The following is a 57,671-nucleotide window of genomic DNA, read 5'->3' as shown; positions in this document are numbered from 1 at the left end:
AGCGGGCCCCGGATTCTGATGGAGTGCGGGCGCTATGTCACCGGCCCCCACGGAATCCTCGTGACGCGCGTCATCAACCGCTCCCGCAAGGCACGGGAGATCGTCGGACTGGACGCGTCGATGTCCGCGCTCATGCGGCCGGGGTTCTACGGCGCCTACCACCACCTGAGCCTGCCTTTCGTGTCGGGGCGGCCCGAGGTGCGTGTCGACGTGGTGGGCGCGCTCTGCGAGAACATGGACAAGTTCGCCGTGGACCGGCCAATGCCCGATCCGGCGGTCGGCGACCTCGCCCTCATCCACGACACCGGCGCCCATGGGCACGCCATGGGTTTCACCTACAACGGGCGCCTGCGGCCGGCCGAACTGCTGCTGACCGACGACGGGGACGTCGTCGAGATCCGACGGGCGGAAAACTTCGACGACTACCTCGCCACCGCCCGCTGGCAGCCGCAGCCCGTGCTGTCACGCGGCGGGTCGACTCCCACGCAGGAAGCAAGGGGACCGAAGTGAGCAGTGTGGACATCAGGACGCCGATCGAGGACGCCTTCGAGCGACGTTCCGACCTGACTGAGGAGGAGCTCCTCCTCCTCACCCCGTACATCGAGTCCGGCCTGGCGGCGCTCGACCGCGGTGAGCTGCGGGCGGCCAGTCCCGTGGACGGCTCCTGGGTGGTGGACACCTTCGTCAAGAAGCTGATCCTCCTGTCGTTTCTGACGCACCGCAACACCGTGGCGAAGAGTGGCCCGGGACAGCCCCGGACCTTCGACAAGGTTCCGCTCAAGTTCGAGGACTGGGACGAAAGCGACTTCCAGAAGTCCCGGGTCCGCGTCGTACCGGGCGCGGTGGTCCGGCGCGGCGCTCATGTCGCGCCAGGTGCCGTGCTCATGCCGTCGTTCGTGAACATCGGCGCCTACATCGGCGCGGGAACCATGATCGACACTTGGGCCACTGTCGGATCCTGCGCACAGGTCGGTGAACGCTGCCACATCTCGGGCGGCGCCGGTCTGGGGGGCGTACTGGAGCCGATCGGCGACGATCCCGTGGTGATCGAGGACGAGGTCTTCGTCGGGGCACGCAGCGAAATCGCCGAAGGCGTCCGGGTACGGCGCGGCGCGGTGATCGGCATGGGCGTCTACCTGGGCCGTTCGACGTCGATCGTGGACCGGGCGACCGGCGAGGTGTTCTACGGGGAGGTGCCGGAGAACGCCGTGGTCGTCGCAGGCGCGCGTACCGATCGCAACCGGCCGGACATCTCCGTCTACTCGGCGGTGATCGTCAAGTACGCGGACGAGCGCACGCGCGGCAAGACAGCGCTGAACGACCTGGTGCGAGACTGAGCGATGAGCAGCCCTGTCCGCAGCGCCTTCGCCCGTCTGCGGGAACTGCTCGACGGCATCTCCCCACCCGACGGGCTCGACCATGTCCAGTTGCATCTCGGGGAATCCCGGCTGGCGACACCGGCGATCGAGCCGGCGCTCCTGGCAGAGCCTGCGGGCTGGACCCGCTACCCGCAGCTCGGCGGCTCCGCCGAGCTGCGGGCCGCGTACACCGGCTGGCTGGAGCGCCGGTTCGGGGTAGGGGAAAGCCTGGGCGACGGCAGGACCGCGGTCGAACCGACCCCTGGCACGAAACAGGCCGTGGCCGTGGCGATCGCGTTGGCCACGGCACGGCACCGGGGGGCGGGCGCCCCCTCCGTCATCATGCCGAATCCTTACTATCCGACCTATCGTGCGGGTGCCGAGGCGGTGGGCGCGCGCCCGGTCTTCTACACGCTGGACCGGCCGGGAGACATCTCCCCCGTCGAGGCGTCCGTGCACGCGGCAGGCGGGCGCGCGGCGGCGATCGTCGTGTGCAACCCGGGCAATCCGCGCGGAGAGATCCTGCCGTCCGACGCGTTGCGCGCGCTCGCCAAGACCGCCGCGGTGGCGGGGGCGTGGCTCATCGTCGACGAGTGCTACACGGACGTGTCGTACGGACCGCTGCCTACCGGCTATCTGTCCCTGGTCGCCGAGGACAGCGTCGAGCCCGTCCCGCACCTCGTGCTGCACAGCCTCTCGAAGCGGTCGGGGGCGCCTGGACTGCGCAGCGGATTCGCCGCGGGCGACCCCGCGAGCGTGGCGGCGTACGCCGACTACAACCGGGCGTGCGGTGTATCGACGCCCGCGCCCGTCAACGCCGTCGCCACTGCCCTGTGGTCGGACGACGAGCATGTGTCTGCGGCGCGGTCCGGCCTGGCAGCCAACTGGGCGCTGGCGGACGAGCTGCTGCGCGAAGTCCCCGGCTACCGCCGGGCGGACGCCGGATTCTTCCTCTGGCTTCCTGTGGCGGACGACGAGGAGATCGCTCGCCGACTCTGGCGGGAACATGCCCTCACCGTCATGCCCGGCCGGTACCTCGCCGGCGAGGGAGCGGACGGGACGAATCCCGGTGCGGGACACGTGCGGATCGCGCTCGTCCACGGGGAGCCGCTGATGCGCGAGGCGTTGACCCGGCTACGGGACGCCCAGGCGCCTGCCACGACTGCCGGGCCGGCCCCGGCCAAGGAGCGATGATCGTGAAAACAACGGAACCACAGCTCTCAGCGGCCGCTGACTCTCCCGGTCCTGCGGGACCCCCGGTGGCGCCGGGGCTGTCACCGGTGTGGATCGCGCAGCGGCTCATCCGGTTCAACACGGTGAATCCGCCCGGCGACGAGGCCGAGTGCGTCCAGTGGATACGGGGTGTGCTCGACCGCGCCGGCATCGAGACCCGAATCCTGGCCTCCGACCCTCGCCGCCCCAACCTCGTCGCCCGGCTGCCCGGCCGTGGGCTTGAGCCGCCGCTGCTGCTTCACGCGCACGTCGACGTCGTCCCCGTCGAGGGCCAGGAGTGGACCCGGCCCCCCTTTGGGGGCGAGATCGTCGACGGAGAGCTCTGGGGGCGCGGGGCCGTCGACATGAAGGGGCATCTCGCCATGATGATGGCAGCCCTGCTCCGGATGCGGGCCCGCGGCGACGTGCCGCCCGGGGACGTCATCCTGGCCGTCGTGCCCGACGAGGAGACGGGCAGTACGGTCGGCGCCCGCTTCCTCGTCGAGCGACATCCGGAGCTGTTCGCCGGGGTGCGGTATGCGATCGGTGAGGATGGCGGTGCCGAACTCGGGCTGGGCCCGTATGCGCGCCTGCACCCCATCGTGGTCGCCGAAAAGCGCACGTGCTGGGTGCGGGTGACGCTGCGCGGGCCGGGCGGGCACGCCTCCCGTGTGGCCTCCGGCAGTGGAGTCGTCAACAAGCTCCGCAGGCTGCTCGAATCGCTCGCCGACGGCGGGCTGGGCGTCCAGCACACGCCGGTCGTGGACCGTATGTTGAAAGAACTGGCGAATGCTCTGCCGCCGGGTGTCGGCGAGCGGGTCGACGCCTTCCGGGTCGCCCCGGAGGACCCGAGCGTCCTCGACGGGTTGGACGAGTCCACTGTCCGTTACCTCCGCTCGATCGTCCAGCACACCGTCAGTGTCACCGTGCTGCAGGGCGGCACAGGCACGAACGTGCACCCGACGGAGATCACGGTCGAACTTGACGGACGTGTGCTGCCCGGCGGCTTCACCACCGAGGAGTTCCTCGGACTGCTGCGGGAACGGGTCGGACCGGAGCCGGAACTGGAACTGTTCGTGGAGGGCGAGCTCAGCCCGCCGCCGCGACTCGACGCGTTCTACGACCGGCTCGTCAAGGTGCTCAAGGCCAAGGACCCGGACGGCGTGCCGCTGCCGATCGTGACCACCGCCTCCACCGACGCCCGTCTCTTCAGCAGCCGGCTCGGCATCCAGTGCTTCGGATGGATGCCCTTGCTGCACGCACCGGAGACGGTCTACCGTGACCGGCTGCACTGCCCTGACGAACGCATCGCCGTCTCGGCGCTTGAATTCGGAACGGATTGCTTCCACATGCTGCTGTCCGGCGCCGGGTGACGGTTAAACTCGTCGAACGCCCCGAACACCACCCCTGACCTCAGACAGGACGGGGAGTGCGACACGGCAGTCGCGGTACCGAGAGTCCCGAGGAGGGGCGAGCGAAGTGAAGATCGTGGTAGACGACCTGTCCGGCCCGGAGATCGCCGAGTTCCTCGACGAGCACCTCCAGCAGATGCGGTCTGTCACACCGCTGGAGAGCAAGCACGCCATCGATCTCGACGAGCTCCGCAAGCCGGAGGTGACGTTCTGGTCCGTCCTGGACGGCGACACCCTGGTGGGCTGCGGTGCGGTCAAGAGGCTGGACGCGGAGCACGTGGAGCTGAAGTCGATGCGCACCACTCCGGCGCGCAAGCGGGACGGGATCGCGTCCCTGCTGCTGGAGCACATCATCGCGGAGGCCCGGCGCATGGGGTTCACCCGGCTGAGTCTGGAGACCGGCACCGGGGAGTTCTTCCTGCCCGCCCGGAAACTGTATGAGAAGTTTGGCTTCGCCTACTGCGAGCCGTTCGCGAGCTACCGACCCGACCCGAACAGCGCATTCATGACAAGAACGCTCTGAGGCCCACGGCCGGGTGGATCCTGGAGCGGTTCAGCTCACGTGAGCTGGAGGTGCTGGCGCTGATGGCCGAGGGGCTGGGCAACACGGCCGTCGCCGAGAAGCTGTTCGTCAGCGAGGGCGCGGTGCGCAAGCACATCCGCAACATCTTCGCCAAGCTCGACCTGGCGCCCGCCGACCGTACCGACCGGCGCATGCCCGCCGTCCTGCACTACCTGGAGCAGGGCAACCCCCGCGGGCAGCGCCGGCTGTGCCGCCGACGCCGTGGCCCCGGACACGGATGTCGTGCCGGCCTCTCAGGTCGGCGACGGCGCGTCACGTGGGCGGCCCGCCGCCTTCCCCTCCGGACGGGCCCGCGTGTTCGTCCCCGGTGATCCTCGTCGCGGACAGCGCGCAGGCGATCATCAGAACGGCCGAGACCACGAAGGTCCACCGGGCGCCCGCCGCTCCCACGAGGAGGCCGCCCAGGAGGGATCCGACCGCGTCGGCCAGGTAGGAGCCGCTCATCACGACGCCCATCAGCAGGCCGACCGAGTTCCCCGCGGCCCGTTGGAGCAGGGTCGTGCCGCTGATCCCCTCCATCCCGTTGCCGAAGCCGGCGACGACCGCACCGGCGACGACCACCGTCACCACCGGCGCCAGGCCCATGGTCAGATGACCCGCGGCCTGCACGGACAGGCCCGCCAGCAGCACGCCGACCGACGCGGGGAACAGGCGGGAGCGGCCCATCAGCAGGGTCGCGAGCAGCGCGCCGATGCTGATGCCGCCCAGGGCCAGCCCGTAGGCCAGGCTGGAGGCGTCCAGGTCGCGCTGGGTCAGCATGACCAGCGCGGGCCGGTCGAGGGAGCCGGCGAACGTCACCCCGATCATGGCGACGGCGACCCCGGTGACCCGCCGGTCGCGCCGCAGTCTCCCGAGCCCCGCCAGGGTCGTGGCCACGAAGCCGCGGTCGTCGCCGTCCTCACGGGCCACGGGCGGGACCCTGGGGATCACGGCCACCAGGCCGGCCGAGAGGGCGAACGACAGCGCGTTGACGAGGAGCGCGTACTGGTAGCCCCAGGTGGACGCCGACAGGCTGCCGATCGCCGCGCCCGACGCGAAGCCGATGGCCGTGACCGCCATCACGGTCCCGTTGGCCCTGCCGAGCGCGTACGGCGGAACGGTACGGGCGACCAGGGCCTGGCCCGCGGGCGCGGCGACGGTCGCGGCCGACTCGGCCACCAGCACCAGGGCCAGGATCAGCTGGTAGCCCGGCTGCGACCAGGCGACGAGGGCGAACACCAGGCCGGCGACGAGGTCGCAGGCGATGAGCAGGCGGCGCAGGTCCGTCCGGTCGCTGATCCCGCCGGCCAGCGCGCCGAACAACCTGGGCAGCACCCGTACGACGAACAGCCCGCTGACCGCCAGTCCCGAGGCGGTGCCCTGGAAGATGTGGACCGTCAGGGCCGAGACCGCGGCCATGTCGCCGGTGATCGACAGGGCTCGCGAGGCGATGAAGAACGGGAACCCGCCCTGCCGCCACCACCGTTCGGGCTCGGCGGCGGGGGCCGCGCGCCCGCCCGCGTCGTTGCCCGTCCTCACCTCCCCTCCTCCGCTGTCGCGGCCGCGGGAGAACGCCACGCCGCCGTGCCCCCTGACGGCGGACGAATCGTGACGACGCCGCACCACGGAGGTAAGGAAATGGGATGATCCACTCTGTTCCTTCGCAAAACGGCGACCTCCATCGTCAAAGAAGCTGTTTGGGGTCGATCAGACCTTTGGTAGGAGATCAGATTCAATGAGGTGACGCACGTACCGGGCGAGCAGAGCGTCGTCGATCACCGGTCGGCGCCTCCCCGATCCGGCCGGCCAACGACGACGCCCGGATCTCGAGGATCGAGATCCGGGCGTCGCGTGCCCTCCCCGCCGGTCACGGCTCCTGGCCGGGACCGTTCGCCGGTGTCCGGCGTCCGGTTCCGAGGAGGGACCGCACCGCGTCCGCGGCCTCGGGCGGCCGCACCGGGAACGGATCAGCGCAGGATGTCTTCGCGGCCTTCGAAGTCGCGCAGGTCCGAGCGGGTGGGCAGTCCCTCCCAGTCGCCCGAGACGGTCACGGCGAAGGCTCCCGCCTTGGCGGCGGTGGAGAGCCGGCCCCGTGGACCGACGCCGCGCACGAGCTCGCTCAGGTAGCCCGCGGCGAAGGCGTCGCCGGCTCCCACGGGGTCGACCGCCGTCACGACCTCGGCCTCCTGGCGGTAGAGCTCGCCGTCGATGACGGCCACGCTGCCCTCGGCGCCGAGTTTGACCATGACCTGACTCGGCCCGAGGGACGACAACGCGCGCGCGCAGTCGGCAGGCGTGACCTCGTCCACGAGGAGTCGCGCCTCCTCCTGGGTGGAGAACAACACGTCGGCCCGTTCGACGAGCGGGCCGAGGGCGGCCGCGGCGGTGCGCGGATCCCACAGCGCGCTGCGGTAGTTCAGGTCGAGCGAGACGATCACGCCGCCGGCCCGGGCGATCTCGACCGCCGCCGCCACCGCCGCGGCGGGCTCGTCGCCGAGCGCCGGCGTGATGCCGGTGATGTGCAGCACCTTCGCCCCGCGGATCACCGTCTCGTCGATGTCGTCGACGCACAGGTGCGAACCGGCGCTGGCGGAGCGGACATAGGTGACCCGGACCTTGCCCGCGGCTCCGACGGTCTTGATCATCAGCCCGGTGGGCGCGGGGTCACGCACACATGAGCTCGAGACCCCCTCGGCCCGCAGCTCGCGCACGATGACGTCGCCGATCTCGTCGTCGCCGACGCGACCGATCCAGTGCGTGCGCAGGCCCAGCCGGGAGGCGCCGATGGCGAGATTGGTCTCGGCGCCTCCGAAGCCGAGACGCAGCAGCGGCTTGCGCAGCAGCGGACCGGGCTCGGTCGGCGTGAGCAGCCCCATCGCCTCGCCGAGCGTCACAAGGTCGATCGTCATCGGCGTGCCCGTCCCGTCGCGACGGCCTCGAGCACCCGCGCGACGTCGTCGCGCATGCCGCCGGTCTCCCCGGTTCGCAGGGCCTGGCCGGTCAGCGCGCCGCCCAGCCCGACGGCCAGCGCGCCTGCTCCCAGGAAGTCGGCGACGAGGTCGGCGGTGACGCCGCCGGTGGGGATCAGCGGGATGTCCGGGAAGGGCTCGCGCAGACTCCGCAGGTGCGCCACGCCCCCGCTCGAAGCCGGGAACAGCTTGATCGCCGAGGCTCCGAGCCTCCACGCGCGCAGTACCTCGGTCGGAGACCAGGCCCCCACGATGCCGGGGACACCGGCGTCGCGCGCCGTTTCGATGACGTCCTCGCTGACGCAGGGCGAGACGACGAAGTCGGCGCCGGCCGCGAGAGCCGACTCCACCGCGGCGCCGTCGGTGACCGTCCCGGCGCCGATCGCGATGTCGTCGCCGTGGCGTTCACGCAGGTCGCGCAGTGAGTCGAGGCACCCGGGCGTGGTCATCGTGATCTCGACGCACGTGATGCCGCCCTCGACGAGCGCGTCCACCGTGCGCACCACGTGCTCGGGCGAGTGAGAGCGGAGGATGGCGACGACACCGGTGGTGACGATCTGCGTTGGAGTCGCTGTGCGCTCCATTGTCCCGATCATGGGGAACTCCTTTGGGGGATGGGAACGGAGCCGGCAGCGTCGTCCGCCTCGGCGGCGGGGATGACGCGCCACCGGCCGGGGGCGATGCGCGAAGGGGGCGCGCTCTGGCTCACCGGGTCGCCCGGCGCCAGACCGTCGGGGGACGCGGTCACCGTCTCGCACCGAGGCGTCGTGAGATCTCGTTCGCGGCCGCGACCACGAAGGGGGCGAACTCCGGGACCTTCTCCCGGGTGACCCGCTCCACCGGTCCGGAGATGCTGATCCCGCTCAGGCTCGCCCCCGACTGGTCGAAGATCGGCGCGGCCACGCAGCGGATGCCCTCCTCGTTCTCGATGTCGTCGATCGCGTAGCCCCGCTCCCGGATCACGGCGAGTTCCCCACGCAGCCCCTCGGCCGTGGTGATCGTCTGCGGCGTCCGTGCCGGCATCCCGTTCGCGATGACCAGTTCCACGGTCTCGTTCGGCGCGTGGGCGAGCATCGCCTTGCCCAGGCTGGTGCTGTAGGCGGGCTGCTGGTTCCCTATGCGGGAGAACATCCTGACGGGATGCGGGCTGTCGACCTTGTCCACGTACACGATGCTCGGGAAGTCGGCGATCACCAGGTGGGCGGTCTCGTTGGTCTGCGTGGCGAGCTTCTGCAACACGTCCCTCATGTTGCGGTGCAGGTCGACGCCCGCGAGGTAGACCTGGCCGAGCTGCGCGTTGCGCCACCCCAGCCGGTAGTGGCCCGAGGGGAGCTGTTCCACGAAGCGCGCCTCGATGAGCGGCTGGAGCAGCCTGAGCAGTGTGCTCTTGTTCATCGACAGCTCCGTGGAGAGCTCCGCCAGGGAGAAGCCTCCCCCGCCGGTGTCGTGGCCGAGCTGCAGCAGGATGGACAGAGCCCGGCGCAACGACGCCGAGTTGTTGCGCGGCCCCGCGGCCTGATCCGGGTCCTTGGTCATCGCGGGCATCCCTCTCGTCCCAGCGCGTGGCCCTTCCCGGCGCCGGTGCGGCGCTCGCCACGGAGCACGAGGTCGAGCAGAGCACGGCGTTGACGCCCGTTGGAACGGGCCACAACCGTACGTGTGACCACAGGTCAACACTCTCCTCACAACGATTTCAGCACCCTTTCGCCTAGAACTCGACGATTTCCAGGGCGATTACCAGTTCATTGCGATGCCATCCGCATCCTTGACACGACTATGCCCTACGCATAAGCATGATGCAATGCAACTTAGGGGTTTGCATTGCAAAACCCAGGTCGGCGTGCCCTGTACCCCCCTCGCCCGGTCCTCCGACACCGGAGCGCGGCCAGAGGAACGCCGAACCGACCTGAAAGAAGGTTGAGATGACGAAGCATCATGGCCGCGCACTCGCGCTGCGCGCAGCCGTGGTGGCCTGCACGACGGCTGTGGTCGCCACGGGCTGTTCCCAGCCCCGAAGCAGCACCGCCGACGCCGGAGTCACCGTGGCGGAAACGACGGCGCCCACGACGCTCGACCCCCAGGGCTCGGCCTTCTTCGCCGACCGGTTCGCCTGGCAGCTGGCGTACGAGTGCCTGCTCACCACCACCGCCGACGGAAAGGTCGAGCCCGCGCTCGCCTCGGGCTACGAGCGGTCGAAGGACGGTCTCACCTACACGTTCAGCCTCAGGCCCAACGTGAAGTTCCACAACGGCGAGGCGCTGACCGCCGACGACGTCGTCTACACCTTCACCCGCCTGAAGGAAAGCCCCGACGGCATCGACAAGGCGCTGTTCCCGACCCTCGAGGAAACGGTGGCCAAGGACGCCACGACCGTGGAGTTCCACCTCAAGAGCCCGGACGCCGGCTTCGTCAACAACATGGCCAACCCCCTCGTGTGGGGCTGCGCGGTGATGAGCAAGAAGGCCGCCACGACCGGCAACGCCGCCGTCGGCATGGTCGGCACGGGGCCGTGGAAGCAGGAGTCCTACCGCGCCAACAGCGAACTCAAGCTCACGCGGTTCGACGGCTACTGGGGCGACAAGACCAAGTCCGAACGCCTCAACATCCTCTACGTTCCCAATGTGTCGACGCAGGTGAGCAACCTGAAGGCCGACAAGGTCGACCTGATCTTCCCCGACGTCGCCGGAGCGAAGGCGCTGTCGGGCTCGGACAAGCTCACGGTCGACAAGGCTCCGACGGACTCCACGATCTTCCTTCAGGTCAACAACCTCACCAAGCCGTTCGACAACGAGAAGGTCCGTCAGGCGCTCGCCCTGGCGCTCGACCGGGACAGCCTCGCCCAGCAGGCGTACAGCGGCGCGGCCCGGGCCAGCGTCTACATCCCGCCGGGCACCGCGTGGGCCCCCAAGCCCGCGGACCTGCCCAACTCGACGCAGGACATCGAGAAGGCCAAGCAGCTTCTCCGCGAGGCCGGATACCCCGACGGCTTCTCCACGTCGCTGATGTACATCAGCGGCTACGACCCCGGGACCAACAACCTGGTCGCCGCCATGCAGGACCAGCTCGCCAAAGCCGGCATCAAGGTCGAACTGGACCCGCTCGAAGGCGGCGCCTGGGGCGCCAAGCTCACAAAGCCCGACTTCGCCCTGAGCTGGAACGCGCAGTCGTACTACTCCAACCCGTTCCAGTACGTGCAGCCCGCCGAGGGCCGTCAGGGACCCGTCCCCGCCTCCCTGCAGAAGCTGCTCGACGAGGCGCTGAAGGCCGAAAGCCAGGAGGCCTACCAGCAGGCCCTGATCGCCATCGAGAAGGAGGAGGCCCGGACGGTCTACCCGACCATCACCCTGCTCGCGACGGACATGTTCGTCGCCTACAAGAAGGGGATGAGCGGGGTGGCCGTGCCGCCGAGCCAGAGCCGTACGTTCCTGAGCCAGGTCAGCCATGGCTGATGCACCGCCTGTGGACCGTTCCCTGACGGGGGCGGTCCACGCCGCGGCCCTGCCGGGCGATCCCCTGCTGGTCGTCGACGGCCTCTCCGTGCACTACGGAACCTCGAAGGCGTCCAAGGCGGCCGTCGACGACGTCTCCTTCACGATCTCCCGCGGTGACCGGGTGGGACTCGTCGGCGAGTCGGGATCGGGGAAGTCGACCCTCGCCTCCGCCATCCTGCGCATCCTCCCCGCCGCCGCGACCGTCCGGTCCGGGCGGATCGAACTCGGCGGCGAGGACCTGCTGGCCCTCAAGCCCGCGGCGCTGCGCTCCATCCGCAGCACCCGCGTCGCCCGGGTCCCCCAGGATCCCCTGGGCAGCCTCAACCCGGTCTTCACGATCGGCCGCCAGCTCTCCGACGTCGTCACCGCCCACCGCAGAATCGGCCGGCGTGAGCGGACGACCCTCGTCGAGGAGGCGTTGCGCCAGGTGGGCATCGGCGACGCCGCCGTCAAGCGGCGCAGCTACCCGCACGAGCTCTCCGGCGGCATGCGCCAGCGTGTCATGATCGCCATGGCCCTGCTGAACCACCCCGACCTGCTCATCGCCGACGAGCCGACGACGGCCCTCGACGTGACCGTGCAGGCCCAGGTGGTCGAGCTCCTGCGCGAGCGCGTCGACAAGTCCGCCATGACACTGCTGCTCATCTCCCACGACATCGGCGTGATCTCCGAGCTGTGCACCAAGGTCATGGTCATGTACGGCGGGCGCGTCGTGGAGCAGGGAGCGGCGGCCGACGTCCTCGTCCGGCCCTCGCATCCGTACACCCGGTCACTCCTCGACGCCGCGCGGGGAAAGGTGACCGCCTACGCCCCCGATCCCACCGAGGTGGTGTCATGACCGACGACAGGACCCCGCCGACCGCGCAGGGCGACGAACCCGAGATCGTCCTCGACGTCCAGGACGCCGTGCGGCACTACCCCCTTCGCCGCAGAAGCCTGAGGGAGCCCCGCCGTTCCGTGCACGCGGTCGACGGCGTCAGCGTCCGGCTCCGCTCGGGGCGCACCCTGGGGATCGTGGGCGAGTCGGGCTGCGGCAAGTCGACGCTCGGACGGCTGATCACAGGCCTGGAGACACCGACGAGCGGCGCCGTCAGGGTGGGCGCCAACGGGACTCCCGCGGCCGCCGCCTCAGGCCGGGGAACGGTCCAGGCCGTGTTCCAGGACCCGGCGAGCGCGCTCGACCCCCGGATGATGGTGCGCCAGAGCGTCGCCGAGGCGCTGGGCGGGGTCGGCAGGGACGAACGCGACAGGCGCGTCGACGAGGCGATCGCCGCCGTCGGGCTCACTCCCGACTTCGGCTCCCGTTACCCCCACGAGTTGTCGGGCGGCCAGCAGCAGCGCGTGTGCATCGCCCGCGCCATCGTCGGCGAACCCGACCTGATCCTGCTGGACGAGGCGGTGAGCTCGCTCGACGCCTCGCTGCAGGCGCAGATCCTCGACCTGCTCGAACGGCTGCAGCGGGACACCGGCACCGCCTACGTCTTCATCTCGCACGACCTGCGCGCCGTACGTCAGGTCAGCCACTCGGTGGCCGTCATGTATCTGGGCCAGGTCGTGGAACAGGCGCCGGCCGAGGCCTTCGACCGCGGCCTGCTCCATCCCTACGCCGTCGCCCTGCGCTCCACGGAGCCGCGGATCCTCGACGACGGGGTCGAACCCGTCGAGCGCGTCGTGCTCAGAGGCGAGCCGCCGAGCGCCGTCGCCCCACCGGCCGGATGCCGCTTCGCCCCTCGCTGCCCGATCGTCGAGGATCACTGCCGACGTGTCGCGCCCGACCTCGTCGAGGCGACACCCGGCCACCTCGTGCGCTGTCACAGGCCGGGCGACCTCACACTGTCCGGCGTCGCGCGTGCCGACGCGGGCACGCCCGCAGAAGTCTAGGAGAGGCTGTGCTCCTTTATCTTTCGAAGAAGCTGGCGGGGGCCTTCGGCGTCCTGCTCGTCCTCTCCGCGCTGATCTTCTTCGCCGGGCGCGGGCTCGTGCCCGGCAACCTGGCGACCGCCATCGCCGGCGCCAAGGCCTCTCCCGAGACGATCGCGGCGATCACCCACGACCTCGGCCTGGACAAGCCGATCTACCAGCAGTATCTCGACTGGTTGACCGCCGCCTTCCGCGGCGACCTGGGTACCTCGCCGATCTCCAGTCAGGCCAACGTCGACGTGATCGCCCAGCAGACGCCGATCTCCCTCGAGCTCAGCCTGATGGGGCTGCTCATCGCCGTGGTGATCGGCATTCCCGTCGGGGTGATGGCCGCCAGCCGCGCGGGCAGCGGCACGGACTGGGGCATCCGCGTTCCGCTGCTGGTCGTGTTCGCCTTCCCCGCCTTCGTCTCGGGATCGGCGGCGCTGTATCTGGGGACGCAGTACCTGACGAACCTGTACTCGGCCAGCTACATCCCCTTCTCCGAAGACCCCATGGCCAACCTGCAGACGATGCTGCTGCCCGCCCTCGCGGTGGGCGTCCCGACCGCTCCCCTGGTCACCCAGATGACGCGGTCCTCGATGATCGAGGTGCTGTCGCAGCCGTTCATCGCCACGGCGCGCACCAACGGCATCGCCGAGTGGCGGATCACCTACGTGTACGCGCTGCGGGCGGCGCTGCCCCCGGTGCTCACGCTGATCGGTTTCATCTTCGGCCTGCTCGTCGGCGGCCTGTTCATCGTGGAGGAGATCTTCAGTCTGCCCGGTCTGGGCCGCGGCGTGCTCAGCTCGATCTCGAGCCGGGACTTCTCCCAGGTCACCGCCCAAGCGCTCGTGATGGCGGGGGCGTTCATCCTCGGTAACCTGCTCGTCGACCTGGCCCTGCCGTTCGTCGACCGACGCATCCTCCGCAAATAGAGTCAGGAGCCAGCGTGTCCACCATCGCCGAACGACGGCCTCCCTCCCGCGGTGTCCGCCTGCCCCGCCGCTGGCCCGTGCGCGGAGTCGTCGCCAACATCGCGCTCTCCCTCATCCTTCTCTACGTCGTGCTCGCGGTCCTGGGGCCGTACATCACCCCCTTCGCCCCCAACCAGGTCGGCGCGGGCCCGAATCTCTCACCTCCGTCGAGCGACCACTGGTTCGGCACGGACGCCCTCGGACGCGACCAGCTGTCACGGGTGATCACGGCGGTGCGGCCCGCGCTGCTGGCCGCCCTGTACGCGGTGACGTTCGCCCTCGCGATCGGCACCGTGATCGGCATCGCCGCAGGCTTCCTCGGCGGCCTGTGGGACGGCGCCCTGTCGCGCGTCGTGGATCTGCTCTTCGCCATTCCCGAGTATCTCCTGGCCATCCTCGTCATCGCCGTCATGGGCAGCGGCCTGGTCAACGCCTCCCTCGCGATCGGGATCGTCTGCATCCCCCGGTTCGCGCGCATCGCGAGAGGATCCACTCTCTCGATCATGGAACGCAGCTTCATCGACGCCGCCCGGCTGTGCGGGCGGGGACGCCTGTGGATCATGCGCCGTCACATCCTCCCGAACATCGCCTCACCGCTCGTCATCATGACCGCGATCAACCTGTCGACCGCCGAGGCCGCGTACGCGGCCCTGAGCTTCCTCGGGTTCGGCGTCCGGCCCCCCGCGGCCGACTACGGGAGCATGATCTCCGCCTCCCAGCAGTACCTGCTGACCGATCCGTGGGTGGTGGCGTTCCCCGCGATCGCGTTCGTCGTGCTCGTGCTCGCGTTCAACCTGATCGGCGACGTGATGCGCGACCGTCTGGACCCCCGCAGCCGCACCTCCGCCGGCGCGTGAGCCGCTCCTTCCCATCCCCGACCGAGCAGAGGAGACCCTGACCATGCCCGACCACGCCACGACCCTGCGCGAACAGATCGCGCCGATCCTCGAACGGCGACGCGTGCCGGGGGCCGCCGTCGGCGTCACGCACGGGACGGACACGACGCTTCTGGGGTTCGGCGTCACCAACCTCGAGCACGCCCTGCCGGTCGACGGTGACACGATCTTCCAGGTCGGCTCGATCTCGAAGACGCTGCTCGGGCTGATCATCGGACGCCTCGCAGAGCAGGGCCGGGTGTCGCTGGACGCGCCCGTCGCCCCCTACTTCCCCGCCGGCACCGGCGTCGACGAGCGGATCACCCTCCGCCACGTCATCACGCACACCTCCGGAATCGACGCGCAGAACATGATCGCGGACGCTCCGCGCATCCTCCGCGACCACGCCGACGACTCCATCCAGGCGTCCCTGCGGCACTTCGTGCGCCGGCCCCTGCTGTTCGCCCCCGGAACCGACTACTCCTACAGCGGCCCGGGCATCATGGTCGCCGCGGCCGTGGTCGAGAGGGTGACCGGCCGGCACTACGCGGACGTGCTCCAGGAGGAGGTGCTCGACCCCGCGGGCATGACGAACACGTTCACGACGGCCGACCAGGTCATGACACGGCGGGTCGCCGCCCCCCACGACTGCGACCGGGACGGGCGTCCGGTGCTGCTGACCGACAAGGGGTGGCAGCGGCACTGGCAGCTCCCGGGCTGGGACGTGCCCGGCGGCGGCGTGCTCAGCACGGTCCGAGACCTGATGAGGTACGCCGCCTACGTGCGCTCGGCCGCCGCCCCCGCGGGATTGTTCGACGTTCAGGCCCGCCGCGGTCCGATCGGCCGTGACATCGGCCTGGCCTGGTGGCTCGAGGACGTCGCGGGCAGACCCGCGACGCTGCACGACGGGCTGACGATCGGCTACGCCAGCAGGCTCGTCCTCATTCGCTCGGAGGACGTGGCGTTCGTCGTCCTCACGAACTCCCTCCAGGGCGGCGCCGCCGTCAAGGAGATCGAACGCGTGATCGCCCGCACCCTCTTCGGCGAGGTGCCCCGGCGCGCCACCGGCCCGGTCGACGACAGTCTGGGCGCGGCGCTGCTCGGCACCTACGACTGCGGCTTCTACGGCACCGTGACCATCGCGCCCGGCGCGCGGCCCGGCGAGTTGAGGATGGTCGCCAATCCGGTTCCTGCGGACTCCGACCAGTTCACGATCGAGCTGCCCTCCGCCGACCGGCTCGTGGGCTGCGGAGAGGATTCGTTGATCATGTTGGAGCCGGACGGCGAGGAGGGCTCCCGCGTGCCGTTCGTCAGGGAGCCCGACGGGACGGTTTCGGCCCTGCGGATCGGAGAGCGGATCGCCGGCCGGGTCGCCTGAGCCCGAGGCGTCTCCGACGGGGGGACCCGGCCGTCGACGAGACGAAGGACCTTGGCCCCTACCCGCGCGGACGTCCGGGGACTACGTTCGACACATGATTCGCGTGTTCCTGGTGGACGATCACGAGGTGGTGCGGCGGGGCGTGGCCGCGCTGCTGGAGTCCGAGGGCGACATCGAGGTGATCGGCGAGGCCGGCACCGCGGAGTCGGCCGTGGCCCGCATTCCGGCGTTGCGGCCCGACGTCGCGGTGCTGGACGTGCGCCTGCCCGACGGCAGCGGGATCGACGTGTGCCGGGAGGTCCGTTCCAGGACGCCGGAGGTGGCCTGCCTGATGCTGACCTCCTTCGCCGACGACGACGCCCTGTTCACCGCGGTGATGGCGGGCGCGGCCGGGTACGTGCTCAAGCAGATCCACGGCTCGGACCTGGTGGGAGCGGTGCGGACGGTGGCGGGGGGCCAGTCTCTGCTGGACCCGCAGACCACCGCGAGCATGCTGGCGCGGCTGCGCGAGCAGGCCACCCGCAAGAACCCGGTGGAGGCGCTGTCGGAGCAGGAGCGTCACATCCTGGAGCTGATCGGCGAGGGCCTGACCAACCGGCAGATCGGCGAGCGGATGTTCCTGGCCGAGAAGACGGTGAAGAACTACGTGTCGAACCTGCTGTCGAAGCTGAACATGCAGCGCCGCACCCAGGCGGCCGCCTTCGCCGCGCGGTTGAGAGCGGGCCGCCCCGAGTGACTCGGACGGCCGGCCTCGGCCGCCGCCGCACCGCCCGGCGAACCGCCGACGCCGATCACGGCGTCTCTCTCGTCCACGGCCTCGTCCGCCTTCTCGCTCAGGCCCGAGCCCAGCCCTCGCCCGGACGCGCGGACTCGGCCCGCGGCGCGCCCTCCGTCACCGGGACGACCGCGACGGGCCCCGTTCCGTGCCGCAGGAGCGTTCTGGTGACCGAGCCGAGCCTGCCGGACCCGCGTGCTCCGCCGACCACCACCACGCTCGCCTGACCGGCCAGGTCCAGCAGCGCGTCCTTGGGCGGCGCGGTGACGAAACGGGCCCGGACCGGCACCGCCGGATGTCCGGCCTGCCACGGCTCAAGACGCTGGAGCAGGTCCTCCTCGGCGACCTGCGCGGCGACCTCCACATCGGGTACCAGCGGCATCGCCGTGCCCCACGCCGCCGTCCTGACGTGTCCGGCGCGCACCGCCACCAGCTCCAGCCCGCGGACGGCGGCCTCGCCGAAGGCGAAGCCGATCGCCGCGTCGGGCGTGTGGTCGGTGACGCCCAGCACCACGGCCCCGCGGTGGCGCGGCACCGGGATCGGGCCCGGCCCGCGCACGACGACCACCGGACAGCGGGCGTGCGCCGCCGTGTATCCGGCCACCGACCCCACCACGGTCCTGGCCAGCGCGCCCATTCCGCGCGAGCCGACCACGACCAGCTCGGCCCGAGCCGACAGCTCGACCAGCCGCTCGGCGGCGGCGCCCTCGTACAGGTCGCCGGCGGCCCCGGTGATCGCGCTGCGCGAGCGCGCGCAGTCGACGCCGTGGTACAGCACGTGCTCGGCGGCCTTGCGCAGGTGGGACTTGACCTCCTCGTCGGCCTCGCCGTACGGCCACCGCCAGGCGTGCGTCACCGTCAACGGCAGCCTCCTGAGCTCCGCCTCGTCCATCGCCCACTCCAGGGCCTGCATGGAGAAGTCGGAGCCGTCATAGCCGACGACGACGTCAGGGGGTCCGGTCATCGTTCTCACCTCCGTCTCCATCGTCGGCGGCGGACGGGTCGCGGCGGCAGGGCGGAAGGTCCCGCCGGGATGGGACCTTCCGCCTCCGTTCGTCCCGGCTCGGACCCGCGTCGGAACGCGCCGGGCCACGGGTCTTCGCCTGCTGAAGGCGCGGTGAAGTCGAAATGAAACCGCTGTGGGCTTCACTGACCGCAGGCGGCGGTAGCCGTCTGGAACTGGCATCCGGACCCGGAGCGGTGTGTGGGGTTGGACATCTCGGTGGTGGAGGAGCTGGAGAGCATCCGGCAGCCGGACTGGGATCGGCTGGCGACCAGCGACGACTTCTACCTGTCGTACAGGTGGCTGCGGACGCTGGAGGGCGATCCGCGCGTGGGCGACCACTACGTGCTCGCCCACGACGGCGGCACCCTGGTCGGCGCTCTGCCGATCTTCGACATCCGGTTCGAGGGCAGTGCCTTCTACGCGCCGGAACGGCACCACCTGGCCCTCACCGGCGGCGGCCGCTGGCTGCTGGCCGGCGGCCGGCGCGCGTACCACAGCGGGATCCTGCTGCCCGGCGACGAGCCGGACCGCCGGAGGGTGCTCCGGGCGCTGCTGGAAGCCGGGCTGCGGCTGGCCGCCGAACGGGACGCCCGCGGCCTGGTGTGGATGTTCGCGCCGACCCGCGTCGCCGGGGAGCTCCGCGAGGAGGGCGGGACGGCGGCGTTCGACACGGTGGAGGCGTGCCTGACCGCCGACGGGTGGGACGGCTACCTGACCGGCCTCAGCGCCCGGCGGCGGAAGAACACGGTGCGCGAGCGGCGTCGTTTCGAGCAGGTCGGCTACGAACTGGCGGAGCAGCCGTTGGACGACTGCTGGCGGACGCTGGCCGAGCTGGTCGCCAACGTGCAACAGAAGTACGGGCACCGCAGCACCTCGGAGTCGATGCGACGGGTGCTGGCCCCGCAGGCGAGGTTCCTCGACGACGAGAGCGTGACGTTCACCGCGCGCAGGGAGGGCCGGATGGTGGGCGGCGCGCTGCGGTACCGGTTCGGCGACACGCTCTACGCCCGGATGGTCGGTTTCGACTATGCCCGGCTGCTGAACGCCTACGAATACTTCAACCTGGCCTACTACCTGCCCATCCAGTACATGCAGCGGACCGGGCTGCGCCGCCTGCACCTGGGCATCGAGTCGGCGGACGTGAAGGCCGAGCGGGGCGCGCGTCTGCATCCCCTGTGGACGGTGGCGGTGCCGTGCGACGGGTCCGCCCTCGTCCCCGCGGAGCGGACCGCCGCCGAGCGGCGCGGGTGGCAGGACCGGTACGACGACCGGGTGCTGCCGCCCGAGCACTGGGACGTGCCGTGGTGAGCGCCCTGGAGGTACGCGCGGTCGGCCGCTCCTTCCGGACCAGGTCGGGGACCGTCGAGGCGCTGCGCGAGGTGACTTTCTCGGCCGAGGGCGGTGAGGTCCTCGGCCTGCTGGGGCTCAACGGCGCGGGGAAGACCACTCTGATCAAGGTGATCAGCACCCTGCTGCTGCCGACCTCCGGCAGCGTGCGGGTGGACGGGGTGGACGTGGTCACCGGGACCCGGCAGGTGCGGAGCCGGCTGTCCGTCGTGTTCGGCGGGGAACAGGGCCTCTACGGCCGGCTGTCAGGCCGCGACAACGCGCGCTTCTTCGGCACCCTGTCCGGCCTGGACCACCGCCTGCTGGACCGGCGGGCCGCCGAGGTGATCGCCATGGTCGCCCTGGACAAGGTGGCGGACCGGCCGGTGGAGACGTACTCCCGGGGCATGAAACAGCGTCTCCACCTGGCCATCGGGCTGATGGCCGCCCCGAAGCTGCTGATGCTGGACGAGCCCAGCATCGGCCTCGACCCGATCGAGGCGGACCGGCTGCGCCGGGTGATCGGCGAGCTGGCCGCAGGCTCCGCGGGCTATCGCCCGTGCATCCTGCTGACCAGCCATTACCTGCGGGACATCGAGGACCTGGCTGACCGGGTGGCGATCCTGCAGGGCGGCAAGATCACTCATGACCTGCCGCTGAAGGAGCTGCTCCGCCGGGCGGGCTCGGCGGCGGTGGTGACGGTGAGCGTGCGCGGCGACGAGCCGGTGCGGCCGGACGGGGACGCGGAGCGGTCGGGCGTTCGGCTGGTGGACGCCCAGCCTGCCGGAGCCGGCATGTGGACGGCCCGCTACGAGGTGGCCCGGTGGGAGCCCGCGACGCTGACCGAGCTGGCGCGGCGGTGGCCGCACGGTGAGATCGCCGACGTGCGGGTCGAACCGGTGGGCCTGGAACAGGTCTTCCGCGACCTGAGCGAGGGGGCGGGCCGGTGATCGTCCGAGGTCTGCTGGCCAGTGCCCGGGTCCAGCTCAAGGGTGAGAGCCGGATGTCCGGCGTGACGGCCGGCATCGTGCAGCCGGCGGTGTTCATGACCGTCACCATGCTGGCCGCGGGCCAGGCCGCGGCCGGGGCCCGGACCGCGATCGGCTGCGGGCTGCTCGGGCTGTGGGGCGCGATCGTGTGGAAGTTCGGGCTGGTGCTGCTCCAGGAACGGCAGCGGGGCATCCTGCCGGGGATCGTGTCCCGGCCGACCGGACTGGTGGTGGTGCTGGTCGGCAAGAGCCTCGGCGCGGTGCTGCGGTCGACCGCCCTGACCGTGCTGACCGTCGGCGTGGTCGCGGCGCTGGCCGGACGTCCGGTTCACATCGCCGAGCCGGTCACCTTCACGATCACCGCGCTGGCGACGCTGGTCTCGGCCGTCACCCTCGGGCTGCTGCTGTGCTCGGTGTTCCTGCTGGCCCGTTCGGCGGTCCGGATCGCCGAGGCGCTCACCTATCCGGTGTTCATCCTGGGCGGCCTGCTGGTTCCGACGACCGTGCTGCCGGACTGGGCGCAGCGGCTCTCGACGCTGGTCAGCCTGCGCTGGGCGGCCGAGCTGCTGTTCGACGCCGCCGCAGGGCGGGGACAGCAGCCGGGCGACTGGCTGCTGCTGCTGGCGACCTCCGCCTGCTACGCGGTGGTCGCCGCCGTCGGTCTACGTGTCGTGCTGCGGAGGATCCGCGCGGAGGGCACTCTTGAGCTGGTCTGATCTGGCGGCTTTGCGCACCGTCGCGGTCCTGTCGTGGCGCGAGTACCGGGCTGTCTACCCGCTGCGGGTGGTGCTGGCCGGCTCGCTGCCGCGGGCGATCCTGCAGGCGGTGTTCATCGCGTACGTGGGGCTGGTGGCGGCCGGTCCGGCAGGGCGGGACTTCGCGCTGGTCGGCGGGGCCCTGCAGGTGGTCACGCTCGCGACGGTGATCAAGGGCGGCGAGATCCTGCTCGGCGACCGGATCTTCGGCACCCTCCACCGGATGCGGCTGTCTCGGATCCCGCTGCCGGTGGTGGCGGCCGTCCGCTGGTGGGCGTTCGTCGTGGAGGGCGTCGTGGGCGTGCTGGTGGCGGCGACCGGGGCCTGCCTGCTGTTCGACCGGCCCGCGCTGCTGGCGGGCATGTGGGCGGCCTCCGGGCTGGTGCTGCTGGTGGCGCTGTCCACCAGCGCGTTCGGGATGGCCGTCACGGCGGTCACGATGGCGTACCGCACCGACACCTTCATCGCGAACGTCGTCAGCTATCTGCTGCTGGCGCTGACCGGCGCGGTGGCCCCGCTCGACCGGCTGCCGGACGCGCTCGCGGCCCTGGCACACGGGCTGCCGATGACCAACGGCCTGCTGGCCGTGCGTGGCGCGCTCGCGGACGGCCCCTGGTTGGGGCACGCGGCCGCGGAGGCCGCCGTCGGCCTGGGCTGGCTGGCGGCGGCGGCCGTCCTGTTGACCCTGCAGGCCCGGCGGGCCCGGGCACATGACACCGACGAACGGATATGACGATGACTTTTGTCCACCGCATGGTCGAGGAGGTCGCGTCCGCGCGCCCCGACGCGCCGGCCGTCGACGGTCCCGCGGGCTCCCTCTCGTACGGCGAGCTGCTCCGGCGGGCGCGAGGCTTCGCCGGCCTGCTTCGCGAGCTCGGCGCGGGACCGGGCGAGGTGGTGGCCGTCGAGGACGGCGGGACGCCGGCCGCGGTGACCGCCCTCCTGGGCGCCCTCTACGCCGGCTGCGTGATCCTTCCGATGGACTCGGCGCTGTCACCGGAGCTTCGCGACACCATGATCGAAGCGGCGGGAGCCCGATTCCTGGTGCGGGCGGACGACGGCGGATGGCGGGTGTTCGAACCCGGACAGACCCTGCCGAGGACGATCCCCGACCGTCCCGAGCCGCTGGCCGCGCCCGCCGACCTCGACCCGCGGGCGCCCGCGTACGTCTGTTTCACCTCCGGCAGCACCGGACGCCCGAAGGCGGTGCTCGGCGCGCACGACTCGCTCGGCCACTTCGTCGGCTGGCAGCGGGACGCCTTCTCGGTCGGGCCCGCCGACCGGGTGGCGCAGCTGACGGGCTGGTCCTTCGACGTGGTGCTGCGGGACGTCTTCACCCCGCTGGTCAGCGGCGCCACACTCTGCCTGCCCGGGTCGCGGTCCCGGGACGCCGACCGGGTCTTCACGTTCGCGCGGGCGTACGGGGTCACGCTGGCCCACGTGGTGCCGTCGCTGGTCCGCCGGTGGCTGGCGGCCGACGCCGTGGACACCGCGGTGCCGACCCTGCGGGTGGCCTTCTTCGCCGGCGAGCCGCTGCACGCGGAACTGGTCGGCGACTGGCGTGCCCGGGTGGCGCCCGGCTCCCGGGTGGTCAACCTCTACGGGCCGACCGAGACCACCCTGGCCAAGTGCTTCTTCGAGGTGCCCGCCGAGCCGGGGTCCGGCCCGTTGCCGGTCGGCGAGCCGCTGCCCGGCTGCGCGGTCAGCGTGCTGCGGCCGGACTCCTGGGAGCCCGCCGAGACCGGCGAGGTGGTGCTGACCACCCGCTATCGCTCGCTGGGCTATCTCGACGCGGGCGAGGCGGGCACGTTCGCGGCGGCTCCCACGGGCGAGCCGGCGTACCGCACCGGTGATCTGGGGCGGTGGGACGAGCACGGACGGCTGCACCTGCTCGGCCGCCTCGACCAGCAGGTCAAGGTCCGCGGTGTCCGGCTGCGGCTGCCCGAGATCGAGCGGGTGCTGCGCGGCGTGGCCGGGGTACGGGACGCCGCCGTGGTGGACAGGGTGGACGAGCGCGGCGCCGTGCTCCTGGTCGGCCACCTCGTGGCCGACCAGGCCGTGCCGCCGGTCCGCCTGCTCAGGGAGGCGATCCTGCGGGAGATGCCGGCCGCGGCCGTCCCTGACGAGTTCGTCCCGCACGCCGACCTGCCGCTGCTGCCGAACGGCAAGGTCGACCGCGCGAGCCTGCGCGCCCTGGGCCCCGCGAGGGCGGCGGAGGCCGTCCCCGCCCAGCGGGCGGAGGCCGCGGACGCCTCCGAGGACGCCGTGACCGCGCGGGTCGTGGAGATCTGCGGGAAGGTCCTCGGCGTCGACTCGGTTCCGGTCACCGAGGACCTCTTCGAGCTCGGCGTCGACTCGCTGTCCGCGATGGAGATCGCCGCCCGGCTGGAGGACGCCCTGGGCGCCGAGATCCCGCTCGGCCTGGTCTTCGACCATCCGACGGTCAAGGAGATCTCCGGCTACCTGACCGGCCGGGGCCTGGCGTGAGGGGCTCCGTCACCCCGTCGTGGAGTCAGCGCGGCCGGCTGCTCCAGCTGGCCGAGGACGCGCGGGCGGGGCTCTACCGGGCGTTCCACTCGGTGTCCGCGCTGCGCGTGCACGGCCGTCTGGACCTGACGGCGCTCAACCGCGCCTGGCATCTCCTGCAACGACGGCATCCGGTCCTCCTGTCCTCCTTCGACCGCGAGAAGCCGCTGTGGCGGCTCGACCCCGCCGAGCCGGAGGACCTGGTGCGGCTCCCGGCCCCGGCGGGAGCCGACCCCGCGGACCTCGCCCGGCAGGAGCTCGTGAGGGCGGCCGAGCGACCGTTCGACGTCGAGCGCGGACCGCTGGCCAGGCTCGTGGTCGTCCCGGTGCCGGAGACGACGGAGGTCCTGCTCGGACTGATCGTGGACCACCTGGTGTGCGACGCCTGGTCCCGGCGGGTCCTCGTCCGCGACCTCCGCCTGCTCTACGACCGCGAGGTCGGCGCCTCCGCCGAGGATCCGGAACCGGTTCAGGACACCTTCGACGACTTCGTCAGACGTCAGAACGACTATCTGGACTCGGAGGCGGGCCTGCGGCTGCGCCGGAAGGCCGCGGAGCGGATCGCCTCTCTCGACCGACCTCCCACCGGCAGGGCCCGCACCCTGCCGGTCACGCGGAGGCTGGACCCCGAGTCGTACGAGAGGCTGACTCCGGTGGCCCGGAGCGTCCGGCTGACCAGGACGCAGCTCGTCCTCGCCGCTCTGGACGCGGCCCTGGCCGACCTCGGCGGACACTTCCCGACGGCCACCACGATGGTGGTCGCCGGCCGGCCCCGGGCCGACCTGCACGGCACGGTGGGCTGGTTCGCCAGCCAGGTCGCCGTCGTCAACCAGGCCCGGCACTCCGATCCGCGCGAGCATCTGCGGTCCTTCCAGACCGCGATGGTGGAGGCGCTCGACGCGGCCCGGGTGCCGTGGCCGCTGGTGGTGGCCGACGCCCTCCCGCACCGCTTCAGCAGCCCGCTGTCGCTGCCGTACCTGTCGTTCAACGCCCAGCCGCTGCGGATGCGCGCGGCGCTGCGCCCGCTCCCGTTCGCCGGCACCGAGGTGCACGAGCTGTCGATCAACCTCGGCCAGCAGGAGGGCGCCCTGCTGTCGTACTGGGTCGAGGAGGACGACGGCGGCCTGCAGGCCAGCCTGCGGTACAAGACCGAACGGTACGACGAGGCGGACGTCGTCGCACTCTGGGAGAGCACCGTCTCCCATCTCGACCGGTTCGTCAGGAGCGCGGGCCTGTGAGGCTGTTCGTCGTCGGCGCGGACCCGCACCGCGAGCGGGCGTTCTCGACGTGGCCGCGAGCCGGCCTGTCGGTCACTCTCGCGGACGGGGCCGGCGCCGGCGGCTACGAGCACTTGGTCGATCGTTTCCACCCGGTGGAGGTCCGCGACGAGAGCGCGGACGTGGAGGCCCTCACCCGGATGGCGGCCGGCCACGACGGCGTGACCACGCTGGCCGAGGGGTCGCTGGTCACCGCCGCGACGGTGGCACGGGAACTGGGCCTGCCCGGTCCGGGCGTCCACGCCGCGCGCGTCGCCCGCAGCAAGGCCCGCCAGCGTGAGGTCGGCCGCAGGCACGGCCTGCCCGGCCCCCGGCACTCGGCCGTCACCGGCCCCGACGATCTGGTCCGGTTCTTCGCCGCCGGTCACGCGGCCGCCGTCCTGAAACCGCTGGACAGCGCGGGAAGCACCGCCGTGTTCGCGGTGCGCACCGCCGAGGAGGCGCTGGACCGGTGGCCGCGGGTGCAGGCGGCCTCGCCCAGCCGTACCGGCATCGTGGAGGAGTACCTTCCCGGCGCGGAGGCGAGCGTCGAGGCCGTGGTGCACCGCGGCGAGGTGGTCTTCGCCTCGCTGACCCGCAAGCAGACCGGCGGCCCCACCGGCTTCCTCGAGGTCGCCCACACCACCGCCCTGGCCGACCGTCCCGACGCCGCCGTGAGCGCCCTCGTCCGCGACCTGGTCGCCGCCTGGCGGGTCGAGTCGGCCGTCCTGCACGTGGAGGTGAAGACCGACGGCCCGCGGCCCGTGCCGCTGGAGGCGACCGTACGCCCGGCCGGCGACTTCATCACCGAACTGGTGGCCGCGGTGCACGGCCGCGACCTCTACCTCGACCAGGCCTGCCTGGCACTGGGCCTGCCGCTCCCCGCGGAGCGGCAGGCCCCCGCCCGGCGGGCGGAGGTGCGGTTCCTGCTGGCCTCCGGCACCGTCCGCCGGACCGTCGCCCCGGTGGAGGTGCTCGCCGGACGGCCGGACGTCAGGAACGTCCGGCAGCTCGCCCCGGCGGGCTGCCGCCTTCCGCCGCTGACCGCGAACCGGGCCAGGGCCGGTTACGCCCTCGGATGGTCCACCGACGACGGCGAGTCGCTGACCGGGCAGCTCCGGGCCACGATCAGCGATCTCGGCACGTCGATGGGCACCCCGGACCAGACCTGACCGGTCAGCGCCTGCGCAGGCGTATCCGGTCGAGAAAGCCGGGGTCCAGCCTGGCGGGGCCGGCGGGCTGGACCTCGGTCACCGGAGCCATGAACCAGGGCTGCTCGCCGCCCTGCAGCGGCGAGTGGACCGGCACGAAGCCCTGGTCCAGGAGGTGGATCGCGAAGTCGGTGGACACGTGACCGCCCGCGTCCACCGCCGCCGTCCCCTGCCACGGGAGCACCGTCGAGCCGCCGAGGCCGGCGAACCCGCACCGCCCGGGCGACGGGACGCTCAGGGTGAGCCGGACCCGGGGGGCGAACATCTGGTCGTACCCCAGATCGTTGTCGGTCCGGGTGACGGCGACGTATCGGAGGGCGGCCTCCCAGGCGCGCCGGAGGATCTCGCGGCGGCCCCGCGCCACCTCCGGCGCGACCGCCTCCCCGACGTTGTACAGGTCCGCGTACAGGAGCGCGGACCACTCCCGGTGGTCGGCTCCGGACGGCGGCCGCACCTCCACCGAGTGCACCAGTGACCGGAAGATGTCGGCGACCGTCACGCCGGGGGCGCCGGGCTCCGGATCCAGCCTCCGGCTTCGGGCCAGCACGCCGGCCGGATCCTCGGTGACGTCCAGTTCGCGGTACGCGTCCGTCAGCGCCTTCTGATGGGCCTCCAGCAGGCCGGTCCGCGTCCCCATGACGTCCGCCCCGAGCAGCCGCAGGGCCGCGGCGTCGACGTCCTCCAGGCTCATGATCCGCTCAGCGCCGATCAGGCGGAGGTAACCGGCGATCCGGTCGAGGTAGGCCCTGTGGAGCTCCGGCGGCCGCACCCGGAAGTGGTGGCCGTCGGTGAGCAGGGTGATCCGCACGCCGGGCGGGTAGACCTCGCCCAGGGCGGTGCCCAGCTCCAGCAGCCGGACCAGCAGCGCGAGCTCGGCCAGGTCGGGCAACGTCCCGAACGCCTTGAGGCCGCTGTCGGCGTGCTTGACCGGGAAGGCCGGAAGCACCAGCCGGATCGGCTCGCCGCGGCGGATGGCCCGCATCATGTCGCGGGCCGCCGCCGCCTGCGGGTACGCGGCGCGGCTGCCCCGCCAGAACTGTTTGCGGGTCAGGACGTGGTGGACGAGCCGCAGCGCGCGCTCGTGCGAGGTCTCCCTCGCCGGCGCGGGCGCGCGCGACGCCCGGGCGGCGGTGTCGCGGGCGCTCTCCCCCGCCCGCAGGACCAGGTTGTCGACCAGCGCCGCGGAGGCCGCGGCCGACAGGCGCACGGCGTGCTCGGCGACCACCGGTCGGACCCGCAGTTCGCCGAGGGGCAGTTCGGAGATCGAATGACTGTGCGACAGCCGGGAGCCGTGGGGCGCGTCCACCGGGCGCGGATTGCGCTCCAGCGTGACGGTGTCGTCGACGACGGCCACGAAATCCTCGACGGGCTGGGGCATCTGCACCAGCCGCGGGTGCGGCAGGCCGTGCCGGGCCAGGGCAGCCTCTATCCGGCCGCGTTCCCGCTCCCGGACCGCGGTGCCGAAGGCCACGGTCCCGCCGTGGTCCTCGACGTCGCGGACGAACCGGCCGAGGCCGACGGCCGAGGATCCCAGGGCGTCCAGATCCAGCAGCACCGTCGGCGGCGGCAGGGCCGCTTCCGCGCGCCGGCGCAGATCCCGCTCCGCGACCAGGTCGAGCACCCGGCGCAGCGCGTGATCCTGCCGGTCCGGCACACCGTGGACGTACGGCGCCAGCGGATGGCGTCCGCGCAGCAGCGCCGCGGTCTCGGGGCGGAGGAAGCGCAGTTCCTGCTCGACGATCCGCCGGACGTGGGCGCGCACGTGATCCGGGTGGGGCCGACCGGGCACCCTTTTCTCGGCGCACTCGGCGAGCAGGTCGAGGCAGCGGGCCAGGTCCGCGGCGGCCCGGTCGGCATCGCCCTCCGAGGGCGTCGTCGCCCCCGCGACCACCACCCGCCCGGTGGCCCGGCCGGTCCCGGCGACCTCCACCGCCATCCGGTCAGGCTCGGCGTCCAGCAGGACGCCGTAGCGGTCGAGCGCGACCCGGAACACCGTCACCAGAGGGCGGACCACGTACTCGGCGAACGACCAGAGCGGATCGACCCGCCACTGCCTGCGTTCGCCGATCGGCACCGGTAATCGAGCGCGATCGGCGGCCAGGGCGGTGACCGGCACGGCCACGGTGCCGCCGGGGAAGCCCGGATGGACCGGCCAGAGCGTGCCGGGCCGCGCGTCGTCCGGGATCGCCGCGTAAAGGCGTAACAGCGGGTCGGCGTCGATCGCCGACCGCAGCCGGTCACGCCCGCCGGATGACCGCCGGACGTCGGCTGGCGGAACGGCCTCCTGAAGTACACAAAACTGATCGGTATTCATAGGAATCCCTCCGCAACCAGCCCCCACCACCCATCCGTTGCTCCGCCAGCCAACCACCGGGCGCATTCAGATCGGCTTCGTCGCGCATTCACGGGAAGGAGGCGGCCGGGAGGGCCCCGGACGATCCGGACGCGGACGGAGATCGCCGCCGGTCCACGTCTCCGGCGGCGTCGGCGGTGGCGATGGCGATGGCGGTGGCGATGTGCCGCGGAACGGTTCCGGCGTCGTGCCCTCATGCCCCGGCGATCTCATGCCCGGTTACGCGCAGAACCTCTGGACAGGCGCCTGGCCGATGAGAGATATCTCGATGTCGAGTTTTCGTGCCGGAGGCGCGCAGAGCATGCGAGAAACGACGCGGGATCCTCCCGCGAAGAACAGGCCTGAAGTTTTCGGCTGCATGCGCAGGCCGGACGATCTGCCAGAACACCGAAACAGGCGTCTTTGTGCACACCCGATTCGACGTTTATGGCCGTCTCTAATTTGAGGAAACAATCTGCCGTTATGCGAGCAGGTGGCCGAGGAGACCGGGCCCGCGTTTACCGACGGCCCCCTCCGGAGAGTTGACGGGCGCGCCGATTCAGTTACGGCCACAGCGTGAAGTCGGTCTTCCGAACGTGTGGGGCCAAGCACGGAGAGGCGCCGCACGGAGTTTTGAGGGCCCATCGGAACCGAACTCGGGGATGGATTGGACTGCGCTTTCGGACGGTCCGCTTCCCAGGCTTCCCGGTCATGGCCCTGAAGAGTGGTGCACGTTTTTCCGGTCTCGCCACACGGTGTTCACCCGCCAGTCGGCCGAAGCCCGGTCGGCCACTTCACGCGCTGCCGCCCGTTCGGAATCCAACCGGTGTGAACCCGCGAGCCGCACCGTCGTTCCGATTGCGGTTCCACGCGCCGATTGCTGCGGTGGGTAATTGCGCCGGTTCTCCAAAGTGACGCCTGTCCGTCGCGATAAACCCGGCGGCACGCCGCGGTCGTCCGGCGCACCCAGGGCAAAGACGCCTCCGGAATAGGTGCCTTCTCCGCCGGACCGAGTGGTTGCCGGTGCGCGGACGGGCATCCGACGCCGTGACGGCGTGTTGACAATGCGCGAACGGATTGTCTTCTGCGGATACGTGGACTGCGAAGTCCGGATGTACGAGGCCCGTAAGTAACGCGCGGCTCGACCGGCCCTATTGTTCAATCTGAAAGCAACAGGTGTCAACCAAGATATCAAAGCACCCCATATCCGGGCGGGACGGTTGACAACCTCAGATCACGGACTCATAGTTACTTTAAGCTTGCAATGAACGTTGCGCGGGGAAGAAAACGGGGGAACATGCACTCATCGCTCGTTCCGTTCTGGCTGTCGAGTTTCATGCGCGGTGTGCGCCGATTCAAAAGTGCGAGCCATCCGCCAGAGTGCCTGTCACGGCATTGCCGTCAACCTTTCAATGGCGAGGGCAATTGGTTGCCATCTCGAAAAGAGACGGCACCGACAACCTCTCTCCCACGTCTTCGCCTCAGGTTGTCGGCCACGGCCACCGCGCCCGCCTGATGCCCGATCCGGGCAAAATGGTCAGCCGAAAATCTCTCCTCGCCAGGGCTTCAGCGCTCAAGGAGAAAAACCCGAGCATGTTCGACATTCGACCGTCTCCGATCTCGCCCTCCCACGACGACGGCCACCTGCGAAGTATATGCGAGTTATTTGCGGAGCAGGCCCAGAGTAGTGCCGACTCCCTTGCCGTGGTGCACGGGTCGAATCGTCTGACCTACCGTGAACTGCATTCTCGCGCTACGGCGGTGGCCGAGCGTCTTGCCGCACTCGGTATCCGGGACGGGGCGCTGGTCGCCCTGTCCTTCCCTCGCTCCGCTGACGCCGTGGTCTGCATGCTTGGTGTGCTGATGGCCGGCGGCGCGTATCTCCCGGTGAATCCGGAGTTCCCCGGCGAGCGTGTCACGCGCGTTCTCGAGGACTCACGCGCCGCGCTTCTCGTCTGCGACGCGGAGTCGGAGGCGCGGATCGCTCCCGCCGTCCCCCGCCACACCGAACTCCTGAGTCTCACCGCGCTCCTCACCCGTGACGGGGCCCCGGAACTGCGGCCCGCCTACCTCGATCCGGCCGAAGGGGGAGCCTCGTCACCGCTGGCGTATGTGATGTACACCTCCGGTAGCACCGGCCGTCCCAAGGGCGTGATGGTCGAGCACGCCGGGGTCGTGCGGCTCGTCCGGGGAGCCGACTACTTCGAGTTCTCCGCCGCCGAACGGTTCCTGCAGACCGGGGCTCTGGAGTTCGACGCGTCCACCTTCGAAATCTGGGGGGCGCTGCTCAACGGCGCGACCCTGCACATCGTGGACCACGACGTGCTACTCGTACCCGCGCGTTTCAGACAGGCCATGCATGACGCGGACATCACCGTCCTGTGGCTCACCGCGCCCCTGTTCAACCAGATGGTCGACGAGGACGTGACCGTTTTCGCCAGGCTGCGGACCCTGCTTGTGGGCGGAGACGTGCTCTCTCATCGGCATGTGAATCTCGTACGCAAGGCATGTCCGCAGCTGCGGGTCATAAACGGTTACGGTCCGACGGAGAACACGACGTTCACCACGACCTTCCCGATCGAGCGGGACTACGCCGGTCCGATACCGATCGGTCGTGCGATCAACGGGACCACCGTCGCTGTCCTTGACTCCGCACGACTGCCGGCAGCGGTCGGAGAAGTCGGCGAGCTCTACGTCGCCGGAGCCGGGCTCGCACGGGGTTACCTGAACAACCCCGAGCTGACGGCGGAGAGTTTCGTCGTGCTCGACGGCGTTCGCCACTACCGGACGGGCGACCTGGTCAGCGACGCCGGGGACGGCGTCCTGTCCTTCCACGGCCGGGTGGACAACCAGGTCAAGATCCGTGGGCATCGCGTGGAGATCCAGGAGATCGACAGCGCTCTCCTGGAGATTCCAGGATTGGTCGACACGCACACCCATGTCGAGACCGGGCCCGATGACGTCAAACGGATCATCAGTCACGTGGTGTTGGCGCCGGGCTGTGACGAGGAAGACCTGCTTCCCGCGATCCGGCTGCGCCTTCCCGCGTACATGTGTCCGGACCGCGTGGTGCGGATGGACCGCCTGCCGCTCAACGCCAACGGAAAGGTCGATCGGACCAGGCTGCCGGACCCGCCCCCCGTGCGCCGTGTCGGCCGGCCTCCGGAAACCGCGTCGGAGCTCGCGTTGGCCCGCCTCTGGGCGGACATCCTCTGCCTTGAGGCCGAAACGCTGGGCGCGGAAGACGACTTCTTCCTCCTGGGGGGCAGCTCGATCACCGTGGGCGGCCTGATCGGTCGGATCGCTCGTACCCTCGGGGTGACGGTGGGCTTCGGGCAGCTCTTCGAGGCCAGGACTCTCTCGGAGATGGCGCGGATCCTGGACACCGCCAATGGCGCGGAGCTGTCCGCGATAGAGAGACGCGAGCCCGACGACGGTGTCCTCCATCCCCAGCAACAGGCGCTGTACGCGCTGTGGCAGGTGAACCAGAAGAGCCTGGTCTACAACATCCCGGTCAAACTGCAGGTCGACGGCCCGCTGAACCCGCAACGACTGCGTACGGCGCTGGCCGCCCTGTTCTCTCGTCACGACGTCCTGCGCACCCGGTTCGCCACCACGGCGGACGGTGTGCGGCGGGTGGTGGAGGAGGAGGCGCCGGTCGATCTCCGGGTCGTGGAGGCGGATCAGGCTCCGCCGACGGAGCGCGAGCTGCTCCCGCTCCTGGTGCACCCCTTCGACCTGGGAAGTCTTCCTCTCCTGCGCGTGCTTCTGGTACGCGGAGACCCGGCAGGAGACCTGCTCTACCTGGATGTCCACCACATCGTGTTCGACGGCGTCTCACTGCGCCTGTTCGTGGAGGAACTCTTCGATCTCTATGAGGGCTTCCTCCCGGAGGCCCCGGCGGTGAGCTACGCGGACGCCGCCCGCTGGGCGACCGGTCGGCTGGAGGGGCCGGAGTCGGAGCGGGCCGAACGCTACTGGATGGACAGGTTCGCCGCCCCTGTCCCCGCGCTGGACCTTCCCACGGACCGGCCTCGTCCTCCCCTGCGCAGCACCGAGGGTGACGTGGTGGTCAGGAGGCTTTCCCCCGAACCGGTTCGAAGGATCATGCGTCGGGAGTCGGTTACGTCGTTCGTCGTCCTCCTGACGGCGTACGCCGCCGCGCTGGCGCGTCTCAGCGGTCAGCGAGATCTGGCGATCGGCAGCCCGATGAGCGGGCGGCCCCATCCGGACCTGGAATCCGTGGTGGGGATGTTCGTGAACACCGTCGTGCTCCGGGCTCGCCTGCGGCCGGCCGGCACGCTCACCGACCTGCTGCAGGACCTCGCCGCGGAGCACATCGGAGCCCTGGAGCACCAGGAGTACCCGTTCACCCGGCTTGTACGCCGTCTGGACGTCCCCAGGGACCTGAGCCGCAACGCCCTCTTCGACGCTTTCTTCGCCTTGCAGAACATCGACTTCCACAGCTTTCGCAAGCACGGCAGGCGGATCACCCTGTCCCTGCCGCACGTCGGCACATGCCGGTTCGATCTGAACCTCCAGGCGTTCGAGACACCGAACGGCTACTCGCTGGAGCTCGAGTACTCGACCGCGCTGTTCGGCCATGACTCTGTCGCGTTCCTGCTTGACAAGGTCGTTGAGATTCTGGACGAGCTTCACCGGAATCCGGGGAACCCGGTGTTGCCGCAGCCGGAGACCGGCACGGCGCAGCTCGTCGACGCGGCTGACTTCACCTTCTGAACCGGGGCGGTAACCATGACGACGTTGACCATCGTGCTGTGCGGGGCCGTGACATTCATGACACGCTATCTGCTCTTCGGCCCGGTGAATCCCGAACGACTTCCGGCGACGATCCGCAGCACACTGCCCTATGTGATGCCCGCCGTGTTGATGGCGATCATCGTTCCCGCGGTGCTGGTCCCCGACCACGTGGTGGGCGGATGGGGGTGGTTCACGCCATACCTCGTCGGCGCCCTGTGCGGCTTCGGCATGGGCGTGATCAAGCGGGACTCCTTCTTTCTCGTGTTCGTCAGCGCGGTGGCCGGGTTCGCCGTCTCCAGGCTGGTCCTTTGACATACCTGCTCGATCTCTATGGAGGAGCGCTCGATGTTGCCCAGCAACGGCTGGAAGGGAGAGGCCCTGCAGGGGGCCTTGTCAGTCATCCCCGTCATCGTCGGTGCTGTGCCGTTCGGCTTGCTCTTCGGCGCGCTCGCCCAGGAACGCGGCCTCGACCTGACCAACTCGATGCTCATGAGTCTGCTGGTGAACGCGGGGTCGGCCCAAATGGTCGGCCTCGGCATGCTGACGTCCGGCGCCGCCTGGCCGCTGACCGTGCTGACCGTTCTCCTGGTCAATCTGCGCCATGTCTTCTACTCCGCCGCACTCGCCCAGTACGTCCGGCCGATGCCCCTGGTCTGGCGCCTGGTAATCGCCTACGGCATGATCGACGCGGTCTACGCCCTTGCGGCCAAACGGTTCAGCCAGCCGCTGGAAGGTGAAGAGGACCACCGTCGCTGGTACGTGCTGAGCAGTTCGGTCATCATCTACCTGGCGTGGAACCTCAGCACCCTGTGTGGCTGGTTCTTCGGTCGCAGCGTCTCACAGCTCAGCGACTGGGGGTTGGACTTCGCTGTCTACGCCACCTTCATCGCCCTGGTCGTCTCCTCCTTCACGAGCCGTCGCGCGATGTTCATCGGGCTGATCGCGGGAGCAGGCGGGCTGCTGCTGCACCACCTTCCGTACCAGAGCGGCCTGTTCGCGGCCACGCTGTTCGCGACCGGGGTGGCCGCCTACTGGGAGACCAAGGAGAACGCGCGCCACCCGTCCCAGTCTGAGCCCAGCTCACCCACTGAACCGGTCACCGCGCAGAAAACATGCCCCTGACCCGCCTGTCTTCGAACATTCCCTCCTCCGCACAAAGGGCGACACCTGCCCCGTTGGTTCTCTGCCATTGAACGGAGTTGCCGAATGACCAGCACTTTTGCTGTTCAGCATGCCCTTCGAGCCCATCCCGCCCAGGCGGAGTTCTGGCGGGCGCGGCAGGACGCGTGGACCGACCCCACCGTTCTCGTCCGTGACCACATACGGCGTGATGCCCCCGCCCCCGCCCGAGTGAGCGCGGGGCTGAGCGATGAGACCTTACAGGCCGCCTCCAGGGTGACCGGCGATGACACCGTTCTCCGGCGTGTCCTCGGGACGGCCGTACTCGCCCTGCTGGCGGCCCGGGCGACGGACCGGCCGGTGGTCACCGTGTTCGCACCGGTGGGGCTGCCCGGCACCACCGACCAGGCCGTCCCACAGACCGTTGAGATCGCGGCGCACGAGTCGGGCCGGGAGTTGCTCACCGCCGTACGGGCCGAGTATCTGGCCACCTCCGCTCATCTCGACGTTCCGCTCCCGGGGCTGCTGGACCACCTCGACCTGCGGCCAGGCGACCTGTCGCTGTCGCTGGCGGGCGGGCTCACCGCTGAGCAGGCGCGCGAGGTCGGCTGCAGCCTGCTGTTCGACCTGTATCTGGTGGCCGGTGAGGCTCGCGTCGAGGTGGAGTACGACGCCGGGGTGTTCGCGGCGTCGACCGCCGAACGTCTGGCCACCTCCTACGCGCGCCTGCTCGGCGCCCTGGTCGCGGACCCGTCCGCACCGATCGACCTGCTCCTCGGCCCGGACGAGCAGGAGGCGGCCCTGCTCGGCGGAGCCTTCAACGACACCGCGGCCGACTTCCCCGACGACCGCCTGCTGCACAGCTTCCTGGAGGAACGCGCCGCGGCGGAACCGGACCTGATCGCGGTCACGGACAGCGGGACGACCTACCGGCAGCTCAACGCCGCGGCCAACCGGCTGGCCCGCGCGTTGCGAGAGCGCGGTGTGCGGCCGGGCGACGCGGTGGCCGTGTGCGTACCACGTTCCACCGACCTGCTGGTGGCCGTCTACGGTGTGCTGAAGGCGGGCGGCGCCTACCTGCCCATCGACCCGACCCTGCCCCGTAACCGGATCGACTACCTGCTGGAGCACAGCCGTACGAGCCTGGTGGTGGCCGTCGAGGAGACCGCCGCCACCGTCGGCGGGCACACAGTGCTTCTGGTCGACGACCCCGACGTCCTCGCGCAGCGGGACGAAGACGTGGAGCCGGTCACCACCGCGGAGGACATCTGTTACATCATCTACACCTCGGGGTCGACAGGCCGGCCCAAGGGCGTGATGGTCGAGCACCGGGCCATCGTCAACCGCCTGTGGTGGATGCAGAAGGCATACCCGCTCGACGCTCACGACGTGATCCTCCACAAGACGCCGTTCACCTTCGACGTGTCGGTCTGGGAGATCTTCTGGTGGTCCATCGCCGGAGCCTCTGTCGCCACGCTGCCCAACGGCGACGAGCGGGATCCCGAGCGGATCATCCGGCGCATCGAGCAGAGCGGTGTGACCACTCTGCACTTCGTCCCTTCGATGCTCCAGGCTTTCCTCGGGTTCCTCGCGGCCACGGACACGACGGCTCGGCTGGCCTCCGTGCGACGAGTCTTCGCCAGCGGCGAGGCGCTCGCCACCGACCACGCGCTCCTGTTCCAGGAGCAGCTCGGCGGCGACCGCGAGCTGATCAACCTGTACGGTCCCACCGAGGCCGCGGTCGACGTGACGTACTTTCCGTGTGCGGAGGCGGACCTTACCAGGCCGGTGCCCATCGGCCGTCCGATCAGCAACATCCGCCTGTCGGTGAGGAGACGTTCGGGAGCGCTCGCCCCGATCGGCACCCCCGGTGAACTCTGCATCTCCGGTGTCGGCCTGGCGCGAGGCTACCTGCACGCCCCCGACCTCACGGAGGAGCGCTTCGTCGCCCCCGGAGGTCCGGACGGTGAACGGCGCTACCGCACGGGCGACCTGGCACGCTGGCTCTCGGACGGCACGGTGGAGTACCTGGGGCGGCTGGACACCCAGGTCAAGATCCGTGGATACCGCATCGAGCTCGGCGAGATCGAGCAGGTGGCCAAGCAGTGCCGCGGCGTACGCCAGTGCGCGGCCGCCGCGCCGAGGACGGATTCCGGCGAGCCGTACCTGGTGGCGTATGTCACCGTGGACGACGACTTCGACGAGGCCGCGCTCCGTGCGACCTTCCAGGCCGAACTGCCTCCCTACATGGTGCCGCAGTTCATCGTCGAGGTCGCGGCCATTCCCACCAGCCACAATGGCAAGCGCGACCTCTCAAGCCTGCCTCTGCCGGGTGCCCCCGCCGCGATCGCCTATCGCGCCCCCCGCACCCCCGCCGAGGAGCAGTTGGCCCACATCTGGACCCAGGTTCTGGGCGTCGAACGGATCGGCGTCGACGACAACTTCTTCGCCCTCGGCGGAGACTCGATCAAATTCATCACGGTCCTGGGCCGCGCCAGGGCCGCCGGACTGAACTTCACCTTCCAGGAGCTGTTCGAGCACCCGACCATCGCGGAACTGACCGACCGCGTCGCGCTGGACACACCCGCCGTGGAGCCCGGCTCCGATTCTGAGACGGAGCCGTTCGCGCTGGTCGACCCGGCGGATCGGGTGTCGCTGCCGAACGGCCTGGTCGACGCCTATCCGATGTCGCAGCTTCAGGTCGGCCTCATCTACGAGGCCACCCGCAGCGGTACCGAAGGGCTCTACCACGACATCCTCAGCTACCGCATCCGCGGAACCGTCGATGTCGAGCTGTTCAAGCAGGCGGTACGGGTCCTGGTGAGCCGACACCCGCTGCTGCGGACGTCCTTCCACCTCCAGGGATTCGGCGAGCCGTTGCAGCTCGTGCACGAGACCGCCGCGCCACCATTAATGATCTTCGACCTGCGCCATCTGCCGGCGCGGGAACAGGAGCAGGAGTTGCACCGGTTCGCGGAGCTGGAACTGCGTGGCGGCTTCCGCTACGGCACCGTGGACCTGGTCCGCGTTCACCTGCACCTCCTCGGAGACGACGAGTACCAGTACTCCCTGAGCTACCACGACGCGGCCCTGGACGGGTGGAGCGTGAACACCATCCACCGTGACCTGTTCGCCGCCTACTTCGCCCTGCTGGACGGCGAGGACGTGGAAGGGCGGTCCAAGCCGGTCATGTCCCATCGGCGTTATGTCGAACTGGAGCGGGCCGCCCTGGCCTCACCCGAGCAGGGCGCGTTCTGGCAGGACGTGATGGACGGCGCGGAGAGCACCCGGGTCCACCCGTACACGGACCCCATGCCGGAGCGTGACGGAGTCGGCATTCACGACGTCGACCTCCCCGAGGGACTCTCCGACGACGTCGTGGCGACCGCTCGGCGGCTGTGCGTGCCGGTCAAGGCCGTGCTGATGGCGGCTCACGTCGGGGTGCTCAGTTTCGTCTCCGGTTCCTCCGACGTCCTCACCGGCTACGAGCACTCCGGCCGTCCCGAGATCGAGGGCGGTCAGGACATCGCCGGGCTCTTCCTCAACACCCTGCCATTCCGGGTGCGCGACCTGGGGAAGACGTGGGAGGACCTGGTGCGGTCGGTCTACGCGGCCGAGGGGGAACTGCTGCCGTACCGGCGCTATCCCATGGCAGAGATCAAGAAGACCCTGGGCAGTCGGGACACGCTCTTCGAAACCGTCTTCAACTTCACCCACTTCCACGTGTTGAAGAGTCTCACCGCACACGACGGTTTCGGGCTGATCCGCTCGATCGTCAACGTGCAGAGCGAGTTCCCCTTCCGCGCCGAGTTCTCCCAGGACGCGGTCAGCGACGAGGTCATGCTCAGCCTCCACTACCACCGTTCCATCTACGCCGAGCAGCAGGTGGAACGGCTCGGCGGCTACTACAGACGGGCCCTCCAGGCGCTGACCGAGGACCCGGCCGCCGATCGATCCGCCCTCACCCTGATGGAGGCGGACGAACAACGGCTTCTGCGCGAGATGTCCGCCGGTCCCGAGTATCCGCTGCCGGAGGGCAGCTTCCTGGACCTTTTCGCGGAGCAGGCGCGTCGGACCCCGTCCGCCGTCGCGCTGGCGCATGGCGACGAGCAACTGGACTACGCCACGCTGGACCTGGCCTCGGACCGGGTCGCCGCACAACTGCTGGCCGCCGGGGTCTCGGCCGGTGACGTGGTGACCACCGTTCAGCCCCGCGGCGTCCGCTGGGCCCTGACCATGCTCGCGCTGTTCAAGATCGGTGCGGTCTATCTGCCACAGGACCGGGGCTTTCCGCTGGACAGAATCAGTGCCGTCCTGCGTCGCAGCGGTTCGCGCCACCTGGTGGCCGAGCCCGCGGACGCGAGTCTCCTGGGCGCGGCCCTCACCGAGCGGAACCCGGGCCTGACCGTGCTCACCCTCCAGGAGGAGACGGACGGGGACCCGGTCGAGCTGCCCGCCGGCCCAGCGCCGCAGGACAGGGCGTACATCATCTTCACCTCGGGCTCCACCGGCGACCCGAAGGGCGCCACCATCCGTCACTCAGGCATGCTCAACCACCTGCTGGCCAAGGTGGTCGATCTGGAGCTGACCGAGGAGGACGCCGTCGCCCAGATCAGCACGCAGTGCTTCGACATCTCGGTGTGGCAACTCCTCGTCGCGTGGCTCGTCGGCGGCCGGACGGTCATCTACGACGAGGACACGGTGCTGAACCTGCCGGTCTTCCTCCGTGCCCTCGCGAACGACCGCGTCACCGTCCTGGAAACGGTGCCCTCGTACACCGACGCGCTGCTGACAGAGGTGGAGCAGTCCCCCTTCCCGCTGCCCGACCTGCGATTCAACATCATCAACGGCGAGCCGTTGCCTCCGGCGCTGACCCGTCGCTGGTTCGACCAGTACAAGGTGACCGCGATCAACGCCTACGGGCCCACCGAATGCTCGGACGACGTCACCCACCACTTCATGTCCGACGGGCTGGAAGGCGGGCGGGTGCCCATCGGCCGGCCCATCATCAACACCGCCATCCACGTGGTGGGGCCCGACGGCCGTCCCCGGCCGATCGGCGGCTACGGGGAGATCTGCGTGACCGGCGCAGGCGTGGGCCTCGGCTACATCAACGATCCGGAGCGTACTGCGGAGGCCTTCGAGCCCAACACCCTCGACGACCGTTCCGAGCTGCTGTACCGGACCGGTGACATCGGCCGGTGGTTGCCGAGCGGGCTGCTCGACTGCGCGGGCCGCCGCGACGGGCAGGTGAAGATCCGCGGCTACCGGATCGAGTTGTCGGAAGTGGACGGCGCCCTGGACCGGTTGCCGGGCGTGGAGACCGCGGTGACTCTCGCCCGGGACGTCGCCCGGGAGAAGCGCCTGGTCACTTTCTACGTCGGTACGGCGGAGCCGGACCGAGCCGAGTTCAAGAGACAGCTCACGGAGATCATCCCGGACTACATGCACCCCGAGATCCTGATCAGGCTCGACGCTTTCCCGCTCAACGCGAACGGCAAGATCGACCGCCGGGTTCTCGCCGTCCAGCCGCTCACCGCGGACACCGACAGTCACAGGGAGCCGCCCGCGGACGAGCGCGAGGAGTTCGTGCGCGATCTGTTCGCCTCGGTGCTCGGCCTGGAGCCGGCGGAGGTGGGGGTCACCGACAACTTCTTCGACATCGGAGGCCATTCGATCGCCGCCATGAAGGTCGCGGCCTCATCACGCGGCCGGATCACCCTCCATGACCTGCTGCTCCAGCCGACCGCACGGCTGATAGCGCAGGGGTTCGGCTCCCGCGTCGGGGCCCGTCGAGACCTGCTGGTGGACCTGAGCCGCACGTCCGACACGCAGACGGCCGCGTCCGAAGCCCTGCTGGTCTGCGTCCCCTTCGCGGGCGGCGGCGCGATCAGCTACGTGCCGCTCGCTCGGCGGATCGCCGAGACCGGCGTGCCCGTCCAGGTCCTGGGTGTGGAGCTGCCGGGTCGCACGGAACAGGACAGCAGGCCGATGATACCGGTGAACGTGCTGGCGGAGCAGCTCGCCGACGAGGTTCAGGAGCAGGCGGGCGGCCGTCCCGTCCTGGTGCTCGGGCACTGCGCCGGAACCTCGGTGGCCATCCATCTGGTGCGCGCGCTCGAACGGCGTGAGCAGCAGGTCCACCGCCTGTTGATCGTCGCCAAGCTCCTGCGCTCCATCGACCCCGCCGATCACGCGGCCAACGACGCGGTGCACATGAGCGAGCAGCAGATCATGGAGTGGCTGGTCGACAACACGGGCCTGAACGAGGTGCGCGAGCTGTCCGCACCGGAAAGGGCGGACCTGGCTCGGGCCTTCCGCTACGACGCCGTCGAGGCGACCCACGGGCTGCACATAGCGGTGTCGCACATCGAGCGCAACAAGGTCAACTGCCCGGCCACCGTCGTCCTGGCGACCGACGACCTGCTGATGACCGACTACGGCGACGTCATCGACAACTGGGGTCTGTTCGTACGAGACATCCGGCAGGTGGTGACCGATCACGGAGGCCACTACCTCAACACCACCCGCCCTGACCTGCTCGCGGAGGTCGTCCAGAAAGCCCTCGCGGGCTGAGCGCCGCAATCGGCCCCTGACGAGACTGGAGCAGACATGAGTGCTTCCGCAGAACCAGAGCTGGACGGCTCCGCCGGGCGGCTCACCGGAAGGATCAAGAGTGTCCCTGACCGGTTACTGTACGAGGAAATCCTGGAGCCTCAGTTCAGGTACGAGATCGAGAACCTCCTCCCGTGGTACACGCGGATCGAGAAGGTGTTCGCGCTGGAGTACCAGCGCATGGGACTGATCTCCAGGCGCGACGCCGCCGAGATCGGCAGGCTGCTGCACACGGGTTGCGATTCGGGGATCGCCGCCGACCTGCACGGCAACATGTCTGACATCGCGTTCGCTCTCGAACAGCATGTGGAGAGGGGATTGAGCCGGCCGGTGGTGGCCTGGCACGTCGACCGCAGTCGCAACGACCTGCAGGCGACCGCGCAGCTGCTGTTCGGCCGTGAACTGCTGTACGCCGGGGCCGACGCGGTGTCGGCTTTCGGCCGCGCCGCCCACCGCCTGGCCGAACGGAGCGCCGACCTGCCCATGCCGGGCCACACCCACCTGCAGGCGGCCCAGACCATCACACCCGGTTTCTATTTCGCGGCCGTCTCCGAGCAGATGCTGCACACGCTGCGGCGACTGCTGGCCACTCACGACGGGATCAATCTCAGCCCGCTGGGCTCCGGCGGGATGTCCGGCCAGGAACTGCCCTGGGATCGCCAGCGGATGGCCGACCTCCTGGGCTGTTCCGCCCCTCAGCCGCACGCGTTGATGGGTGTGGCCTCCCGCGCGTGGGTGCTGGAGCTCGCCGCGGAGGTGTCCCTGCTGGGATCCGCGCTCAGCCGGTTCATCAGCGATGTCATGACCTGGGCGAGCGGTCCCTACGGTTTCGTGGAGCTGCCCGACGACCTGTCGGGCATCTCCTCGGCGATGCCGCAGAAGAAGAACTATCCGGTGCTGGAACGTGTTCGCGGTAAGTCCGCGCATCTCAGCGCCGTCTACGTCGACATGCTGCTGGCCCAGCGTGCCACGCCGTACACCAACATGGTGGAGGTGTCCAAGGAGGCGGGCGCGGGCCTCCTGCCGATGTTCACCACCCTCGACGTCACGCTCCGTCTGTTCACCGTCGCTCTCGACCGGCTGCGCTTCGCCGAGGACCGGATGAGGGCCGCGGCGGAGAAGGAGTTCATGGGCGGTCTCAGCCTCGCCAACGAACTGACCCTGCGGGAGTCGGTCCCCTGGCGCAGGGCGCAGGTCATCGCCGGCAGGTACGTGCAGGCCGCGCACGCCGCCGGGCGCACCCCACGCGAGACCGCCCCCGACCTGTTGCACGCCGCCGCCGCCGGAGAGGGCCACGTCCTGCGTGCCCCGGCGGAGCTGCTCGCCGCGGCCTTCGAGGGTGACGGCGAGCTGTACCGCAAGTCGTCGCCGGGATCGGCGCATCCGGACGCGGTCAGGGAGCTGCTGGCCGCCCAGGACAAGGAGTACGGCCGGATATCCGCGGCCTGGGCGGACCGCAGGGAAAGGGTCAGGGCGGGGCTGGACCAGATCGACTCCCTGCTCGGCCTGAGCAAGGAGGACGACAGGGACGGGGACGGCCGTGATGAGGACATCGCGTGATGTTCTCCGACAGCAGCGTCCACGGCGCCTCGGTCATGGCGGCGGCGATCGGCGGCAACGGAACGGGCAGCGCCTTCGGCACCTTCGGCGAACTGCTCCAAGGCATGACGTCGAAGGACAGACGTGATTTCCTCGTGACCCTGCCGATCGATCGAGGAGCCACGGCCACCTTCAACCTGGATCGCAACAGCGACGGCATCACCGTGCTGCCGCGGCACAAGGCCAAGGCCCAGCGGCTGGTGCGCCTGATGCTGGACGCCTACAGGTGGCCCGGGGGCGGCACCCTGCACCTGCGCGGGGACCTGCCCGAAGGCAAGGGGCTGGCCAGCTCTTCCGCCGACCTGGTCGCCACCGCTCGCGCGGTGGGAGCCGCCTTGGGCGTCCCGGTCGAGGCCGAAACGATCGAACGTTTCCTGCGTGGGATCGAACCCACCGACGGTGTGATGTACCCGGAGGTCACGGCCTTCTACCACCGCGAGGTGCGGCTGAGAGAGGTCCTCGGACCGCTGCCCCCCCTGGTGATCGTGGGAGTCGAGGAGGGCGGTGTCGTGGACACCGTCGAGTTCAACCGGCAGTCCAAGCGGTTCTCCGAGGCCGACTGCGCAGAGTACGACCGGTTGCTCGAACGGATCTCGCGTGCGATCCGGGACGGCGACGTGACCACCATCGGCGAGGTCGCCACCGCGAGCGCCCTGATGAACGAGAAACTGCGTCCCAAACGGCTGCTGCACCAGATGATCGATGTCTCGCGGGAGTGCGGCGGCCTTGGCGTGAGCATCGCCCACAGCGGCACCTTCTTGGGCGTCCTGGTCGCGGAGTCCGACCCGGAGTGCGCCCGCAAAGTGCAGGCCATCATGGACATGGCCAAGACGCTGGCCGACGACGTGACGGTGTTCCGCTCCTTTCGTTCCCCCGCCCCCCTTCCTCTCTGAAGACAGTGAGCATGAGATATCACAGCGTTGTCGACGCCATCGGGCACACACCTCTGGTCCGGCTCGTCATGGACACTCCGCCGTCTGTGGAGGTCTACGCGAAGCTGGAACTGCAGAACATCTACGGGATGAAGGACCGGGTGGCCAAGCAGGCCATCCTGGAAGCCAGAAGGACGGGTGTGCTGGCCGAGGGCGCACCCATCATCGAGAGTTCCTCGGGGACGATGGCCCTCGGCGTGGCCCTGGTGGGAACCCACCTCGGCCATCCCGTGCACATCGTCACCGACCCGCGGATCGACCCGATCACCCTCGCCAAGCTGAGCGCGCTCGGCTGCCAGGTGCACGTGGTCGAAGCCATGTCCAGTGCGGGCTGGCAGAGCGCACGCCTCGAACGGCTCGCCAAACTGATGGCGGACCTGCCGGGGGCGTTCTGGCCGCAGCAGTACAAGAACCCCGACAATCCCGCGGCCTACCGGGCGCTGGCCGAGGAACTGCTGACCGACCTCGACCGGATCGACGTCCTGGTGGCCTCGGTGGGCAGCGGAGGTTCGCTGTCCGGCACCGGCAGGGTGCTGCGCCAGACGCTGCCCGACCTACGGATCATCGGGGTGGACTGCGTCGGCAGCGTGCTGTTCGACCAACCGGATCACCCCGGCAGGCTCCAGGGAGGGCTGGGCAACAGCCTCATTCCCCCCAACCTTGATCGGACGCTGATCGACGAGGTGCACTGGCTCAACGACCACGAGGCGTTCGCCGCGACCCGCGATCTCGCCGGCGAGCAGAAGATCTTCGCCGGCAACACCTCAGGCTCGGTGTACCGGGTCCTGCAGGAGGCGGCCCGGCGGGCGGCCCCTGGAAGCCGGATCGTCGGCATCTTCCCCGACCGCGGTGACCGTTACACCGGCAGCGTCTACAACGACGCCTACTGGGCCGAACGCGGGCTACCCGCCCAGCACGCGTCCCCGGCCCCCGACGAGGTCGCCCCGCGCACCGAGGTCCACACCTGGTCGTACGCCAAGCAGGACGGTGCGGTCAGAGCGCCGCACAAGCTGCTGTTCGTCGAGGCGAACACCTCGGGCACCGGTGTGCTCGCCCTCCGCGCGACCCGGGAGCTGGGGCTCGAACCGGTCCTGCTCACCAACGCCCCGGAACGTTACGTGGGCGCGGGCGAAACGGGCTGCGAGATCGTCGTGTGCGACACCGGCACCGAGGCCGGGCTCCGCGAGGCCGTCCGCGAGCGTTTCTCCCGCCAGCAGATCTCCGGGATCACCACCACGAGCGAGTTCTACGTTCCGCTCGTGGCGTCCCTGGCCCGCTGGCTCGAACTGCCGGGCAACCCCCCGCAGGCCATGGCGAACAGCAGGAACAAGGCACGGGTGCGCGAGGTGCTGGACGCGGCGGGCGTCGGCCAGCCGAGATTCGCCGTCGTGCGCTCTGTGGCCGAGACGGCCGCCGCGCTGGAACGAGTCGGCCTGCCATGTGTGGTCAAACCCGCCGACGACAGCGGCTCCAACGACGTGTTGCTCTGCCGTACGTCTGAGGAGGCCAGGGCGCATGTGGAACGGGTGCTCGCCGTGGAGGTGAACGTCCGCGGCCTGCCGACGGCGCGTACGGCGCTGCTGGAGGAGTTCGTGGACGCCCCCGAGTTCAGCGTCGAGATGTTCAGCGACGGCGGCGAGCACTTCTGTGTCGGCGTCACCGCCAAGACCGTGTCCGGCGGTCCCTACTTCGTCGAGCGGCAGCACATCTTCCCCGCGCCGCTGGAAACGCGCGACCGGACGGCTCTGGAGAAGATCGCCACCGATGCGCTGACGGCCCTGGGCATCCGCTGCGGGGCCACTCACACCGAGGTGCGGCTGTCCGCTGCCGGACCGGTGGTCGTCGAAGTCAACGCCCGGTTGGCGGGCGGGATGATACCGGAGCTGATCCGGCTCGCCACCGGCGTCGAGCTTCTGAACCAGCAGCTTCGGTCAGCGATCGGCGAAACGCCGGATCTGGAGCCGACCCATCGGAGGTTCGCGGGCATCCGCTTCCTGGTGGCCGACCGCGAAGGCGTCCTTGCCGAGATCACCGGGGTGGAGCGGGCACACCAGGTACCGGGCGTGAAGCAAGTCGTCATCACCGCCAACAGCGGCCAGACGGTCCGGCCTCCCCGCAACTCCTACGACCGGCTGGGATTCGTGATCGCTGAGGGCGACTCGCCAGAGAACATCGCCAAGAGCCTCGACGAGGTGCATCGGCTGCTCACAGTACGGCTGGACGCCGAACGACTTCACTGACAGGAGGTCTTCCCATGGTCCACGGAACTCGCTCACCCGACGTCATCGAGTCCACCATGCAGGATCTGCGCCTCGAGTACGCGCAGCGGTTTCCTGGCTGGACGCAACAGCTCATCACCATCTTCTCCGGCAAGGCGGTTCCCGGGCAGCAGGCACCCTGGTGGATCCCACCGCCGATCGTCAACTGGTTCCTGACCCTGTTCCAGCTCGTTCTCGCCGTGCTCGGCAGTGTGTTCGCGGTCCGGTTCCTGTCCTGGTGGGCGCTGTTCGTCCTGCCGGTCACCTGGCTGGTGACCGTCAACGCCGTCCGCAAGCTACAGGTGACCTGGAGCCACCACGCCGTGCACAAGGAGGTGTCCGGCAACAAGTACGTGGACAAGGCAGTCCAGCTCGTGTCCAGTGCCGTCAGCCTCACCTCCAACTACGAGGACATCTTCAACGACCACATCCGCAACCACCACAACCGCAAGGTCTTCACCACGGGCAAGGATCCGGACTCTGCCTTCCTGGTCTACCTCGGCTTCCGCCCCGGCATGCCGGTGAGCCGGCTACGCGCCAGGCTCTACTGGACACCGTTCTCTCCCCGGCTCCACATTCCTTTCGTCATCGCCCGGATCAAGACCAACTTCATCACGGCCACATGGAGCAGACGGATCGCGTCGGTCGTCTGGGTGGGCCTGCTCGTCCTCCTCGGCGTCCTGATGGACGGTACGGAGTACACGCTGGCCTTCCTCGTGCCATGGCTGCCGCTGTTCCACTGGGCAGCGCTGTTCCAGACCATCTCCGAGCATCCGTGGATGGCGTTCGACGGCGCGCCGACCAGCCGCAATGACTACATCAGGCGGTGCTGGGCGCGTTTCTGCCTGGAGCCGCTGCCTGAGCGTGGCACCTCCTTGGCTCTCCAGCTGCCGCAGTGGGGGCACTGGCTGGTGCGGATGCTCTTCCTCCAGGTCCCGGCCCGCTTCGCGGTCCTGGTCTCCGACCTGCCCGCGCACGATTTGCACCACGTGGTCCCTGCGGATCACGCCTGGCACTACGCCTTCTGGCACCGGCAGGCCTGCATCGACTCACACCACGAGAGCCGGATGGAACAGCGCGAGCTGACGCTCGGCGTAGCCATCTCCTATGTCCTCAGTGGAATCAGTCTCTCGCCGCTGGCGGCCGCCGAGCCTCAGTCGCACACCGCCACCTGACGGTTGTGAACGTTGCGCTCCGGCTCCCACCTCCCCGGTGGTCGCCGGAGCGCCGACGGCGAGCCGGCCAGGACATCCGCGACGACGCCGGCAAGGAGCGCCGGAGCTCGTCAACCCGCCGTTTGGTCCCGCCCACCACGGAAGGTGTGAACGGGTCGACGTCCCGTGCTCGTGCGCCCCGACGGCGCGCACGAGCACGGGAGACCACGGGGGATCACATCGGGAGGGTCCACCCCGGTGTGCCGGGCAACGCGGTGAGGAGATCCTGGATCGTACGGGCCTCAGCGGGCGGGACAGCCGGGCAGCTGGCTCCCCGCGCGGGCAGGGTCTGCGAGATCAGGTAGGAGTCGACGGCCTCCGTGACGCACGCCCCCTTGCCGTAGGCGATGTGGCCCCAGCCCTCGTAGGTGAGCAGGCGGCCGGAGCGGCCCAGCTGGCGGGTCGTGCTCGTCGCCCACGGATAGACGGTGGCCGGGTCGTGCTTGGAGTTGACGACCAGCACCGGCGTGCTCGTGCGGACCTTCAGCCGGTGTTGCGGGTTGGGGATCGGGTCCGGCTGCCCGAGGCAGGTGACGACCGGGGCGATCGACAGGGGGCTGTAGCGCATGTCGGGCGCGACCTTCGTCATGCGGCGCAGATGCCTGCCGTACTCGCGGTAGTCGCGGACGGGCAGCCGGAAGTCCAGGCAGAAGATCTGGAGGGGGTAAGGGCTGACCTCCGGCGTGCCGTCGGCCGGCACAGACAGCGCTCCCTCGCGCGTGGCCCGGCCGCTGTCGAGGTCGGCGAGAAGTTGGGAGAGCGGCCGCCAGGCAGCCGGGTTGTAGAAGTGTCTCACCGCGGCCTGGATGAGCGTGAACGCGGTCACCTCGAGGTCGGGCCGCTCGGGGTCGCGCAGCTCGCCGCGGTCGGCGCGGGCCAGCAGCGCTCTCCAGAACGCCCTGACGTCCTCGCCGTGCTGGAGGCAGCGGCTGTCCCGGTCACACCAGGCTGTGAACTCGTTGAAGGCGTCCTGCGCGCCCCAGGCCTCGGTCTCCATGAAGCCCTGCGTGTCGAGGCTGTGGTCCATGGTGCTGTCGAGCGTGAAGGCGCGGACGCGCTGTGGGTGGCGCTCGGCGTACTGCTGGCCGAGGAGGGTGCCGTAGGAGCCGCCGTAGAAGCTCAGCCTCTCCTCGCCGAGCGCGGCGCGGAAGGCGTCGAGGTCGGCCACGGTGCTGAGCGAGTCGACGTGGTCGAACAGCGGCCCTGTGCGGGCCCTGCAGTCGGCGCGCAGCCGCTCGTTGTAGGCCAGCCTCCGGTCGAAGTCGGCCTGGCTCCTCATGATCGGATCAGGCGCCTGCGTCATCAGGTCCGTGGAGCAGACCACGGGGTGGCTGCGGTTCGTGCCGCGCGGGTCGAGGCCGACGACGTCGAAGCGGCGCAGGATCTCGGGGCTCAACAACGTCGGGCCCGTGAGAACCAGGTTCACCCCTGACCCTCCGGGACCGCCCGCTCCCAGCGCCAGCGCGCCGATCCTGGCGGCCGGATCGGTGGCCCTGCGGCGGGCGACGGCCACGTCGAACGTGCCGCTCGCCGGGCGCTTCCAGTCGATCGGCACGGCGAGCGTCCCGCACTCCACGGCCGGGTCCTCCGGACAGGGCGTCCAGGAGATCGCGCTCTCGGCGATCGTGGTCCCGGGCTCGGCGGCCCGCGTCGTGGCGGCCGCCACCGGGGTGAGACAGGACAGAGGGATCGCGAGCCCCAGTAACAGGGCGGCTAGTTTTCGCATTTCTTGATCATCAGTCGACTCCCGACGAACGGGAATCGGGCGAAAGCATGAACCTCGGGCTCCCCCGCGAGGATGACGCCCCGGGGTCCGGAATCCTCCTTCGAACGGCGTTCGCGTGGGCGCACGCGCTTCGCGATCACTGAGGTGATCCGGTGCGGCCTCCCGACCAGGAAGGCCGTCGCCGTCGCGGCCTCCCCGGGCGGCCACCCGTGATCGGGGCGGTCCGGCCCGGGGCCGCACGCCGTCCGACTCGTCGTCGGCCTCCTGGTCCAGGCGTATGAGTCGCCCCCTCATCCGGGCGTATGAGAGATGGGCGCCCCGTGCCCGGCCGTCAGACGCGGCGCGGATCGAGGGACGCCCGGGTCAGGGGGGCCGAGGGGTCGGCGGACAGGCCGAGCGAGGAGGGCGGGGCTCCCCCGGTGAACAGGAGGTCTCCGACGGCGGCGATCATCGCGCCGTTGTCGGTGCACAGGTGCGGAGGGGGGATCCGCAACGTGACGCCCGCGGCGGCGCACCGTTCGGCGGCGACCCGCCGGAGCCTGCCGTTGGCGGCGACCCCTCCGACGATCACCAGCGTGTCGACGTCATGGTCCAGGCAGGAGTCGACGGCCTTGCGGGTCAGCACGTCGACCACCGCCTCCTGGAAGGACGCGGCGACATCGGGCACGACGAGGTCGGGCCCGGCTCGTTCCACATGCCGGGCGACGGCGCTCTTGAGACCGGAGAAGGAGAAGTCGTGACCGGCGCCGAGCATGGCGCGGGGAAAGCCGATCGCCGTGGGATCTCCGTCGCGGGCAGCGGCGTCGACGGCGGGACCGCCGGGGTAGGCGAGCCCGAGGATCCGCGCGACCTTGTCGAACGCCTCTCCCGCGGCGTCGTCGCGGGTGTCGCCGAGGTGGACGATCGGATCGCGGGCCAGGTCGCCGAGCAGGAGCAGCGAGGTGTGGCCGCCCGACACGATCAGCGCGACCGACCGCGACGGCAGCGGACCGTGTTCGAGGGTGTCGGCGGCCACATGCCCGGCCAGGTGGTGCACGCCGTACAGCGGCCGGTCCCAGGCCAGCGCGTACGCCTTCGCGGCGGCCAGGCCCGTCTGCAGGGCGGTCGCCAGGCCGGGGCCCGAGGTAACGGCGACGGCGTCCAGCTCCGACGGGGTGATCCCGGCCTGCCGGAAGGCGGCCCTCACGCACGGGACCAGCGACTCCAGGTGCGCCCTGGCGGCGATCTCCGGCACCACGCCGCCGAAGCGCGCGTGCTGGTCCATGGAGGAGGCCAGCGCGGCGCCGATGAGCCGCCCGTCGGCGACGATCCCGACTCCGGTCTCGTCGCACGAGGTCTCGATGCCCAGGACGATCGCCATGCCACCCTCTTGTTGCGACTAATTTGCAACTAAGAATAATAGGAAACAAGTCGCGCCGGTGACGCCGGACCGCCGGGCGGGGAGTGAAAAGGGTGAATGCGAATCCGGCGCGGTCCCGCTCAGGGAACGGAGGACCCCATGACGCCTGACGACCTCGGCACCCCCCTCACGCCTCGCGGCGTCGTGCGCCGCGTGGTGTCCCTCGTCCCCTCGCTCACCGAGTCGCTCGCCGAGACCGCCCCGCACCTGCTCGTCGGCGTGACCGACTGGTGCACCCATCCCGCGGGGTTGCCGGCGCGGCGGATCGGCGGCACCAAGAACCCCGACCTGACCGCGATCGTCGCCCTTGAGCCGGACCTGGTGCTGGCCAACGAGGAGGAGAACCGCCCTGCCGACCTGGAGGCGCTGCGCTCGGCCGGGGTCGCGGTGTGGGTGACGAGGATCCGCACGCTGGAGGAGGCCTTCGCCTCTCTGCGCAGGGCGCTCACGGTGGCCTGCGGCCTTCCCGAGCCGGACTGGCTCGCCGCCGCGGAGCGGGCATGGCCGGATCCGCCGGCCACCGGCGCACGGCGGGCGGTGATCCCCGTCTGGCGCAGACCCTGGATGGTCCTCGGACGCGACACCTTCGCCGGCGACCTCCTGCTCAGACTCGGCGTCCGCAACCTCTACGCCGACCATCCGGAGCGCTATCCGAAGATCGCCCTGCCCGACCTGCTGGCCTCGGGCGCCGACCTCGTCGTCCTTCCCGACGAGCCCTACCGGTTCACCGCCGAGGACGGCCCCGGATTCTTCCCCGCGACACCGGCCGCGCTGGTCAGCGGCCGGCACCTGACCTGGTACGGACCGTCCCTGGCCGAGGCGCCCCGCGTGCTCGGAGCCGCGCTGGGATGAGACCCGCCCGTCCGCGCGCCCGGCCGGCCGCCCCGCGCCCGTGCCGGCCGGGGGCGGCGCCCCCCGCTCTCCAGCGGGAGGGCAGACTTTCCACGTGAAGCGAATCCTCATCGTCGGCATCGGCGCGGGCGACCCGGACCATCTCACCCTCCAGGCGGTCAGGGCCATCGGCCGGGCCGACGCGTTCCTCGTCCTCGACAAGGGCGAGGCCAAGCACGACCTGGTCCGGCTTCGCCGGGACATGATCAGGACGCACGCCCGCGAGCCGTATCGTCTGGTGGAGGCTCGTGACCCCGACCGGGACCGGGCCGCCCCCGCCTACGCCGCGGCCGTCGAGGAGTGGCGATCGAGGCGCGCGGACCTGTACGAGGCGTTCGTGCGTGACGAGCTCGGCGACGACGAGACCGGCGCGATCCTCGTCTGGGGCGACCCGGGACTGTACGACAGCACGCTGGCCGGCGTCGAGGAGGTCGTCGAGCGAGGCGCGGTCGCGTTCGAGTACGACGTCATCGCGGGCATCACCAGCGTGTCCGCCCTGACCGCCCGGCACCGCGTCAGCCTGACAAGGGTGGCCCGACCCGTGCACGTCACCACCGGCCGCCGCCTGGCCCAGGAGGGCCCCGCCGCCGACGACGTCGTCGTCATGCTCGACGCGCACTGCGCCTTCGCCGGCCTGGGCGAGGAGTTCCACATCTACTGGGGCGCCTACCTCGGCACCCCCGACGAGATCCTGGTGGCCGGGCCGGTGCCCGAGGTCGCAGACCGCATCCGCGAACTCCGCGCCGAGGCCCGCGACCGCAAGGGCTGGATCATGGACACCTACCTGCTGCGGCGCGTCTCGCCAGAGCCCTCCTGACGACCTCGGCGCTCCTGGTGGCGCGCAGATCACACGGCCCGCGACGAGCGGCGTCGGGCAGGCCGGCGCCGTGCGGCGCCTGCCGTACCCTTGGAAGGTTCTGACAAAAACGCCAAAAACCTCTTTACACGCCTCTCCGCACAGAGCACCCGAAACTCCTATAAGTGCGAGCCAAACGCCATATACGTCAACCTTTTCCCACCGCCATATATGTGATTTCCATCACACCTCTTTCCATGTCCGGAGAAAGAGGCCGACACGTCGGCGGATCGAAGGGAAACCTCGACGAAATACGTCGTGGAAAAAAGCGACATCTGCCGTAAACGACTGCCGCCCACCAGTGGAATCGCGTGTTCCGCCGTCATCGAGGGCGGCCACGGAGGCACCCGAAGAGGTGAGCAGACCTCGTCTTTTACTCAGGGTCGCCGCTCGATTCCGCACTCCGCCGCCGTTTTCGCCCGTCCGCCCCCGGCCATTACCTGTTATGCCGAGCGTAGCCGACCGGTCACGAAATTGTGCCTACGATGAATCGTGAGGTCGCCCCGGTTTGTCGATTAGCATTTGCGGTGAAAGTCACCCTAGCGGTGATACCCGGCAACGTCATGGAGGTTTGTCGTGGCGCGTCACGTGCCAGCCTGGATCGTGGCAGTGGTGACCGCCTTCCTCTTGACGCACGTCGTCGTCAGCTCTGACGGCGACCACGAGACGGCGCCGTCGAGCGCCGTTTCCGCTTTCATGGCCATCTCCTCCCCCCGCGGCGCGGCATGGGCGGCCAGGACCGCAGCCGCCGCCTCCGCCGTCCCGGCCGCGCTCGCCATGCGAGAGGCGGAAACCAACGCCGACCCGAGCGGCACCGTCGACGTCTCGGTCCGCGGTTGCCGTCACCAGGCGCCGTCGCGATGGGCGGGGGGCCGCTGCTCCCAGTGCCTGTCCCTGTTGCGCGGCCCCGGTCAGCGGCTCCCGTGCGCGGCCACGGCGTCGTCGCTCTCGTCGCTCGGGACGTCGGCGCAGTCTCCTGTCCGTACCGGAACCGAGCGGCGCGGGGCGACCGGCGTCGCACCCTCACTGCCCCAGCTGCAGGTGTTCCGCTGCTGACAGGGCCCGCTGTCTCGCTCGGCCCCACTCCTCCCGCACCCCTTCCCCGTTTCCGCCCGCCAGACGGGCGGGCAGGCAGGCGTGCGCCAGGGCCGCGCGAGGCGGCCACGTGGTGCCACGGCGCTCTCTCGACCCCCCGGTGAGAAAGGCGGAACCCGCCCCTCGCCTGCCCTGCCCTGCCGTTTTTCGAGTCTGACCGGCTGAAGCCCGCCAGGAGGGCGAGCCCGGTTCGCCTTCCCGCCTGTCCTGCCGGGTGGGCGGACCGGCTCACGGGACCCGCGCCACCGCCCACGACGAACATCGGACGTCCGCGCGTCCGAGCGCGCCGGCAGCTCCGGCACGCCCCGTTTCCCCGGTCCCCGCGACCACCCCGTTCATCGACGTGTCCGCAGCAACGACTGTCCGAAGGGCTTTCGCATGCACGCATTCATCGAGCACGCCCGATCCTTCTCCGCACGGGCCGCCGTCGCCGGCGAGCGGCTCGACCGGCTGGCCGCCGGTCAGAACCCGCTGGCGCTGTTCATCACCTGCTCCGACTCCCGCGTCGTCCCGGCCCTGATCACCAGCGCGCGCCCGGGAGAGCTGTTCGAACTGCGTACCGCCGGCGGCATCGTGCCCCGCTACAGCCTCGACCGGCCTTCGGGCGAGGCCGCCACCATCGAGTTCGCGATCGAGGCCCTCGGCATCGGCGACGTCGTGGTGTGCGGGCACTCTCACTGCGCCGCCGTCGGCGCGGTGGTCCACCGCAACGACCTGGCCGCCGTTCCGGCCATGGGCGGCTGGCTGGCCCACGCCGCCGACTCCCTCGGCGACGAGAAGACCGACCTGGCACTGGCGACGCAGCAGCACGTGCTGACCCAGCTGGAGCGGCTGCACGCCTATCCCGCCGTCCAGCGGCGGCTCCTGGACGGCCGCGTCCGCCTGCACGGCTGGTTCTACGAGGTGCACACGGGAAAGGTGTTCACCCACCGGCCCGGCGACAACGCGTTCCTCCCCCTGTGACGGTGGCGACCATGCTGAGAAAGGACCTCGTGTTCCCGCCCACCCTGCGGCACGACCTCGCCGCGTCGTTCGTCGTCTTCCTGGTCGCCCTCCCGCTGTGCGTGGGCGTCGCGGTCGCCTCCGGGGTGCCCGCCGAGCTCGGTCTGATCACCGGCATCGTCGGCGGCCTGCTCACCGGGCTGCTGCCCGGCAGCAGCCTGCAGGTCAGCGGCCCGGCCGCAGGTCTGACCGTGCTGGTCTTCGAGGCCGTGCGGCTCTACGGGCTCGCCGCCCTCGGCACGCTGGTGCTGGCGGCCGGGCTCCTGCAGCTGCTGCTGGGCGCGCTGCGGTTCGGCCGCTGGTTCCGCGCCATCTCCATCGCCGTCGTGGAGGGCATGCTCGCCGGGATCGGGCTGACCATCATCGCCGGGCAGTTGTACGCGATGGCCGGCGCCAAGGCTCCCGGATCGGGCCTGGGCAAGCTCGCGGGCCTGCCCGCGCTGGCCCTCGACGCCCTCGGCTCCCCCGGCGCCCTGACCGCCCTCGCCGTCGGCGTCGGCACCGTCGCGATGCTGGCGTTGTGGCCGCGCCTGCCCGCCCGGGCGCGGCTGCTGCCCGGGCCGCTGGCGGCGGTCGCGCTGACCACCGCCGCCGTCGCGCTCCTCGACCTGCCGGTCGCCAGGCTGGAGGTGAACGGCCTGCTCGGCGCGATCCGGCCGCCCGGCCTGGACGACCTGTCCCGGCTCGCCGAGCTCGGCTTCCTGGGCACCGTGGTGGCGTTCACGCTGATCTCCTCGGCCGAGAGCCTGTTCAGCGCGGCGGCCGTCGACCGCATGCACGACGGTCCCCGCACCGACTACGACAAGGAGCTCATGGCCCAGGGCGCGGGCAACGCGGTCTGCGGCGCGCTCGGCGCGCTGCCGATGACCGCGGTGATCGTGCGCAGCTCCGCCAACGTTCGGGCCGGCGCGAGGACCAAGGCGTCCCGCGTGCTGCACGGGCTGTGGCTGCTGCTGTTCGCGGCCCTGCTGCCCGCCGCCCTGGAGGTCATCCCGCTGGCCGCGCTGGCGGGCGTCCTGGTGCACACCGGGTGGAAGCTCATCCCCACCACGCAGCTGCTCTCGCTGTGGCGGCGGCATCGCGGCGAGGCGGTGATCCTGGTCTGCACCGCGGTCGCGGTCGTCGCCCTCAACCTGTTCGAGGGTGTGCTGCTCGGGCTGCTCATGGCGGTCGTCAAGACCGCCTGGGAGACCTCCCAGATCCACCTGGAGGTCGACCGCGGCGACGAGGACGGGCCGATCAGGGTCACGCTGACCGGCAACGCCACCTTCCTGCGGCTGCCCAAGATGCTCGACACCCTGGAGGCGCTGCCCCGAGACCGTCCCATCGAGCTGGAGCTGTCCGGGCTGCGACACCTGGACCACGCCTGTCATACGGCGCTGACCTCCTGGGCCGCCCGCCACAACCAGGAGGGAACCCCCGCGGTGTCGGTCCCCGCCCTCACCACCACCTGATCGGTCGCTGGATCGGCCACCGAATCGGCAACTGAATCGGCAACTGCGCCGGAAGGAGACGCCCGCCGCGCCCCGAGACCCCCGGGGCGCGGCGGCCCCACGCCCGGCCGTGGTCGTGGACGACCGCCGGCTGCCACGGCGGGCCGCCGAGTTCCGTCCCGCCTGATCCGTCGAACACGCCGGGCGGCGCGGGCACCGTGCCGTCGACGGCCAACATGACCAGCGGAGGAGAACAACAAACAAACTTAACTGACAATAATCTTAACAGTTAGGCACGGGTCAGGTTATGCTGCCGATGGCGCGCCATTCCGGCATCGCCGTACAAAATGGCACCAACTCCACGCGCCACAACCCCCCTGGCACGTAGGTTGAAAGGAGCCCAGATGAGCGTCAGACAACGGCTGCTCACCGCCCTCGCCTTCCTGGTGGCCGTCCCCCTGACGGTGGTCTTCACCTCGGCGAGTCCCGCAAGCGCCCACGGCTGGATCACCTCCCCGCCCAGCCGTCAGGACATGTGCGCCAGCCGGAAGGTCACCGGTTGCGGCGGACTGGAATACGAGCCGCAGAGCGTCGAGGCCCCCAAGGGATCGCGCCTGTGCAGTGGCGGCAGCGCCTGGCGTGTCCTGGACAACGAGAGCAAGGGCTGGCCGACCACGACGGTCTCCAGCACGGTCACCTTCCAGTGGCGGCTGACCGCGGCGCACCGCACCAGCACCTGGCAGTACTACGTCGACGGTTCGCTGTTCAAGACCTTCAGCCAGAACAACACCCAGCCGCCGTCGAACATCTCGCACAGCATCAGCGGACTGCCCAGCGGCCGCCACAAGATCCTCGCCGTCTGGAACGTCGCGGACACCGTCAACGCGTTCTACAACTGCGTGGACCTTCAGGTCCGCTGAGCCCGTACGGCCGCCTCGGCCGGGCGACCCCCGTCAAGGCGACCAGTGCCCCTGACCGCCGGGCCACCACGCGGGGAAGACATCCTCAGAGCGGCTTGCGACGGTCCGCCCAGAGGAAGAACGGCTCCCCTGACAACGGATGACGGCGGTTGAGAGGCGACGCCCGGGACTCGTGAACCGAGTCCCGGGCGTCGTTCGCTTCCTGGGCGGCCGAAGACGGCCCGGGATCGCCCGCGACGCTACGCGGGCGGGATGTTGGCGTTGAGCCGGAACAGGTTCTGCGGGTCGTAGCGCTTCTTGATCTCAGTGAGCCGCCGAAGGTTCTCCCCGAAGGCCGCGGGGACGAGTTCGGGCGCCTTCGACGGGTCGTCGCTGTCGAAGTTCAGGTACGTCCCCCCGGTCGAGAACTCCTCGGCCCGGTCGATGACGTGACGCACCCAGGCGACGTGATCCGCCGTGCCGCGGTGGTCGACCCAGTTGCCGTCCACGCTGAGCATGCTGTGCGCGTCGCGGTCGCCGAACGCCGTGTCGCGCGGGCCCACGCGACCCACCGCCCCACCGAGCAGCGGCACGTGGACCATGGTCTGCGGTGAGGTCCGCGCGACCCCGCAGCTCACGATCAGATCCGCCGCCCGGTCCGTCAGCTCCTTCATGAAGAGCGACTTCCAGTAGCTGTCCAGCATGCCCTTCGCGAAGAAGAAGTCGAAGGCCGACTGGAACATGCGGAACGGCATCGGGCCGCTCAGGTCCGCGAGCGGGACGCCGAGGTTCCGGATCGGCTGGAGGATCCTTTCGCCCTCCTCCGGCGGTCCCGCGTACACGGCGCCGGTGATGAGGACCTGCCGGTCGTGGACCTGCGGCGGCATGTGGGGATCCTCCGGCACCGTCCAGAAGACGGCCCTGGTGGTGACCTCGTCGGGCACCGTGTCCGCCCAGTCGCGCCAGGCGCGGAAGACCTCGTCGAAACCGTCGGCGTACATGGGGGCCGCGCACATGACGGTCGGCCCGAGGGGGTGGGCGTCGAACTCGAAGGCCGTCACCACGCCGAAGTTGCCGCCGCCGCCGCGCAGACCCCAGAACAGGTCCTCGTTCTCCGACTCGCTCGCCCGCAGCAGCCGCCCGTCGGCGGTCACGACCTCGGCCGCCCGCAGGTTGTCGCAGGACAGCCCGTACCTGCGGTGCAGCCATCCGATCCCGCCGCCCAGCGTGAGCCCGGCGACACCGGTCGTGGACACTATGCCGCCCGGAACCACGAGCCCGAAGACCTCGGTCTCGCGGTCGACGTCCCCCCACGTCGCGCCGCCCTGGACGCGGACCACCCGGGAGGCGGGATCGACCCAGACGCCCCGCATCCCGGACAGGTCGATCAGCAGGCCGCGGTCGTGAACGCTGTGGCCCGCGACGCTGTGACCGCCACCGCGCACCGCCGCCAGCAGGCCGTGCTCGCGGGCCAGATTGACGGCGTCGATGACGTCCGCGGCGCCCGAGCACCTCATGATGAGGGCCGGCCGACGATCGATCAGCCCGTTCTGCACCACCCGC

The 57,671-nt window shown here is 70.5% G+C and carries 43 protein-coding genes (2 of these 43 cut by a window edge); 34 read left to right on the top strand and 9 right to left on the bottom strand.

What is annotated here, in order from left to right:
* The 6 genes from PKF00_RS30275 to PKF00_RS44530 all read left to right on the top strand — a co-directional run.
* Nucleotides 1-510: the final stretch of a diaminopimelate decarboxylase gene (locus PKF00_RS30275; RefSeq protein ID WP_271221089.1), read on the top strand. The gene continues 777 nt to the left of window position 1, outside the view; only the last 510 of its 1,287 coding nucleotides appear in the window; the start codon falls outside the window, past its left edge; its stop codon occupies nt 508-510.
* On the top strand, nt 507-1,337 hold the full coding sequence (locus tag PKF00_RS30270) for a 2,3,4,5-tetrahydropyridine-2,6-dicarboxylate N-succinyltransferase (protein WP_271221088.1): 831 nt from the start codon (nt 507-509) through the stop codon (nt 1,335-1,337). Before PKF00_RS30275 ends, PKF00_RS30270 begins: the two co-directional genes overlap by 4 nt.
* A gap of 3 nt (nt 1,338-1,340) precedes the next feature.
* Nucleotides 1,341-2,552, top strand: a complete 1,212-nt coding sequence (locus tag PKF00_RS30265; protein WP_271221087.1) for an aminotransferase class I/II-fold pyridoxal phosphate-dependent enzyme — start codon at nt 1,341-1,343, stop codon at nt 2,550-2,552.
* 65 nt (nt 2,553-2,617) lie between these two features.
* Entirely contained in the window at nt 2,618-3,943 is a 1,326-nt protein-coding gene (locus PKF00_RS30260; RefSeq protein WP_271221086.1) for a M20/M25/M40 family metallo-hydrolase, read from the top strand.
* 106 nt (nt 3,944-4,049) lie between these two features.
* The gene (locus PKF00_RS30255) at nt 4,050-4,505 is read left to right on the top strand and encodes a GNAT family N-acetyltransferase (protein ID WP_271221085.1); all 456 of its coding nucleotides are present in this window, start codon (nt 4,050-4,052) and stop codon (nt 4,503-4,505) included.
* Nucleotides 4,442-4,876, top strand: a complete 435-nt coding sequence (locus PKF00_RS44530; protein ID WP_309298450.1) for a response regulator transcription factor — start codon at nt 4,442-4,444, stop codon at nt 4,874-4,876. Before PKF00_RS30255 ends, PKF00_RS44530 begins: the two co-directional genes overlap by 64 nt.
* Here PKF00_RS44530 and PKF00_RS30245 read toward each other — a convergent pair.
* The 4 genes from PKF00_RS30245 to PKF00_RS30230 form a co-directional block, all read right to left on the bottom strand.
* Entirely contained in the window at nt 4,818-6,083 is a 1,266-nt protein-coding gene (locus tag PKF00_RS30245) for an MFS transporter (RefSeq protein WP_271221084.1), read from the bottom strand. The two genes, PKF00_RS44530 and PKF00_RS30245, sit on opposite strands and share 59 nt — an antisense overlap.
* Nucleotides 6,084-6,511: 428 nt before the next feature.
* The gene (locus tag PKF00_RS30240; protein ID WP_271221083.1) at nt 6,512-7,453 is read right to left on the bottom strand and encodes a sugar kinase; all 942 of its coding nucleotides are present in this window, start codon (nt 7,451-7,453) and stop codon (nt 6,512-6,514) included.
* Nucleotides 7,450-8,109 (bottom strand): bifunctional 4-hydroxy-2-oxoglutarate aldolase/2-dehydro-3-deoxy-phosphogluconate aldolase, encoded by a 660-nt coding sequence (locus PKF00_RS30235; RefSeq protein WP_271221082.1) that lies wholly within the window; start codon nt 8,107-8,109, stop codon nt 7,450-7,452. Before PKF00_RS30235 ends, PKF00_RS30240 begins: the two co-directional genes overlap by 4 nt.
* 148 nt (nt 8,110-8,257) lie before the next feature.
* The gene (locus PKF00_RS30230; protein WP_271221081.1) at nt 8,258-9,049 is read right to left on the bottom strand and encodes an IclR family transcriptional regulator; all 792 of its coding nucleotides are present in this window, start codon (nt 9,047-9,049) and stop codon (nt 8,258-8,260) included.
* Between the two features lie 386 nt (nt 9,050-9,435).
* On the opposite strand from PKF00_RS30230, the gene PKF00_RS30225 reads away from it, so the two are divergent.
* The 7 genes from PKF00_RS30225 to PKF00_RS30195 all read left to right on the top strand — a co-directional run bounded on the left by PKF00_RS30225 (nt 9,436) and on the right by PKF00_RS30195 (nt 16,869).
* A complete protein-coding gene (locus tag PKF00_RS30225; protein WP_271221080.1) occupies nt 9,436-10,962 on the top strand; it encodes an ABC transporter substrate-binding protein in 1,527 nt (508 codons plus the stop codon).
* A gap of 10 nt (nt 10,963-10,972) precedes the next feature.
* A complete protein-coding gene (locus tag PKF00_RS30220) occupies nt 10,973-11,842 on the top strand; it encodes an ABC transporter ATP-binding protein (protein WP_271221079.1) in 870 nt (289 codons plus the stop codon).
* Nucleotides 11,839-12,885, top strand: a complete 1,047-nt coding sequence (locus PKF00_RS30215) for an oligopeptide/dipeptide ABC transporter ATP-binding protein (RefSeq protein ID WP_271221078.1) — start codon at nt 11,839-11,841, stop codon at nt 12,883-12,885. Before PKF00_RS30220 ends, PKF00_RS30215 begins: the two co-directional genes overlap by 4 nt.
* 8 nt (nt 12,886-12,893) lie before the next feature.
* Nucleotides 12,894-13,841, top strand: a complete 948-nt coding sequence (locus tag PKF00_RS30210) for an ABC transporter permease (protein WP_271221077.1) — start codon at nt 12,894-12,896, stop codon at nt 13,839-13,841.
* 14 nt (nt 13,842-13,855) lie between these two features.
* The gene (locus PKF00_RS30205; protein ID WP_271221076.1) at nt 13,856-14,737 is read left to right on the top strand and encodes an ABC transporter permease; all 882 of its coding nucleotides are present in this window, start codon (nt 13,856-13,858) and stop codon (nt 14,735-14,737) included.
* A gap of 43 nt (nt 14,738-14,780) precedes the next feature.
* On the top strand, nt 14,781-16,133 hold the full coding sequence (locus tag PKF00_RS30200; RefSeq protein ID WP_271221075.1) for a serine hydrolase domain-containing protein: 1,353 nt from the start codon (nt 14,781-14,783) through the stop codon (nt 16,131-16,133).
* Nucleotides 16,134-16,227: 94 nt separating this feature from the next.
* Nucleotides 16,228-16,869, top strand: a complete 642-nt coding sequence (locus PKF00_RS30195) for a response regulator transcription factor (RefSeq protein ID WP_271221074.1) — start codon at nt 16,228-16,230, stop codon at nt 16,867-16,869.
* A 97-nt stretch (nt 16,870-16,966) separates the two neighbouring features.
* On the opposite strand, the gene PKF00_RS30190 is transcribed toward PKF00_RS30195, so the two are convergent.
* Nucleotides 16,967-17,872 carry a universal stress protein gene (locus PKF00_RS30190; protein ID WP_271221073.1) on the bottom strand — a complete coding sequence of 302 codons (906 nt, stop codon included), beginning with the start codon at nt 17,870-17,872 and terminating at the stop codon, nt 16,967-16,969.
* 240 nt (nt 17,873-18,112) lie between these two features.
* On the opposite strand from PKF00_RS30190, the gene PKF00_RS30185 reads away from it, so the two are divergent.
* From PKF00_RS30185 to PKF00_RS30155, 7 genes are read left to right on the top strand one after another with little or no spacing between them, the layout of a single operon-like run.
* Nucleotides 18,113-19,222, top strand: a complete 1,110-nt coding sequence (locus PKF00_RS30185) for a GNAT family N-acetyltransferase (RefSeq protein WP_271221072.1) — start codon at nt 18,113-18,115, stop codon at nt 19,220-19,222.
* Nucleotides 19,219-20,190 (top strand): ABC transporter ATP-binding protein, encoded by a 972-nt coding sequence (locus PKF00_RS30180; protein ID WP_271221071.1) that lies wholly within the window; start codon nt 19,219-19,221, stop codon nt 20,188-20,190. Before PKF00_RS30185 ends, PKF00_RS30180 begins: the two co-directional genes overlap by 4 nt.
* Complete coding sequence (locus PKF00_RS30175; RefSeq protein WP_271221070.1) at nt 20,187-20,945, top strand: ABC transporter permease; 759 nt, start codon at nt 20,187-20,189, stop codon at nt 20,943-20,945. Before PKF00_RS30180 ends, PKF00_RS30175 begins: the two co-directional genes overlap by 4 nt.
* Nucleotides 20,932-21,717 (top strand): ABC transporter permease, encoded by a 786-nt coding sequence (locus PKF00_RS30170; RefSeq protein WP_271221069.1) that lies wholly within the window; start codon nt 20,932-20,934, stop codon nt 21,715-21,717. Before PKF00_RS30175 ends, PKF00_RS30170 begins: the two co-directional genes overlap by 14 nt.
* A gap of 2 nt (nt 21,718-21,719) precedes the next feature.
* Nucleotides 21,720-23,471 (top strand): non-ribosomal peptide synthetase, encoded by a 1,752-nt coding sequence (locus tag PKF00_RS30165; RefSeq protein WP_271221068.1) that lies wholly within the window; start codon nt 21,720-21,722, stop codon nt 23,469-23,471.
* Entirely contained in the window at nt 23,468-24,748 is a 1,281-nt protein-coding gene (locus PKF00_RS30160) for a condensation domain-containing protein (protein ID WP_271221067.1), read from the top strand. Before PKF00_RS30165 ends, PKF00_RS30160 begins: the two co-directional genes overlap by 4 nt.
* Nucleotides 24,745-25,938 (top strand): ATP-grasp domain-containing protein, encoded by a 1,194-nt coding sequence (locus PKF00_RS30155; RefSeq protein WP_271221066.1) that lies wholly within the window; start codon nt 24,745-24,747, stop codon nt 25,936-25,938. Before PKF00_RS30160 ends, PKF00_RS30155 begins: the two co-directional genes overlap by 4 nt.
* A gap of 4 nt (nt 25,939-25,942) precedes the next feature.
* On the opposite strand, the gene PKF00_RS30150 is transcribed toward PKF00_RS30155, so the two are convergent.
* Entirely contained in the window at nt 25,943-28,291 is a 2,349-nt protein-coding gene (locus PKF00_RS30150) for an L-tyrosine/L-tryptophan isonitrile synthase family protein (RefSeq protein ID WP_271221065.1), read from the bottom strand.
* 1,443 nt (nt 28,292-29,734) lie between these two features.
* Between PKF00_RS30150 and PKF00_RS30145 the strand changes: the two genes are divergently transcribed.
* The 8 genes from PKF00_RS30145 (at nt 29,735) to PKF00_RS30110 (ending at nt 46,768) form a co-directional block, all read left to right on the top strand.
* Nucleotides 29,735-33,049, top strand: a complete 3,315-nt coding sequence (locus PKF00_RS30145) for a non-ribosomal peptide synthetase (protein WP_271221064.1) — start codon at nt 29,735-29,737, stop codon at nt 33,047-33,049.
* Between the two features lie 15 nt (nt 33,050-33,064).
* Nucleotides 33,065-33,382, top strand: a complete 318-nt coding sequence (locus tag PKF00_RS30140; RefSeq protein WP_271221063.1) for an AzlD domain-containing protein — start codon at nt 33,065-33,067, stop codon at nt 33,380-33,382.
* A gap of 33 nt (nt 33,383-33,415) precedes the next feature.
* Nucleotides 33,416-34,192, top strand: coding sequence for an AzlC family ABC transporter permease (locus tag PKF00_RS30135; protein ID WP_271221062.1), 777 nt, complete (start codon nt 33,416-33,418; stop codon nt 34,190-34,192).
* Between the two features lie 84 nt (nt 34,193-34,276).
* The gene (locus PKF00_RS30130) at nt 34,277-40,765 is read left to right on the top strand and encodes a non-ribosomal peptide synthetase (protein ID WP_271221061.1); all 6,489 of its coding nucleotides are present in this window, start codon (nt 34,277-34,279) and stop codon (nt 40,763-40,765) included.
* Nucleotides 40,766-40,801: 36 nt separating this feature from the next.
* Nucleotides 40,802-42,364 (top strand): argininosuccinate lyase, encoded by a 1,563-nt coding sequence (locus PKF00_RS30125; protein ID WP_271221060.1) that lies wholly within the window; start codon nt 40,802-40,804, stop codon nt 42,362-42,364.
* Nucleotides 42,364-43,296 (top strand): GHMP family kinase ATP-binding protein, encoded by a 933-nt coding sequence (locus tag PKF00_RS30120; protein WP_271221059.1) that lies wholly within the window; start codon nt 42,364-42,366, stop codon nt 43,294-43,296. Before PKF00_RS30125 ends, PKF00_RS30120 begins: the two co-directional genes overlap by 1 nt.
* An 11-nt stretch (nt 43,297-43,307) precedes the next feature.
* Entirely contained in the window at nt 43,308-45,575 is a 2,268-nt protein-coding gene (locus PKF00_RS30115) for a pyridoxal-phosphate dependent enzyme (protein ID WP_271221058.1), read from the top strand.
* Nucleotides 45,576-45,589: 14 nt separating this feature from the next.
* Nucleotides 45,590-46,768, top strand: coding sequence for a hypothetical protein (locus PKF00_RS30110; protein ID WP_271221057.1), 1,179 nt, complete (start codon nt 45,590-45,592; stop codon nt 46,766-46,768).
* Nucleotides 46,769-46,982: 214 nt separating this feature from the next.
* On the opposite strand, the gene PKF00_RS30105 is transcribed toward PKF00_RS30110, so the two are convergent.
* Nucleotides 46,983-48,533: an alpha/beta hydrolase gene (locus PKF00_RS30105; RefSeq protein WP_271221056.1), complete on the bottom strand. Its 1,551-nt coding sequence runs from the start codon at nt 48,531-48,533 to the stop codon at nt 46,983-46,985.
* A gap of 331 nt (nt 48,534-48,864) precedes the next feature.
* On the bottom strand, nt 48,865-49,893 hold the full coding sequence (tsaD, locus tag PKF00_RS30100; protein WP_271221055.1) for a tRNA (adenosine(37)-N6)-threonylcarbamoyltransferase complex transferase subunit TsaD: 1,029 nt from the start codon (nt 49,891-49,893) through the stop codon (nt 48,865-48,867).
* A gap of 138 nt (nt 49,894-50,031) precedes the next feature.
* Between tsaD and PKF00_RS30095 the strand changes: the two genes are divergently transcribed.
* The 6 genes from PKF00_RS30095 (at nt 50,032) to PKF00_RS30070 (ending at nt 56,129) form a co-directional block, all read left to right on the top strand.
* Nucleotides 50,032-50,784 carry a helical backbone metal receptor gene (locus PKF00_RS30095; RefSeq protein ID WP_271221054.1) on the top strand — a complete coding sequence of 251 codons (753 nt, stop codon included), beginning with the start codon at nt 50,032-50,034 and terminating at the stop codon, nt 50,782-50,784.
* A 94-nt stretch (nt 50,785-50,878) separates the two neighbouring features.
* Complete coding sequence (gene cobF, locus PKF00_RS30090; protein WP_271221053.1) at nt 50,879-51,640, top strand: precorrin-6A synthase (deacetylating); 762 nt, start codon at nt 50,879-50,881, stop codon at nt 51,638-51,640.
* 615 nt (nt 51,641-52,255) lie between these two features.
* Entirely contained in the window at nt 52,256-52,735 is a 480-nt protein-coding gene (locus PKF00_RS30085; protein WP_271221052.1) for a hypothetical protein, read from the top strand.
* Between the two features lie 417 nt (nt 52,736-53,152).
* Nucleotides 53,153-53,737, top strand: coding sequence for a carbonic anhydrase (locus PKF00_RS30080; RefSeq protein ID WP_271221051.1), 585 nt, complete (start codon nt 53,153-53,155; stop codon nt 53,735-53,737).
* Between the two features lie 11 nt (nt 53,738-53,748).
* On the top strand, nt 53,749-55,230 hold the full coding sequence (locus PKF00_RS30075; RefSeq protein ID WP_271221050.1) for a SulP family inorganic anion transporter: 1,482 nt from the start codon (nt 53,749-53,751) through the stop codon (nt 55,228-55,230).
* A 383-nt stretch (nt 55,231-55,613) separates the two neighbouring features.
* Nucleotides 55,614-56,129 (top strand): lytic polysaccharide monooxygenase auxiliary activity family 9 protein, encoded by a 516-nt coding sequence (locus tag PKF00_RS30070; RefSeq protein WP_271221049.1) that lies wholly within the window; start codon nt 55,614-55,616, stop codon nt 56,127-56,129.
* Nucleotides 56,130-56,368: 239 nt separating this feature from the next.
* Here PKF00_RS30070 and PKF00_RS30065 read toward each other — a convergent pair whose 3' ends face one another.
* A protein-coding gene (locus tag PKF00_RS30065; RefSeq protein ID WP_271221048.1) for an FAD-binding oxidoreductase crosses the window boundary here: on the bottom strand, nt 56,369-57,671 show its 3' portion. Its footprint extends 125 nt past the window's final position; only the last 1,303 of its 1,428 coding nucleotides appear in the window; its start codon lies beyond the right edge, outside the window; the stop codon is at nt 56,369-56,371.

This window comes from Streptosporangium carneum, from assembly GCF_027922005.1.
Classification (GTDB): Bacteria; Actinomycetota; Actinomycetes; order Streptosporangiales; family Streptosporangiaceae; genus Streptosporangium; species Streptosporangium carneum.
The sequence above is the reverse complement of the archived record's forward strand: the minus strand, read 5'-3'. Positions and strand labels throughout refer to the sequence as shown.

Coding starts and splice junctions, on each gene's coding strand:
- PKF00_RS30265 (WP_271221087.1), top strand. CDS start 1,341: ATGAGCAGCCCTGTCCGCAGCGCCTTCGCCCGTCTGCGGGAACTGCTC.
- PKF00_RS30240 (WP_271221083.1), bottom strand. CDS start 7,453: ATGACGATCGACCTTGTGACGCTCGGCGAGGCGATGGGGCTGCTCACG.
- PKF00_RS30235 (WP_271221082.1), bottom strand. CDS start 8,109: ATGATCGGGACAATGGAGCGCACAGCGACTCCAACGCAGATCGTCACC.
- PKF00_RS30230 (WP_271221081.1), bottom strand. CDS start 9,049: ATGACCAAGGACCCGGATCAGGCCGCGGGGCCGCGCAACAACTCGGCG.
- PKF00_RS30225 (WP_271221080.1), top strand. CDS start 9,436: ATGACGAAGCATCATGGCCGCGCACTCGCGCTGCGCGCAGCCGTGGTG.
- PKF00_RS30215 (WP_271221078.1), top strand. CDS start 11,839: ATGACCGACGACAGGACCCCGCCGACCGCGCAGGGCGACGAACCCGAG.
- PKF00_RS30200 (WP_271221075.1), top strand. CDS start 14,781: ATGCCCGACCACGCCACGACCCTGCGCGAACAGATCGCGCCGATCCTC.
- PKF00_RS30195 (WP_271221074.1), top strand. CDS start 16,228: ATGATTCGCGTGTTCCTGGTGGACGATCACGAGGTGGTGCGGCGGGGC.
- PKF00_RS30190 (WP_271221073.1), bottom strand. CDS start 17,872: ATGACCGGACCCCCTGACGTCGTCGTCGGCTATGACGGCTCCGACTTC.
- PKF00_RS30165 (WP_271221068.1), top strand. CDS start 21,720: ATGACTTTTGTCCACCGCATGGTCGAGGAGGTCGCGTCCGCGCGCCCC.
- PKF00_RS30150 (WP_271221065.1), bottom strand. CDS start 28,291: ATGAATACCGATCAGTTTTGTGTACTTCAGGAGGCCGTTCCGCCAGCC.
- PKF00_RS30140 (WP_271221063.1), top strand. CDS start 33,065: ATGACGACGTTGACCATCGTGCTGTGCGGGGCCGTGACATTCATGACA.
- PKF00_RS30135 (WP_271221062.1), top strand. CDS start 33,416: ATGTTGCCCAGCAACGGCTGGAAGGGAGAGGCCCTGCAGGGGGCCTTG.
- PKF00_RS30130 (WP_271221061.1), top strand. CDS start 34,277: ATGACCAGCACTTTTGCTGTTCAGCATGCCCTTCGAGCCCATCCCGCC.
- PKF00_RS30125 (WP_271221060.1), top strand. CDS start 40,802: ATGAGTGCTTCCGCAGAACCAGAGCTGGACGGCTCCGCCGGGCGGCTC.
- PKF00_RS30120 (WP_271221059.1), top strand. CDS start 42,364: ATGTTCTCCGACAGCAGCGTCCACGGCGCCTCGGTCATGGCGGCGGCG.
- PKF00_RS30115 (WP_271221058.1), top strand. CDS start 43,308: ATGAGATATCACAGCGTTGTCGACGCCATCGGGCACACACCTCTGGTC.
- PKF00_RS30110 (WP_271221057.1), top strand. CDS start 45,590: ATGGTCCACGGAACTCGCTCACCCGACGTCATCGAGTCCACCATGCAG.
- PKF00_RS30105 (WP_271221056.1), bottom strand. CDS start 48,533: ATGCGAAAACTAGCCGCCCTGTTACTGGGGCTCGCGATCCCTCTGTCC.
- tsaD (WP_271221055.1), bottom strand. CDS start 49,893: ATGGCGATCGTCCTGGGCATCGAGACCTCGTGCGACGAGACCGGAGTC.
- PKF00_RS30095 (WP_271221054.1), top strand. CDS start 50,032: ATGACGCCTGACGACCTCGGCACCCCCCTCACGCCTCGCGGCGTCGTG.
- PKF00_RS30080 (WP_271221051.1), top strand. CDS start 53,153: ATGCACGCATTCATCGAGCACGCCCGATCCTTCTCCGCACGGGCCGCC.
- PKF00_RS30075 (WP_271221050.1), top strand. CDS start 53,749: ATGCTGAGAAAGGACCTCGTGTTCCCGCCCACCCTGCGGCACGACCTC.
- PKF00_RS30070 (WP_271221049.1), top strand. CDS start 55,614: ATGAGCGTCAGACAACGGCTGCTCACCGCCCTCGCCTTCCTGGTGGCC.